Here is a 46,899-nt window from a genome sequence, read left to right as displayed (position 1 = left end):
GGTGGCGGCCACCAGCTTCGTCCGCGGACCGAGCAGTTCCTCGAATTCGCTCAGCAACAGGTTGCCCGCGTCGTCGATCGGCGCGACCTTCAGGATCGCGCCGGTCTTCTGCGAAATGAGCTGCCAGGGAACGATGTTCGCGTGGTGTTCGAGGTGGGTGATGACGATCTCGTCGCCCGGTTGCAAATGCTTTGCGCCCCAGGCGTGCGCCACCAGGTTGATCGCCTCGGTGGTGCCGCGCACGAACACGATGTTCTCGGAGCTCGGGGCGCCGATGAAATCGGCCACGGTGTCGCGGGCCTCTTCATAGGCATCGGTGGCCCGCGCCGCCAGCTCGTGTGCGGCGCGGTGGATGTTCGAATTCTCGTGAGAGTAGAACCGCACCAGCCGGTCGATCACCACCTGGGGCTTCTGGGTGGTCGCCGCATTGTCGAACCAGATCAACGGCTTACCGTTGACGACCTCCTTCAGGATCGGGAAGTCCGCCCGGATCGCGTTGACGTCGAACACCTCATGGTCGTCCCGCAATCGCGGCACCGACTCGGTCGCCGTCAGGAAGCGGTAGTTCTGTTCGTCGCCCACCGGCGCGGCCGCCGGCGCGTCAGACCAGCCAAGGTTGACGGCCGCCGGAGCCTCGGGCAGCCACCACGGCGCCGAATTGCGCTGGGCCGCCGGAACAGCCGGCGGCGTCCCGGCCAGCACTCCGGGGACCGTCGGCACGATGCCACGGGGCACCACGAATCCGCCCGGGTGGGTGGCGCTGGGCGGTAGATGGGGACCTGCCGGTGCCGCCGTCGTATCGGGCACACCGCCGCGGGGGGCGACCGGCACCGCCTGCGGCGGGGCTTCGGGTTCGGGTGACGTCGGCGCGGGGAGGTAGATGTCGGTGAAACCCAGCGCCGGAACCGGCGCCGGATACACATCGGCGGTACCCGCGGCGGCCTGCCCGGCCGACGTCGCGGCCGTCGTGTCCGGCACGCCGCCCCGCGGCGCGACGGGCACCGCCTGCGGCGGGACCTCGGGTCCGGGAGACGCCGGCGCCGGCAGATCGATGTCGGTGAAACCCAGCGCCGGAACCGGCGCCGGATACACATCAGCGGTGCCCGCCGCCGCCTGCCCCTCCGACGTCACGGCCGTGACGTCGGGCACGCCGCCCCGCGGGGCGGCCGGCACCGACTGCGGCGGGCTATCCGGACCCGGGCGGATGCTGGCCGCATACAACTGGCTGGCCAGCGCGGCGAGCTCCGCGGCGCTGATCGGCAGGTCGCTTTCGGCGTCTACCGCGCGGTACTCACTTGTACTCATGGAACTGGTCCACGGCGACGCCGTCCAGCACGCCGAGCGCGTCGTCGGTAAGCACGGCGAGGGACGTGTAGAGGGTCACCAGGTAGGTCGCGATCGCCGACTGGTTGATGCCGGTGAACCGCACCGAGAGGCCCGGCGCCTGTTCGCCAACCAGTCCCGGCTGGAACAGGCCCACCACGCCCTGCCGCTCCTCACCGGTGCGCACCAGGATGAACTTGGTCTTGCCGTCCTCCACCGGAACCTTGTCCGACGGAATCAGCGGGATGCCGCGCCAGGTGATGAACTGCGCGCCGAACAGGCTCACGACCACCGGTGGCACGCCCCGGTAGGTGGCCTCACGGCCGAACGCGGCGATGCCCAGCGGATGGGTCAGGAAGAAGCTGGGCGTCTTCCAGACCTTGGTGATCAGCGCATCCAGGTCGTCGGGCGTCGGGGCGCCGGCCAGCGTCTGGATCGTCTGCTCGGGAGTCGCCTGGGCGAGCAGCCCGTACTCGGGGCTGTTGACCAGCTCGAACTCCTGGCGTTCCTTGATCGTCTCGATGGTCAGCCGCAGCTGCTGCGCGATCTGATCGTGCGGGCTCGAGTACAGGTCGGAGACCCGCGTGTGGATGTCGACCAGGGTCGAGATGCTGCGCAGCGTGTATTCGCGCGGACTCGTCTCGTAGTCGACGTAGGTCTCCGGCAGGGGTTCTTCGGTGCCCGCGCCCGCTTCGGCCTTGATCGCCACCCCTTCGGGGTTGACCACCCGGTTCACCCGGTACAGGCCCGCTTCCACCGGGACCCAACTGAGCAGATGCAGCAACCAGCGGGGGGTGATGGTCGAAAGCTGCGGGACGGTCTTGGTCGCATTGGCAAGCTGCCTGGCTGCGAGATCGCCAAGTGCCTGAGACTCGCTTTGAGCCGACGTCATTGGGTCCTCCATGGTCGGTCGAATACCGCGGCGTGGTGCGGCAGGTCCATGTCACCGGCCGTGACCGGGTCCGCGCGCCGAGCTTAGGCAAGTTTAGGAGCGCCGCACAGCCTTTACTTGCGTACTGAGTAAAAGGGCCGTAAACCGCCCGCGATCTGACAGTGATCGTCGTCTGCCCCTATAGTGGGGCCTATGCAACAGGCCGTTCAGCTGCGCTTCGTTCCTTCGCGCTGCATTGTCGCCGGCCGTTGTTGTCGCTGTTGTTGATTTCCTGACGCTCTTACGACGCCTTAGAAAATTCCGCGCTCTCCCGCCGGTGGATGGGCTATCCGTCTTCCCCGCGGTCGCCGGGCGCGCATTCGTAACCAACGCCTTTCAGGAAGATCAACCACTCATGACAGTGTTGTCCATACCCACCCGCGCCTCGGCGCCGGTGGAGACCCGCCGCCGGGTCCTCGTCCGGCCGGCAACCGAGCTCGCGCGGATGACGCGCTACCGCGGCGGCACGTACTCGCATACCGTGGACACGATCGTGTTCGCCGACGGTAGCTCTGCACGCACCGACCTGATCAGGGTCAATCCCAACCTGCACGCGTATTCGCTGGACTTCTTCGGCATCGCGCCTCATGAGCCATCCCGATACCGCCTGGACAGCTGGTCCGCGCTGCCCCACCTGCGCAGCCGCGACCACGAAGCGGAGGTCGACTGGATCCTGCGCAACTCCTTCCCGATGCGCTCGGCCGCCGCACTGAGCGACGAACTGCGCGCCGCGCGCGACGCGCTGGGACGTGCCCACATCAGCGAACATGAAGCGATAGCCGCAACGCAGGCCGCGATTTGGCATTTCACCAACGGTTTGGATCTCGACACCCGGCCCCTCAACGTTCCCGTCAAGGTGCGCCGAGCGGGCGGACGCGTGATCACCTTCGAATTCGACGGCGAACCGCAGTTGGGCGGCTACTCGGTGTGGGTGGCGTCCGACGCCGCCGTCGGCCTGAAGCTGCAGAAGTCGGCTGATGGTGTTGTCTGGCAAGACATTTCGCGCTCCCATCTAACAGTAGACGCGGGCACGGGCCGCCATCGGCGCACCCTCGGGGTGGGCAGCACGCTGTCGACCAGCAGCCACGGCGGCGGCGGGCGCGGCTATCGCCACTACCGGTTGGTCGCGACGACGGACGCCGCCAACCCGACAATCGACCATGTTCGCTTCTGGCTGACCGGTGCCCGCCACTACCGCAATGCCGACCGCATTGTGCACCTCTACAATTATTTGGTTGACGGGGCGCGCAAAGCCCTGCGCGATACCGTGGAGCCACAGCTAGTCGACACCGAAGCAACCGCCAATTCGGAGCTAATAGGACCGTTTCAAGTGCCAATCCCGTTGAAACTCAACGTCGGTGAAGGACACACACTCGTCGACTCCGACGGTGCGAACATCGTCGGCATTGTGCAGGCGGGCACGGACTTTTACCTGCGGCCCGCACCGGGTACGTCCACAACGACCGTCACGGCAACAACACCGCAGAGCTTCAGCGGGCGGGTGCTGACCGGAGTCGCACAGGAGGGGGCATCACACCGATTCACACCGATCGCGCTCACCGTGCCCACGGACGTGGCCATCGAATTCGACATCAGCTGGCAGACCGACGAGTCATGTACCGACATCGCCTGAGGAAGACAGATGAGCATCGCAGATAACGTCACACAACTGATCGGGAACACGCCGCTGGTCCGGCTGAACCGGGTCACCGAAGGGGCGGTCGCCGACGTCGTCGCCAAGCTGGAGTTCTTCAACCCGGCGAACAGCGTGAAGGACCGCATCGGGGTCGCCATGCTGGACGCGGCGGAGGAGGCGGGGCTGATCAAGCCCGACACCATCGTCCTGGAGCCGACGAGCGGAAACACCGGCATCGCGCTCGCGATGGTGTGCGCCGCACGCGGCTATCGGTGCGTGCTGACCATGCCGGATACGATGAGCACGGAACGCCGAATGTTGTTGCGCGCGTTCGGCGCCGAGATCGTGCTGACGCCGGGCACCGAAGGCATGGCGGGGGCCATCGCCAAGGCCGAAGAGCTGGCCAAGAACGACCAACGGTATTTCATCCCCCAACAGTTCGAGAACCCCGCGAACCCCGCGATCCACCGCAAAACCACCGCTGAGGAGGTCTGGCGGGACACCGACGGCAAGATCGACTTCTTCGTGGCCGGGGTGGGCACCGGGGGAACGCTCACCGGCGTCGCTCAGGTCATCAAGGAGCGCAAGCCGTCGGCGCGCTTCGTGGCCGTGGAGCCCTCCGCCTCAGCGGTCCTGTCCGGCGGGCAGAAGGGGCCGCATCCCATTCAGGGCATCGGGGCCGGATTCATCCCGCCGGTGCTCGACGTCGACCTGGTAGACGAGATCATCGCCGTCGGCAACGAAGAATCGCTGGACATGGCGCGGCGGTTGGCCCGGGAGGAGGGGCTGCTGGTCGGCATCTCCTCGGGCGCCGCAGTGGTCGCGGCGCTGCAGGTGGCGCGCCGTCCCGAAAACGCCGGCAAGCTGGTGGTGGTGGTGCTGCCCAGCTTCGGTGAGCGGTATTTGAGCACCCCACTCTTTGCCGACCTGGCGGATTAGCCATGCTCGCGGACATACGACGTGACATCCAGGCCGCCAGGGAGCGCGACCCAGCCCGACCGACCACGCTCCAGGTGATCCTCGCCTATCCCGGCGTGCACGCGATCTGGGGACATCGAATCAGCCACCGGTTATGGAACCGCGGTGCGCGGCTGGCCGCCCGGATACTCAACGAAGTCACTCGCATCCTGACCGGGGTCGACATCCACCCGGGCGCCGTCCTCGGCCCCGGCCTGTTCATCGACCACGCGACGGGCGTGGTCATCGGCGAGACTGCCGAGGTCGGCGAGGACGTGACGATCTACCACGGCGTCACCCTCGGCGGCAGCGGACGGGACACCGGCAAACGCCACCCCACCATCGGGGACCGGGTGACCATCGGCGCCGGCGCGAAGGTGCTCGGCGCGATCAAAATCGGCGACGACAGCCGGATCGGCGCCAACGCCGTGGTGGTCAAGGAGGTGCCGTCGAGCTCGGTGGTGGTGGGAGTTCCCGGGCAGGTCATCAGCCGCAGCCGGCCCGCGCCCGGTGGCTCCGACGACGCGATGATGCCCGACCTCGTCGGTGTCAGCCTGCAGTCGCTGCTCACCAGGGTTTCCAAGCTGGAGAACCGGGTGGACGGTTCGGAGACCGGCCGCGTGATCCGGCCACCCGAGGCCGGGGTGTGGCACGGCGAAGACTTCTCCATCTGAGGACCCCGTGAGCACTCTTGTCATCGCCGGAACGGCCCTGGTCGCAGCGCTGAGCGCTGCGACCGCGATCGGTGCGGTGCTCAATCGACGCTCGGGCGTGCTGCGCGAGACCGGCACCGATTCCGAACACGACAACTCGGACCTCGGCTTGGCATCGACGGGGCCGACGGTCGTGCACTTCAGCGCCGCGTGGTGTGGGCCATGCGGAGCGGTTCGCCGCGTAGTCGACCAAGTGTGTGCCGACCTCGGCGACGTGTCGCACGTGGAGATCGATATAGACGCCAATCCCGCGGCCGCCAAACGGCTCTCGGTGTTGTCCCTGCCGACGACGTTGATCTTCGACGCCGAGGGCCGCCAGCGCTACCGCAGTGCCGGCGTGCCGAAGGCCGGCGACCTGCGAGCATTGTTACAGCCCCTGTTGGCGTAGCTCGAATCACCAAGAAATCGAACGATTTTGCGCCACGCGTGGCGGCGTGAACTCGGCGAAATATTACTCGCCGCGAACTTAATTCGGTTGCGGAATGCATCGTCGCGCACGGCGTTGCACAGTGGGTTGGCACCGCAATCGGAAGGCCTGCCATGACGAAGCTACACTTGGCCGTGGGGCTGGACGGCTACGGCTGGCATTCGCACGCGTGGCGATACGCCTTCGCGCACAACGCAACCGGCGGCGGACACCTCGGCGGCCGGTACTGGGCGGACCTGGCTCGGGTTGCAGAGCGCGGCCTGCTCGATTTCCTGACCATCGACGACAGCCTCGATGTGCAACCGGGCCGGCGGCCCGAGGTGTCTCCGCGGCGGTTGGCGGGCCGAGCCGACGCCGTGCTGGTGGCCGCGCGCATCGCGCCGGTCACCACCCACATCGGCCTGGCGCCGGTGGCGACGGTGACGCACACCGAACCCTTCCACGTATCCAAAGCCATTGCGACGCTGGACCATATCTCGCACGGGCGGGCGGGCTGGCAGGTGCGGGTGAGCGCCACGGCGCACGAGGCCGCGCTGTTCGGGCGGCGGACCGCCGTCGAGGCCGAGCCGCTGTTCGACGAGGCCGCCGACGCCGTGGATGTGGTGCGGCGGCTCTGGGACAGCTGGGAGGACGACGCCGTCATCCGGGACGTGACCACCGGGCGCTACATCGACCGCGACAAGCTGCACTACATCGACTTCGTCGGCAAGTTCTTCGAGGTCAAGGGCCCGTCCATCACCCCGCGGCCACCGCAGGGCCAACCGGTGGTCATCGCGCTGGCACATCAGCCGCGCGTCTATGGGTTCGCCGCGACCGGCGCCGACCTCGTCCTGGTCACCCCGCACGACGAGGAGTCCCTGCGCGTGATCCTGGGGGACGTCGCCGCGGCGGAGCGCGCCGCCGGTCGCGCGCTCAAGGTCTACGCCGACCTCGTCGTCTCGCTCGTCGAGGACCCATTGACGCCCAGGGCGGCCATTTCCTCGGACGCACACGTATTTTCCGGCAGCGCAGACGATTTGGCCGACATGCTGCTCGCCTGGCACGACGCCGGGGTCGACGGGGTCCGGTTGCGGCCCGCGGTCAACGCGATCGACCTGCCCGCGATCGTCGACAAGCTGGTGCCGCTGCTGCAGCGCGCCGGGGTGTTCCGCACCGGCTACCGCGACGGCGAAACCCTGCGCGAACGCCTCGGATTGGCCCCCGCACCCAACCGCTACGCGACGGTGCCGACGTGACCGTCACCCCACTGTCGATCCTCGACCTGTCCCCGATCAGCGCCGGGTGCGACGCCGCGACCGCGCTGCGCAACACCCTCGACCTCGCCCAGCACGCCGAGCAATGGGGCTACAAGCGCTACTGGCTCGCCGAGCACCACTTCGTCGCGGTCGCCAGCTCGTCGCCGGCAGTCCTGATCGGCCAGATCGCCGCGGCCACCGACCACATCCGCGTCGGCTCGGCCGCGGTGCAGATCGGCCACACCACGCCGATCGCGGTCGTGGAGAGCTTCGGCATCATCGACGCGCTTTACCCCGGCCGCATTGACATGGGGCTCGGCCGATCCGGGCAGCGACGCACGGAGGCCGCCACGTCCCCGGCGCCGACGACTTCGCGCGCCCCTCGGCCGTGGGGCGACATCGACGGCATCGTCATCCCCCCGCCGTTCGATCCGACCTCTCTGATGAAGAGCGGGCGGATACGGGCGCAGGCGTCCGCGCTCGCCCAGCCCTGCGCGCAACCCGCCGACTTCGCCGAGCAGATCGCCGCCATCGAAGCGTTGCTCGACGGCTCGTACTGCGTCGACGGCCACGAATTGCACGCCGTACCGGGCGAACACGGCCAGCTGACACCGTGGATCTTCGGCAGCACCCGGGGGCAGAGCGCGGAAGTCGCCGGCGCTCGTGGGCTGCCGTTCGTGGCGAGCTATCACATCACCCCTGGCACCGCGCTCGACGCGATCGCGGCTTACCGCGCAGCATTCCGGCCGTCGACTTGGCTGACCGAGCCGTATGTGGTGGTCTCCGCCGACGTCGTGGTCGCCGACGACAGCGCCACCGCACGGCACCTCGCGTCCAGTTACGGGCGCTGGGTGTATTCCATCCGCAGCGGCCGGGGCGCGATCCCCTACCCCGACCCCGACCTATGCGGGCCACTCACCGAGGACCAGGGCGACCTGGTAGCCGACCGCACCGCGACGCAATTCGTCGGCAACCCCGACGAAGTCGCCGATCGACTGGAGCGGCTGCGCCGAGTGACCGGCGCCGACGAACTCGTCATCACGTCCGTGACGCATCGGCACACCGACCGGCTGCGCTCGCACGAATTGATCGCCAAACGATGGGGGCTGACCGGATGAGCGTTCGAATCCCAGAACGCCGCAAGCAGATCATCCTCGGCGCCCACTTTCCCGGGGTGAACAACACCACCGTGTGGTCGGATCCGAGCGCGGGCAGTCAGATCGCGTTCGAATCCTTTGTGCACCTGGCCCAAACCGCAGAGCGGGGGCTGTTCGACTTCTTCTTTTTAGCCGAGGGCCTGCGGTTGCGTGAGCACCGTGGCAAGATTCACGACCTCGACGTCGTGGGCAGGCCCGACACGTTCACCGTGCTGGCCGCGCTCGCCGCGGTCACCGAACGGCTCGGCCTGGCCGGCACCATCAACACCACGTTCAATGAACCCTACGAGGTGGCAAGGCAATTCGCGACCCTGGACCATCTGTCGGACGGGCGCGCGGCGTGGAACATGGTCACCTCGTCCGACGCGTTCACCGGAGAGAACTTCCGTCGCGGCGGATTCCTCGACCACGCCGATCGATACAAGCGGGCCGAGGAATTCGTCACCGTCGCCCGGAGGTTCTGGGACGGCTGGCAACCCGATGCCGTGGTCGCCGACGTCGATGCGGGGATCTACGCGGATCCCGCCCGCATCCACACCGTCGAGCACCACGGCCCGCAATTCGACGTCCGCGGCGTGGCGTCGCTGCCCGCCGGACCGCAAGGCCATCCCGTGCTGTTGCAGGCCGGCGACTCCAGCGACGGCCGCGACTTCGGCGCCAAGCACGCCGACGCCCTGTTCACGCTGCACGGATCGCTGGAAGCCGGTCAGCGGTACTACGCCGACGTGAAGGCACGCGCCTCCGCCCTCGGGCGGGCACCCGATCAACTCAAGGTCCTGCCTGGCGCGACGTTTGCGCTCGGCGACACCCCCGAGGAGGCGCAGGACAACGCGCGCCACATCCGCGAGCAACAGGTCAGCGGCCCGACGGCGATCGCATTCCTCGAGCAGGTGTGGGGAGTCGACCTGTCGGCTTACGACCCAGACGGGCCGCTGCCCGATATCGATCCGGTCGAGAATCCCGACATCACCCGTGGCCGCGTCCGCCATGGCGACCCGAAAACCGTCGCGGCGGCGTGGCGGGCCCGCGCAGAGGCGGAGAACCTGTCCATTCGCGAGTTGATCATCGAGGTGACGAGCCGCCAGCAGTTCGTGGGGACCCCGGCGCAGGTCGCCGATGAAATCGACAACCACGTGCAGTCGGACGCCTGCGACGGTTTCATCCTGGTGCCCCACCTGACACCGCACGGCCTCGACGAGTTCGTCGACAAGGTGGTGCCCCTGCTGCAGGAGCGCGGCAGCTTCCGCACCGAATACCGCGGCACGACGCTGCGTGAACACTTGGGCTTGTTGCCCGTCTCGGGGTGGTCGGGGGCCCGGACGGATGTGGCGGTCGGCGACTGAGGAAGCTCGCCGCCGGCGCTTCAAACCCTCTTCAAGATGCGTTCACCGCGATCGACGCTACGGTTGCCCCAGGGGGCCACGTAGGGGACGGAGATTGCGATGAGCGACGCCCACGCGCCGCGGATCCCGCCGGCACTCGCTGCGCCGAGCCTGAACCGCGGGGTCGGTTTCACGCACGAGCAGCGCCACCGGCTGGGGCTGACCGGACGACTGCCCTCGGCGGTGCTCACGCTCGACGAACAGGCCGACCGGGTGTGGCATCAATTGCAGAGCCTGGCAACCGATCTGGGCCGCAACCTGCTGCTGGAACAGCTGCACTACCGCCACGAACTGCTCTACTACAAGGTGCTCGAAGACCACCTGCCCGAGCTGATGCCGGTGGTCTACACCCCCACCGTCGGCGAGGCCATTCAACGGTTCTCCGACGAATACCGCGGGCAGCGCGGGCTGTTCCTGAGCATCGACGAGCCCGACGACATCGAGGCGGCCTTCGCGACCTTCGGGCTGGAGCCCGGCGACGTCGACCTGATCGTGTGCACCGACGCCGAAGCGATCCTGGGCATCGGTGACTGGGGCGTGGGCGGCATCCAGATCGCGGTGGGCAAGCTGGCGCTGTACACCGCCGGCGCCGGTATCGACCCGCGCCGCTGCATCGCGGTCTCGCTGGATGTCGGCACCGACAACGAACAACTTTTGCAGGATCCGTTCTACCTGGGCAATCGTCACGCCCGGCGGCGCGGCGCCGAATACGACGACTTCGTCAATCGCTACATCGAAACCGCGCACCGGCTGTTCCCGAGCGCCATCCTGCATTTCGAGGACTTCGGGCCCCTGAACGCCCGGCGGATCCTGCACACGTACGGCGACAAGTACTGCGTGTTCAACGACGACATCCAGGGCACCGGCGCCGTGGTCGTCGCGGCCGTGTACGGCGGATGCCACATCACCGGCGTGCCGATGCGCGACCAAACGGTGGTGGTCTTCGGGGCCGGCACCGCCGGGATCGGGGTGGCCGATCAGATTCGCGATGCGATGGTTTCCGACGGCGCCACCGTCGAGCAGGCCACGGCGCAGATCTGGCCGATCGACAGGCAGGGCCTGCTGTTCGACGACATGGACGACCTGCGCGATTTCCAGGTGCCCTACGCCAAGAACCGCGCCCGGCTGGGCGTGACCGAAGGCGAGCGGGTGGGCTTGGTGGACACCATCAAGCTCGCCTCCCCCACCATCCTGCTGGGCGCATCGGCCGTGTTCGGCGCGTTCACCGAGAAGGTCGTGCGGGCCATGGTCGCCTCCTGCGAGCGCCCGATGATCTTCCCGCTGTCCAACCCCACCTCGCGCATGGAAGCCGTGCCGGGCGACCTGCTGCAGTGGTCCGACGGCAAGGCGCTGATCACCACGGGAACCCCCGTCGCGCCGGTCGAGTACGACGGCACCACCTACACCATCGGCCAGGCCAACAACGTGCTGGTGTTCCCCGGGATCGGGCTGGGCATCATCGTCGCCGGGGCCCGGCTGCTGACCAAGGGGATGCTGCAGGCGGCGGCGGAAGCCGTTGTGCGACAAGCCAGCCCGTCAGCCCTCGGGGATTCCTTGCTGCCCGACGTCCGGGACTTGCGCGCCATCTCGACGGCGGTTGCCGAAGCCGTGTATCTCGCCGCCGTCGCCGAAGGGGTAGCGACGCGGACGCACGCCGACCCCCGGCAAGCCGTCCTGGACACCGTGTGGACCCCGAAATACGACTAGTTCTCGGCCTTGCTCCCCCGCCTGGACTCGAACCAGGAACCTATCGGTTAACAGCCGAACGCTCTGCCAATTGAGCTACAGGGGATCAACACGATCGCGGGACGACTCTAGCGTACTGGCACAACCGCGCCCAACTAGACGCCGGGACGGATCGGGCGCGCACGCACCCGCCCGGGTGAGGCAGGATGGAACCGTCGCTAGTCGGGAGGAACGTTTTGATCCGGTATGTCGTGGTGCTTGGACTGGGTTACGTGCTGGGCTCGAAGGCCGGGCGGCGCCGATACGAGCAGATCGTGGGCACCTATCGGGCGCTGACCAGCAGTCCCGTGGCCAAGTCGGTGATCGAAGGGGGGCGCCGCAAGATCGCGAACCGGATCTCCCCGGACGCCGGATTCGTGACCGTCGCCGACATCGACGACCAGACGGCCATCATGGAGCGTGACCCCGGGCGAACGGCCGACGAGGCCCTCACATCGGCAGATCGTCGCCGCTAGCCTGCTCCAGCAGGCTGCGCCGGTAGGCCTCCATCGCGACCAGGTCACCGAACAACGCGTGGTACTCGTCACCCTGTTCGATCGGCGACATGCGCTGCAGCTTTGACTTCACCTCGGCGATCTGGTGGCCCATCCACACTTCCTGCAGCCGGGCCAGCACGCCGGCGATGTAGCGGGGCAGCTTCTCGTCGTCGACCTCGATGGCCTCCACGCCCAGCTCGTTGATCAACCCCGCGGTCAGGTCGGATCCGGCGCGCTGGCGCACCGCGTCGATCCACTGCGCCCCCGTGACGCCGCTGGACGTGCCGCCCGCGGCCTCGATGGCGCCGCGCACGGCGGCGTACCCGGGATGGGTGAAGCTTTCGACCGTCAGCGTGTCGAACACCGGCCCGGCCAGCGCCGGCGACTGCAGCGCCGACTTGAGCGCCTCGCGCTGGAGCCGCAGGGTCGGGTCGCGCGGGTCGGGGCGGGTGGCGGCCGGTTGCGCCGGCGCCGCCGCACGGGCCTGCTGGGGGGCCCGGCGGGAGGCGTTCGCACCGCCACCGCCCCGGGCGGGGGCCGGCGACTTCTTGGCCTGACTGCGCACCCGGTCGATGACCTGGGCGACGTCGTCCCAGCCGACCCAGCCGGCGAGCTGGCGGGCGTACTCGTCGCGCAGCGTCGGGTCTTTGATCTGGGACACCATCGGCACGCATCGGCGCAGCGCCCCGACCCTGCCCTCGGCGCTGTCCAGGTCCATCTCGGCGATCGCCGTGCGGATCGCGAACTCGAACAACGGGGTGCGCCGCGCCACCAGGTCGCGCAGGGCGCCGTCGCCGGACTTCAGGCGCAGGTCGCAGGGATCCATGCCGTCCGGGGCCACCGCGACGAACGACTGCCCCGCCAGGTTCTGCTCCCCGCCGAAGGCCTTGAGCGCCGCAGCCCGCCCGGCCTCGTCACCGTCGAAGACGTAGATCAACTCGCCGCGGAAGAAGCTGTCGTCCATCATGAGCCGCCGCAGCATCGCCAGGTGCTCGTCACCGAACGCGGTGCCGCACGACGCCACCGCGGTGGTGACGCCGGCCAGATGCATCGCCATCACGTCGGTGTAGCCCTCGACGACGACCGCCTGGTGTCCCTTGGCGATGTCGCGCTTGGCCAGATCGATGCCGAACATCACCGACGACTTCTTGTACAGCAGCGTCTCGGGGGTGTTGATGTACTTGGCTTCCATCGGGTCGTCGTCGAACAGGCGGCGGGCGCCGAACCCGATCACCTCGCCGGCCGCGGTGCGGATGGGCCACAGCAGCCGGCGGTGGAAGCGGTCGATGGGGCCGCGCCGGCCCTGCCGCGAGAGGCCGGCCGCCTCCAGCTCCTTGAACTCGAAACCCTTGCGCACCAGATGTTTCGTCAGCGAGTCCCAGCCGGACGGCGCGAAGCCGCAGCCGAAGCGACGGGCCGCCTCGGCGTCGAAATTCCGCTCGGTCAGGTACTGGCGGGCCGGCGCGGCCTCGGCGGACTCCAGCGCCGCGGCGTAGAACTCCGCCGCGGCCGCGTTGGCCGCGACCAGCCGGCTGCGACTCCCGCGGTCCCGCTGCACGCTGGTCGCCGGGCCGGTGTAGCTGATGGTGTGGCCGATCCGGTCGGCGAGGAGTTCAACGGCCTCGACGAAGGTGACGTGTTCGATCTTCTGGATGAACGCGTAGACGTCGCCGCCTTCCCCGCAGCCGAAGCAGTGGAAGTGGCCGTGGTTGGGGCGAACGTGGAACGACGGCGACTTCTCGTCGTGGAACGGGCACAGGCCCTTGAGGGAATCGGCTCCGGCGCGCCGCAATTGGACGTAGTCGCCGACGACTTCGTCGATGCGGACGCGCTCGCGGATGGCGGCGATGTCGCGGTCGGGGATCCGGCCGCGGCCCCTGGGCCGGGCGTCGTCCTCCCCCGCGCGCGGTTGGCGCCCCCACGAACCTGCCGGGCTGGACATCGGCTCAGTCTAGAGCGCCGAGCCGGCCGGCTATCCGGTTCCGATGACGCCGCACGCCACCCGGTCCATCGCGTTGTCGCTGTATTCGGCGCCGTGCAACATCAACGCCTTGCCGTCGCCGCCCACCAGGACGTCCCGGGTGAAGGCGTCGGTGGTGGTCACCAGGTAGGCCGACCCGTCCTGACGCACCTCGAGCGACGTCAGGTCGCCGCTTTCGGGCTTCCCGGTGTGGCCGGGCGCGTTGTAATGACCGCCTGCCGACAGGAAGTTTCCGGGCGGACCGCCGGTCGGGGCGACGGAGTTGGGCTCGCACTTGCCGATCTGGTGGACGTGCAAGCCATGAAAGCCCGGCGTCAAGATGCCCGGGGCGACCGTCTTGACGGTGACGGTCACGTAGCCGCCGGTGAAGTCGAACGTCGCCGTGGCGACGGACCGGCCGTCCGGCGTCTTCAGTTGCGCGCTGAGCGATTCGCCGTTGGGCGCCGGCGTGGTCGTCTCGCCCGACGATGCCGGCGGGGCGCTCTTGACCGGAGGGGTGGTGCCGGGCTGGGTGCTCGCGTGTTGCGGCGAGCTGCAGGCGGTCATGACGGCGACGGGAAGCCCCACCGCGAGGGTGGCGATGCCGCTGAATTTGGTCATGCGGGGCAGCCTAGTCCGCGACGGCGACGGCGCTGCCGTGGGATGACCTGCGCCGGGGCCGCGGCCTAACCGGTGGTCTGACGCGCGTCGATGCGTTCCAGCCGGCCCTCGGTATAGGAGGCGATCTGGTCGACGATGACCCGTAACCGGGCGCGGTCGTCGGCCGCGACGGTGAACGCCGCGGCGAAGACCGGGTCGAGCGTGTGCGGCGCCCCGGCGTGCAGCCATTGCGCCACCCGGTGGATCCGTTGGCGTTGCATGCCCTGGGTGTCCAGATGGCGCGGGTCGGACATGATGAACTGCAGCGCAAGGATTTTCAGCAGGGCGACCTCGGCACGCACCAGGTCAGGGACCAGCAGGTCGGCCCGGTAGCGCACCAGCGGCCCGGGACCGGCCGCGGCGCGGGTGGTGGCGATGGCGGCCGACGCGAACCTGCCGACCAGTTCACTGGTCAGTCGCTTGAGCGCGACGGACGCCGACAAGGTGGCGTCGTACTTTCCGACGGCTGCCACCACCGGCAACGCCGAGAGCCGCCCCGCGGCCGCCAGGAAGTCGTCGGCGCTGACCCGGAAGAACTCGCTCTCACCCAGTTTGGCCAGCGCGGCCGCCTCGTGCTCATCGGCGAGCACCCGCAGGTCGATGCGTTGGGAGACGACGCCGTCCTCGACGTCATGGACGGAGTAGGCGATATCGTCGGCCCAGTCCATCACTTGCGCTTCCAGGCACATCCGGCCTTCCGGCGCGCCGGCCCGCACCCAGTCCGCCGGCTCGCGGTCCTCCTCGTAGAAACCGAACTTTTTCTTCTCTTTGCCGGGACCCTTGCCGCGGTACCACGGATACTTGGTGACCGCGTCCAATGACGCGCGGGTCAGGTTCAGCCCCGCGCTATTGCCTTGTTCGTCAAGGACTTTGGGCTCCAGGCTGGTCAAGATGCGGAAGTTCTGCGCATTGCCCTCGAAACCGCCGTGGCCGGCAGCGACCTCGTCCAGGGCGCGCTCGCCGTTGTGCCCGTAGGGCGGGTGGCCGATGTCGTGCGCCAGCCCGGCCAGCTCGACCAGGTCGAGGTCGCAGCCCAGGCCAACCGCCATCCCCCGCCCGATCTGGGCGACCTCCAGCGAGTGCGTCAGCCGGGTGCGCGGCGTGTCGCCCTCGCGAGGCCCGACCACCTGGGTCTTGTCTGCCAGCCGGCGCAGCGCGGCGCTGTGCAACACGCGGGCCCGGTCCCGCGCGAAGTCGGTACGGTGCTGACCTTCCGTACCCGGCAGACCCGCAGTCTTCGGCGCTTCGCATACCCGCCGTTGACGGTCGAAGTCGTCGTAAGGGTCTTGCCGATTCGTGTTCACCTTCTCAATCACCGCAGCACAGTCTGCCAGGGAATGCCCGACGAGGTACCGGGCCGGCGCGCGCGTATTTGCCCGCATCCCGGCGGCGCTAAATTGACCTCATGCGCATGCGCACTGCCCGCCTGCTCGGTCTAATCGGGGCGATTCTCGCGCTCGGTCTCGGCGGCGGGCTGCTGGTTGCACCCGCGGCCGGCGCGCAACCCCCGTTCCGGCTCGCGGACTACGTCACCGACAACGCGGGCGTCCTGACGGACTCCGGCCGCGCGGCGGTCACGTCGGCGGTGGGCAAGCTGTACACGGATCGCCACATCCGGCTGTGGGTGGTCTACGTCGACGACTTCTCCGGCCAGGGCGCGGTGAGCTGGGCACAGCGCACGGTGAGCGCCAGCGATCTGGGCGGCTATGACGCCCTGCTGGCGGTCGCGACCAACAGCCGTGCGTACGCCTTCCTGGTGCCATCCACCGTCAAGAGCGTCAACGCCCGCCAGGTCGATGACTTGCGGCACAACAAGATCGAGCCCGCCCTGCACAACGGCGACTGGAGCGGCGCCGCGGTCGTGGCGGCCAATGGGCTCAACACGTCGCCGGGCTCGTCGGGCCGGGTCGCCCTGCTGGTCACGCTGGCGATCATTCTCGCCGCGGTGACGGCCCTGCTGTTGGTCATGCGCTACCGCGGCCGGCGGCGCCGCGCGGCCCAATTCGCCGCAGCCCGGCGCGTCGATCCCACCGACGTCGACGCGCTGGCCGCCGTGCCGTTGCAGGCCCTCGACGACCTGTCCCGCGCACTGGTGGTGGATGTCGACAACGCCGTGCGAACCAGCGCCAACGAACTCGCCCTGGCGGTCGCCGAGTTCGGCGAAGAGCGGACCCGACCGTTCACCCAGGCCGTGGACAACGCCAAAGCCGCTCTGTCGCAAGCGTTCACGGTCCGCCAACAGCTCGACGACGGCACACCGGAGACCCCCGACCAGCGCCGCGACCTACTCACCCGGGTCGTGGTGTCCGCGGCCCGCGCCGACCGTGAGCTGGAGTCACAGACCGAAGCCTTCGAGAACCTGCGCGATCTGGTGATCAACGCCCCGTCGCGGCTCGACGCGCTGACCCGGCAGTACGTCGAGCTCACCACCCGGATAGCCCCCGCAGAACAGCGACTGGCTGAGCTGCACCACCAATTCGACGCTGCCGCACTGACTTCGGTGTCCGGCAACGTCTCGGCCGCCAAGGAGCGGCTGGCGTTCGCCGACCGCAACATCAGCACCGCCCGTGAGCTGGCCGGCGAGGCGGTCAGCGGCCGGCAGGCCGGCCTGGTGGACGCCGTCCGTGCCGCCGAGTCGGCGCTCGGGCAGGCTCGGGCGCTGCTCGACGCGGTGGACAACGCGGCCACCGACATCCAGCACGCCATCGACCGGCTGCCGTCGGCCATGGCCGACATTCAGGCGGACATCGAGCGCGCGAACGATCTCCTGCAGAAGGCGCAAACCACCAAATCCGCCCATACCGGCGATCTGATCTCCGCGCGCGATGCGGCCGCGCGGGCCGTCGACGGTGCGCGCGCCGGCGCCTCCACCGACCCGCTGGGCGCCTTCGCGCAGTTGGCCAAGGCGGATGCCGATCTCAACCGGCTGCTGGTCACGCTCGCGCAGGAGCAGGCCGCCGCCGACCAGCTCAACCGGTCACTGGAGCAGGCGCTGTTCACCGCGGAATCCCGGGTGCGGGCGGTCTCGGACTACATCGACACGCGACGCGGCAGTGTCGGGCCGGAGGCCCGCACCCGGCTTGCCGAAGCCGAACGGCACCTGCAAGCCGCACGGGACAAGAGGGCGGCGCACGCGGCCGACGCGATTTCCCACGCCAACGCGGCATCGACGCTGGCCGCCCAGGCGCAGTCGTTGGCCAACGCCGACGTGCAGTCGGCTCAGCGGGCCTTCACCCGTGGCGGGGGCGGCGACATGGGCGCGATGCTGGGCGGAATCATCATCGGCAACGTGCTCAGCGGCGGCATGCGGGGCGGATTCGGCGGCGGCTGGACTCCCACATCGTTCGGCGGTTCGTCAGGCGGCGGCTTCATGGGCGGCGGCGGCCGATTCTGAGCCGCCCACCGGGGATCCGGCCGTCAGCCGGCGGCCGGCGAATGCGGGATCACGCCCCCGCTGCGCGGCATTTCGAAGTGGGGTTCGGCTTCGCCTTCCCACCGCGTCCACTCGTTCCACTGAGTGGCCTCCGCAACCGCGACCGCGGCGGGGGCGGGGACGTCCGCGCACGGGTCGGCCGCGTCGGCGCTCGGGTCCGGCTTCGGGGCCCAGTGGTCGTAGTCATCCGGCGGCACGGCCACACCCCACTTCAGCGGAACCGACAAGCCGCCGAGCATCCCCGACTCACCCCGAACCGCTGCCACCGAGTCATCTGGTAGCGGCGGACCAAGAGGCAAAAGCATGTTGCCCCCTTCCACAGCCGATCTTCGGACGCTGTGGCCGAACCCAATAACACCAAGCAGCCACATCGTAAGCCAAACTCGAGACAAATACCCGAAAAACGTGGATTTGCTTTCGACAAGCGAATGCCCGAACCGGATGCGGTCGTCGGCCCTCATCCGCCCTTGGTCCGCGGCACCACCTTGGGGCGCGACTGGACCACGTGCGGGTTCTCCCCGCCGCGGCGCCCCCGCCGATCGGTCTTGTTCGCGTCGGCGTCCCGTTCATCCACCGCCATGGCCACGGCCGGCGTAGAACCGGCGGGTGCCGACGACGCCGAGGACGAACCGGCGGTCGCGATCGGGGTGGGCAGTTGGGTGCCCAGCGCCGGTACCGCCAGACTCGTCAGGACCGCCGGCACCGGCATCGACCCCTGCCAGGTCGGCGGTACCGTAATCGCCCCCACAAACCGCGCGGTGCCCATCCCGGCCATGGCCGGGCCCAGCCCGCCGAGCGACTGCAGCCCGTGGACCCCACCCGCGGGGGCGAGTGGAACCTCCGCGGACACGGTGGTGACGCCGGCCGCCGCCGGTGCCGCAGGCCCCACGCTGTGGGCCAGCACCATCATCGGGGACATCAGCGCGCTCGCGGGATACATCCCGATCGGCGCCAGCGCGGTCATCGTCGTCACCGGCATCGACGACAGCAATGACGTCACCGACGACAGGCCGGGGAAAAACGCCCCCAACACCGACTGCAGCTCGGACACGAACGAGGCCCCCAGCGACCCGACCGCCCCGAAAGCCTGGGACGCCCAGTCCAGCGGCGCCGTCACCAAGCCCGCCAAGCCACCCAGGGCTACCGGCGGGGCGCTGAAGGCCGGCAGCGTCGCCGCCACCGTCTGCGCCCCGACGTGATAGCCGACCATTGCGGCCACGTCCTGGGCCCACATCTCCATGTATTCGATTTCGGTCATCGCGATCGCCGGCGTGTTCTGACCGAAGAAGTTCGTCGCGATCAGCATCAGCAACCGGAGGCGGTTGGCGAGCACCTCCGGGGTGGGCACCGTCGCCATGAACGCCGCCTCGTAGGCCGTCGCCGCCGCCGTCGCCTGGGCGGCCGCCATCTCGGCTTGTGCGGCGGCCGAGATCAGCCACTGCAGGTACGGCGTCGACGCCGCCACCATCGCCGCCGAGGAGGGGCCGGTCCAGGGCCCGGCGGCCACTCCCGTCACAACCGCTTCAAATGACGCAGCAGCAGCCGCCAAATCCTCCGCCAGCGCCTGCCAGGCGGAGGCCGCCGTCAACAATGAGCCGGGCCCGGCGCCGCCATACATGAGCGCAGAGTTGATCTCGGGGGGGAAGAACAGAAAAGCTGGAATCATCACATCCCCAACCCACCGACCGAGTCAACGGCACCTACGCTCACACGAATCGACACCCACCCCCGGCGACTAGACAGGTGAGGAACATCGCCTTAAGAGCTTAAGGCAATCGGGTACCCGAAGCCGCTTTTTTACGAAACGTTTAATTACGCGGCGCAGGGGTGTGGGGGCCTGTCCACCAGGCGATTCAGGACGCCGGCGGGGCGCCGCCGGAACCGGTCAGCAGCCCTTGAGCCGCGCGGCCAGATAGTCGGCCACGGCGTTCATCGCGACTCGCTCCTGCGTCATGTCATCGCGCCGGCGCACGGTGACGGCGTTGTCTTCGAGCGAATCGAAGTCCACCGTCACACAGAACGGCGTCCCCACCTCGTCCTGGCGCCGGTAGCGTCGCCCGATCGCGCCGGCGTCGTCGAAATCGATGTTCCAGCAGGTGCGCAACTCTGCGGCCAAGTCGCGCGCCTTGGGACTCAGGTCGGCGTGCCGGGACAGCGGCAGCACCGCGGCCTTGACCGGCGCCAGCCGCGGGTCCAGGCGCAGGACCGTGCGCTTCTCCATGACGCCCTTGGCGTTGGGCGCCTCGTCCTCGGTGTAGGCATCGATCAGAAACGCCATGAACGACCGGGTGAGACCGGCGGCGGGTTCGATGACGTACGGGGTGTACCGCGTATCGGTCACCTGGTCGTAGTACGACAGGTCGGCTCCGGAATGCTTTGCGTGGGTGGACAAGTCGAAATCGGTCCGATTGGCCACGCCTTCCAGCTCGCCCCACGGGTTGCCGGCGAAGCCGAACTTGTACTCGATGTCGACGGTGCGGTCGGAGTAGTGCGAAAGCTTCTCCGCCGGGTGCTCGAATAACCGCAGATTCTCCGGGTTGATGCCCAGCTCGACATACCATTGCAGCCGGGTGTCAATCCAATACTGGTGCCATTCCTTGGCGGTCGACGGCTCGACGAAGAACTCCATTTCCATTTGTTCGAACTCGCGGGTCCGGAAAATGAAATTGCCCGGCGTGATCTCGTTGCGGAAACTCTTGCCGATCTGGCCGATACCGAATGGCGGCTTCTTTCGCGCGGTGGTGGCGACGTTGGCGAAGTTGACGAAGATACCCTGCGCGGTCTCCGGACGCAGGTAGTGCAGCCCCTCCTCGGTCTCGATGGGCCCCAGGTAGGTCTTGAGCATCATGTTGAACTCGCGGGGCTCGGTCCAGCGCCCCTTGGTGCCGCAGTCCGGGCAGACGATCTCGGTCATCGGCACCGAGTCGGGGTCGTCGATCCCCTTCTTCGCCGCGTACGCCTCCTGCATGTGGTCCTGGCGGTGCCGGTGGTGGCAGTTGAGGCACTCGACCAGCGGATCGTGGAAGACCTCGACGTGGCCGGAGGCCACCCACACCTGCCGCGGCAGGATGATCGACGAATCGAGCCCCACCACGTCGTCGCGCCCGGTCACCACCGAGCGCCACCACTGCCGTTTGATGTTCTCCTTGAGCTCCACACCCAACGGCCCGTAGTCCCACGCCGACCGGGTGCCGCCGTAGATCTCACCCGAGGGAAAGACGAAGCCGCGCCGTTTGGCCAGGTTCACTACGGTGTCGATGACGGACGCCACGGGGTGGTGCACTCCCTTTCCGGGTTTGAACGGGCGCGCGCGGCGGCCGGCCGCCGTGCGCAGAGCATCAGTCATGGTAGCGATCGGCGCCGGGGTCTTTGACATGCGTCATCATGCATGTGACAGTGGAAGTCGGCCGTCCGCGAGACCTCACGGCGGGACCTCCCCACTACCTGGCACTTCTCGAAGGTGATGACTCTCTCCCATGGCGATGTCCCCCTCCCCGCCTTCCCCGATGCCGGCCACCGCCGGTAGCGGCATGGGATCGGCCATGACCGCGGTCGCCCAGGAACACGGCGACGCCGGGCCCGGCGGACATCGCGCGCTGGCCGACTATCCCGTCCCGCCGTCGCGGGAGATCCTGGACGCGGCCGGCGAGCTCCTGCGCGCGCTGGCAGCTCCGGTGCGGATCGCCATCGTGCTGCAGCTGCGTGAATCCCACCGCTGCGTGCACGAGCTGGTCGACGCGCTCGGCGTCCCGCAGCCACTGGTCAGCCAGCACCTGAAGATCCTCAAGGCCGCCGGCGTCGTCACCGGCGAGCGCTCCGGCCGCGAGGTGCTCTACCGGCTGGCCGACCATCACCTGGCGCACATCGTCGTGGACGCGGTCGCCCACGCGAGTGAGGACGCCCAATGACAGGCGCGAGCGTCCGGTCGACCCGTCAGCGGGCGGCGATCGCCACCCTGATGGACACCCTCGACGACTTCCGCTCGGCGCAGGAGTTGCACGACGAGCTGCGCCGCCGCGGCGAGAACATCGGGTTGACCACGGTCTACCGGACGCTGCAGTCGATGGCGGCGGCCGGCATGGTCGACACGCTGCGCACCGACACCGGCGAGTCGGTCTACCGTAGGTGCTCCGAACACCACCATCATCACCTGGTCTGCCGCGGCTGCGGTTCCACCATCGAAGTCGGCGACCACGAGGTCGAGGAGTGGGCGGCGCAGGTCGCGGCCAAACACGGCTATTCCGACGTCAGCCACACCATCGAGATCTTCGGCACCTGCAAGGACTGCCAATAACCCGCCGGCCGTGAAGCTGGCTTCACGATCGCGGCCGAACGTGAAACCAGTTTCACGTTCGCGGCCGTGAACCGTCAGGCCGTCAGCGCGCTGCGGATGCCGGCGCCCGTATCGAGCACCAGCAGGATCAGGGTGCGCAGCGCGTCGTCGGTCAGGCCGGCGCCGGGAAAGTTGTACCGCAGCATCACGTCGGCACTCTTGGCCGCGCCCTTGCCCGAGTTGCGTTGCACCGCCTTCGCGTTGACCTTCTCCACGAGCGTGACGCTGCCGAAGTTGCTGTCACGGGCCTGCCTGGCGACCTGGTCGCTGATCTTCTTGGTCAGGGGCAGATCCCACGCCACGACCTGGGTGAGCGAGACGAGGTCGAGGTCGTCGGCGATGTGAACCACCCGCAACGACGCGATGGTCCCGGCGTGGCGCACCGTCAGCGCGCCGTCGGACTCCTCCTCGACCGGAAGGACTTCGCCGAGCACCGACGCCAGCCGCTCCTGCAACGACGGCATCGGATCATCCCCGTGAGGACCCGGTGCGCCCGGCTCCGCCGCGCTTCCGGTCCCCACTGAATCATCCCCGTGAGGACCCGGTGCGCCCGGCTCCGCCGCGCTTCCGGTCCCCACTAGGCGCTCCCGAATCTTCTGTTGCGCGAAGCGTATTCCTCGCACGCCGCCCACAAGTCGCGGCGGTCGTAGTCGGGCCACAGCTTGTCCTGGAAGATGTACTCGGCGTACGCCGCCTGCCACAGCATGAAGTTGCTGGACCGCTGCTCCCCCGACGTCCGCAGGAACAGGTCCACGTCGGGGATGTCGGGCCGTTGCAGATGCTGTGCCACCGTCGCCTCGGTGATGCGCTCCGGGTTCAGCCGGCCGGCGGCGGCCAAGCGCGCGATTTCCTTTGTAGCGTCCGCGATTTCGGCACGCCCCCCGTAGTTGACACAGTAGTTGACGGTGATGACGTCGTTGCCCTTCGTCATCTCTTCCGCGATCGCCAATTCATTGATAACACTGCGCCACAGCCGTGGACGCGAGCCCACCCAGCGGATCTTGACCCCGATCGCGTTGAGGTTCACGCGGCGCATACGCACCACATCGCGGTTGAAGCCCATGAGAAAGCGGACCTCCTCGGGCGACCGCTTCCAGTTCTCCGTGGAGAATGCGTAAAGGCTCAGCCACTTGACCCCGATTTCGATTGCGCCACAGACGATGTCGATGACCACCGCCTCACCTGCCCGGTGGCCGTCGGTGCGGCTCAATCCCTGTTGGGTGGCCCAGCGGCCGTTGCCGTCCATCACGATCGCCACATGGTTGGGCAAGCGGTCGGCCGGGATCCGGGGAGCGGCGGCCTTCGAGATGTGTTGCGGTGGGCGGCACGGGCCACCGTCGGCGGATGAAGGCAGTTCGGGGAAGACGACCGGCCAGGTCGACTTGTCGGGGAAGGTCGGGTAGTCGTCGGGGGCGGGCGGCAGCTGCGGGAAGACGGTGGACGCCAGCTTGCGCTCGGCCTTGCTAACCACAGTCCAGATCCCGCTCGACCAGCGCGGCACGCCGCTGCGCGATGGCGCGGTCGACATGATACGTCCGCTCCACCAGTGGCAGCGTCTTGAGCTGCCGTTCCAGGTGCCATTGCAGGTGCGCGGCCACCAGCCCGCTGACGTAGCTGCGGTGCGATTGCGGGGTCTTGTCGGCGAACTCCCAATCGCCGTCGTGCAGCGCGGACATCAGATCCAGCACGCCCGGCGGCGGTGTCGTCGAACCGGCCGGACGGCAGTGTGCGCAGACGCTGCCCCCGGCGCCGACATGGAACGCGCGATGCGGCCCCGGGGTGGCGCACCGCGCGCACTCGGTGAGCGCCGGCGCCCATCCGGCGATGCCCATGGCGCGCAGCAGATAGGCGTCCAGCAGCAGGTCCCGGGACCGGCGGCCGTCGGCCACCGCCCGCAACGCGCTCACCGTGAGCCGGTGCAGGGCCGGGGCGGGGGCCCGCTCCTCACCGGCGAGGCGTTCGGCGGTTTCCAGCATCGCGCACCCGCAGGTATAGCGGCCGTAGTCGCTGACGATGTCGGTGGCGAACGCGTCGATCGAGACAACCTGGGTGACGATGTCGAGGTTGCGGCCGGGATGCAGTTGCGCGTCGATGTGCGCGAACGGTTCCAGCCGCGCCCCGAATTTGCTGCGGGTGCGACGGACCCCCTTTGCCACCGCCCGAACCAGCCCGTGATCGCGGGTGAGCAGGGTGACGATCCGGTCGGCCTCGCCGAGCTTGTGTTGACGCAACACCACCGCCCGGTCTCGATACAGCCGCATCACAATAGTTTTGCACCCCGCCGCGACAATGCTGGTATCCGCGCCGATTAGTCTCGTACCCCGTGATTGGCGCTTCCGAGTCGAGTGCCGGGTCCGTTTTCGGATCCGGTGGCCAGCGCCTGCCCACACTGACTGACCTGCTCTATCAGCTGGCGAGTCGCTCGGTGACCTCCGTCACACTGGTGCGCCGGTCCCTGCACGCCATCCACGCGAGCCAGCCGACGCTGAACGCCTTCCGCGTGGTGCTCACCGAGTCGGCACTGGCCGACGCGGCCGCGGCCGACCGTCGCCGCGAGGCCGGGGACACGGCGCCGTTGCTGGGCATCCCGATCGCGGTCAAGGACGACGTCGACGTTGCCGGGGTGCCGACCGCGTTCGGCACCGAGGGATATGTCCCGCCCGCCACCCACGACGCCGAGGTCGTTCGCCGCCTGAAGGCGGCGGGCGCGGTGATCGTCGGCAAGACCAACACCTGCGAACTGGGTCAGTGGCCGTTCACCAGCGGACCCGGATTCGGGCACACCCGTAACCCCTGGTCACGCCGGCACACCCCGGGCGGCTCGTCGGGGGGCAGCGCGGCCGCGGTGGCCGCGGGGCTGGTCACCGCCGCGATCGGCTCCGACGGCGCCGGCAGCATTCGCGTCCCCGCCGCGTGGACGCACCTGGTCGGCATCAAACCGCAGCGTGGCCGCATCTCCACCTGGCCGCTGCCGGACGCGTTCAACGGCATCACGGTCAACGGCGTGCTGGCCCGCACGGTGGCCGACGCGGCGTTGGTGCTCGACGCGGCGTCGGGCAACGTCGAGGGCGACCGGCACAAGCCGCCCCCGATCACCGCGTCCGACTATGTCGGTATCGCGCCCGGCCCGCTGAACATCGCGCTGTCAACGCGGTTCCCCTACACCGGGTTTCGGCCCAAGCTGCATCCCGAGATCCTGGCCGCGACGCGAGCCGTGGCCACGCAGCTCGAGCTGCTCGGCCACACGGTGGTGCCCGGAAATCCCGACTACGGCCTGCGGCTGTCGTGGGACTTCCTCGCGCGGTCCACCGCCGGCCTGCGGGATTGGGAGGAGCGACTGGGCGACGGCGTGATCCTCGACCCCCGCACGCTGGCGAACCTGCGCGTGGGCCATGTCCTGGGCCAGGCCATCCTGCGGACCGCGCGCCGGCATGAAGCCGCCCTCCAGCGGCGGGTGGGTTCGATCTTCGACATCGTCGACGTCGTCCTGGCCCCGACCACGGCCCAACCGCCGCCGCTGGCGCGCGCGTTCGACCGGTTGGGCAGCTTCGGCACCGATCGGGCCATGATCGCCGCGTGCCCGGCCACGTTCGCGTGGAACGTGCTGGGGTGGCCGTCGATCAACGTGCCGGCCGGATTCACCTCCGAGGGGCTGCCGATCGGCGTGCAGTTGATGGGGCCCGCCAACAGCGAAGGCATGCTGATCTCGCTGGCCGCAGAGCTGGAGGCCGTCTGCGGATGGTCGACCAGGCAGCCCACGATGTGGTGGAACGCCGAAACGGGCACGCCGCCGGTGGCGGGCGCACCGCCGGCGCGGAGGTGAAACGTCGACCGGTGCGCTGCCTGGTGTCGACTTCGCTTGAGCGGCTTGGGTTGCCGAAGACCACACCGGGTAATTGACCGCGGTGCACCGATCCGACGATCTGGAGCGGTGCAGCGAGCACGGGTTGCTCGAGGCCACGGTCGCATAGCGCCCATCAAGGCGGGTATTCCGAGCCGATGGACCAATCTGATGCACCGCTGTTAGATGCGCTGGTCGATTACCGCGAGAAGAACCGGTACGGGTTCACCCCGCCCGGTCACCGGCAGGGCCGCGGCACCGATGAACGGGTCCTGGCGGTCCTGGGCCGCGAGCCGTTCGCCGACGACGTGCTGGCCAGCGGCGGGCTGGACGACCGCAGGACCAGCCACCAATACCTGAAGCACGCCGAGGACCTGATGGCCCAGGCCGTGGGTGCCGACGTCGCCTGGTTCTCCACCTGCGGGCAGCTCCCTGTCGGTCAAGGCGGCGATGATGGCCGTGGCCGGCGGCGACGGCAGCCTGCTGGTCAGCCGCGACAGCCACAAGTCGATAGTGGCGGGGCTGATCTTCTCCGGCGTGCAACCCCGGTGGATCACCCCCCGCTGGGACGCCGAGCATCATTTCTCGCACCCACCGTCGCCGCAGCAGGTACAGGAGGCCTGGGAGAAGCACCCCGATGCCGCCGGCGCGCTCGTCGTGAGCCCCAGCCCCTACGGCACGTGTGCCGACATCGCCGGGATCGCCGAGGTGTGCCACGCGCGCGGCAAGCCGTTGATCATCGACGAGGCGTGGGGCGCGCACCTGCCGTTCCACGAGGACCTGCCGACGTGGGCGATGGACGCCGGTGCGGACGTCTGCGTGGTCAGCATTCACAAGATGGGAACAGGTTTCGAGCAGGGCTCCGTGTTCCACGTGCAGGGCGACCGGATCGACCAGGACCGGCTCTCGGCGTGCGCGGACCTGCTGATGACCACCAGCCCCAACGTCCTGGTGTACGCAGCCATGGACGGCTGGCGCCGCCAGATGGTGCAGCGTGGGCACGAATTGCTGGGCGGTGCACTGGATCTCGCCCGTCAGCTGCGTCGCGACATCGAAGCCATCCCCGACGTGAAGGTGCTCGACGACGAGTTGCTCGGCGTGCAGGCCTCCCATGACCTGGATCGGCTGCAGGTGTTGATGGACGTGTCCGCGACGGGCACCTCGGGTTATCAGGCCCATGACTGGCTGCGCGAGCACGCGCACCTGGACACCGGGATGAGCGATCACCGCCGCATTCTGGCGACGCTGTCCATGGCCGACGACAAGGACACCGCCGGCCGCCTCGTCGACGCGCTCACGGACTGGCGCAAGGCCGCCGACGGATTCGACCCGCCACCGCCCATCGACCTACCGTCACCCGAGCAACTGCAGCTGGAGACGGTCTGCCTGCCGCGCGACGCGTTCTTCGGGCGCGTCGAGACCGTGCCGACCGACCGGGCCGCCGGTCGCGTCGCCGCCGAGCAATGCACCCCGTATCCGCCGGGGATTCCCGCCGTGGTGCCCGGCGAGCGCCTCAACGACGCCGTGCTGGATTACCTGTGTTCCGGTGTGCGGGCCGGGATGAACGTCCCCGACGCGGCGGATCCGTCGCTGCGGACCATCCGGGTGCTGGCGTGACCCTGACTCTGGTCAGCCGGCGCGCGGCCGCGACATCACGCGGTTGCCAACGGCTTTGACGCTGTCGGGCAGCACGCGGTTGGCCGCCCCTGGCCTTGACGAGGACCGAACCGGACGGTGAAGAACTTGTCCTGGCGGTCTAAAAGCCCAGCCGACCAAGCTGTTTGGGGTCGCTCTGCCAGTTCTTGGCGACCTTGACGCGCAGGTCGAGGTACACCTTGGTGCCGAGCAGCTTTTCGATCTGGCCGCGCGCGGCAGTACCCACCTCCCGCAGCCGGGCGCCGCCCTTGCCGATGATGATGCCCTTTTGGCTGTCGCGCTCGACGTAGAGCAGCGCGTGCACGTCGATCAGATCGTCGCGGCCCTCCCGCGGGCTGACCTCGTCGATGACCACCGCCAACGAGTGCGGCAGCTCGTCGCGGACCCCCTCCAGGGCGGCCTCGCGGATGAGCTCCGCCATCAGCACCTCCTCGGGTTCGTCGGTCAGCTCACCGTCGGGGTAATACGCCGGACCGACGGGCAGCGCCGCCGCCAGCACGTCGATCAGGACGTCTACCTGCGTCCCGGTCGTCGCAGAGACGGGCACGATCTCGGCCGAGTCGCCGACGAGTTCACTGACCGCGACCAACTGGGCGGCCACCCGGTCCCTGGGCACCTTGTCGATCTTGGTGACGATGGCCACCAGCGTCGTTTTCGCTGCGGTCGAACGGATTTGGTCGACGATCCACCTGTCCCCCGGGCCGATCGCCTCGTCGGCCGGGATGCACAACCCGATGACGTCGACTTCGGCGTAGGTGTCGCGCACGAGGTCGTTGAGCCGCTTGCCCAGCAGGGTGCGCGGCCGGTGCAGGCCGGGCGTGTCGACGAGGATGATCTGGAAGTCGTCGCGGTGGACGATTCCGCGGATGGTGTGCCGGGTGGTCTGCGGCCGCGTCGAGGTGATCGCCACCTTGGTGCCGACGAGCGCGTTGGTCAGCGTCGACTTGCCGGTGTTGGGCCTGCCGACCAAACAGACGAAGCCCGAATGGAATTCGGTCATGTCACCCCACCCCGCCGCTCAGCCATGCTCGTCCGCCCCGGGTTCACGGGAGCCGTTGGACTCCGGCTCGGCCGGGCTCAACAGGACGGTCCCGACCCGCACCCGCCCGCGGTGGTCGGTGCCGCCCTCGGCCTGCAGCCGCAAACCGTGCGAGACCACCTCGGCGCCCGGCAGGGGCACCCGGCCCAGCTCCAGGGCGAGCAGACCGCCGACGGTATCGACGTCGAGATCGTCGTCGAAGTCCACGTCGTACAGCTCGCCGAGGTCCTCGATCGGCAGCCGCGCCGAGACGCGGAAACGTTTGTCGCCCAGGTCTTCTATCGGCGCCGTCTCCGCCTGGTCGTACTCGTCGGCGATCTCGCCGACGATCTCCTCCAGCACGTCTTCGATGCTCACCAGGCCGGCTATCGCGCCGTACTCGTCGACCAGGAGGGCCATGTGGTTGCGGTCCCGCTGCATTTCGCGCAGCAGCGTGTCCAGCGGCTTGGAGTCCGGTACGAAGACCGCCGGGCGCATCACCTGCGCCACGGTGATGCCCCGGCCGCCGTCACCCGACAAAAAGCTTTGCTGCACAAGGTCTTTGAGGTATACCACGCCGACGATGTCGTCGACATTCTCCCCGATCACGGGCAGGCGGGAATGCCCGCTGCGCACCGCCAGGTTCAGCGCCTGACTGGCGAGCTTGTCACTTTCGATCCAGATCATCTCGGTGCGCGGCACCATCACCTCGCGGGCCGGGGTATCACCGAGCTCGAACACCGACTCGATCATCCGGCGTTCGTCGGCGGCGACCACGCCGCGCTGCTGGGCCAGGTCGACGACCTCGCGCAGTTCGATCTCGGACGCGAACGGCCCGTTGCGCAAGCCGCGGCCGGGTGTCAGCGCATTACCCAGGACCACCAGCAACCGGCTCAACGGCATCAACAACCACGAAATGAGGCGCAGCGGAACGGCCGTCGTCAACGAGATGGAATACGCGTGCTGGCGGCCGAGGGTGCGCGGCCCGACCCCGATGACGACGAAGCTCATCACCACCATGGTGGCCGCGGCGCCGAACAACGCCCAGTTCAGCCCGAAGTTGTCGTACAGGAACAGCACCAGCAGCACGGTCGCCGTGACCTCGCAGGTGATCCGCAGCAGCACAACCAGGTTGATGTAGCGCGGCCGCTCAGCCATCACCTCCGCCAGCGACACCGCGCCGGGTCGCTCCTCGCGCACCAGCTCCTGGACCCGGGCCAGCGACACCGTGCTGATGGCGGCGTCGATCGCCGCGAACAGCCCGCCGATGGCGATCAGCGCCATCGCGCCGAGCAGCCAAGACAGGCCGGTCAACTGCCGGAGGACCTTGACGTGCTGACGGGCTCCCGTACCTCGTCGTCACTCCGCTTGCGGTTGAGCGCCCAGGCGGTGAGGCCGACGAACACCCCCAGCGCCCCGTAGCCCAGGGCCGAGGGCCACCAGGGCTGGGCGGGTTGCGGCGGCTCCTCGTGCGGGCGGACGGCCAGCACCACCAGGAAGCTGCCGTCGTCGGTCGGCCCGGCGTGCGGCAACGACTGAGTCTTCGTCACCCTGATTTGGGCGTTGCTGCTGCTCGAGTCGTTGATCTCGCCCCAGGCCATCGTGGAGTCGTCGAGCAGGAAGGTCTGCTGACTGCCCCCGGGCTGGCTTTCGTCCCGGCCCACCACCGCCACTTGCGCGACCTCCAACGTCTGGTTGGCGGCGGGGACGGCGACCAGCACGTTCTGATACACCTTGGGCGGCGCCGGCGGCTTGAAGTCCGGCGGCGGGGGGCCGTTGAAGCCGTCCGGCGGTACCGAGCCACCGCCATAGAAGCTGCCCGCCGCCACCCAGCTGTCACCGACCGCGGTGAACGGAACCACGCCGACAGTCGCGGCGTCCAGCACGATGCGGGCTCCGGCCGGCAGGTACGCCTCCCGGTCGGCGCCGTTGTAGGAGTAGCGGAAGACCATGCCCTCTTTGAGAGGGTTGAACAGCGCGGGGCGGCGATAGGCGTCGTCGTAGTCGACGTAGTCCCAGTGGCGGGGCCGGATCAGCCGCTGATTGTCGACCTTGAGGACGTCGACGTTCTCCCGGTGGGTGTTGACCACGTTCTGCACCCGCTGGTTGAAGTCGACCTGCGTCGGCGGTGGCGGCGGGGCGGCCGGATTGACGCGCGTCGGTGCCGCGGTCTTGGCCCCCGCGACGGCCTGTGGCGCGACGTCCAGCCCCCGCGGCGGCGCCACCACCGAGACGTTCCTCGACGCGTCGGGTCCCGGCGGACTGATCGTCGGGACCGCGTTGGGGGGCGGCAGGTTCGGGGGGATGACCGGCGGCGCATGCACCGGCTCCGGGGCCGGCGGCACGTACGGCGGGAGCTCGGGGACCTGCACCGGGGTCGGGGACGGCTGAGCCCGGCGGGGCGGCGCGTCCTGGGAGCACACGTTGGAGGTGTGGTACTGCGCCACGAGATACTGACACCAATTGCAGCTGGCCGGGTTCGACCCGTTGCCGGCGCAGGGGGCCGCCTCCGCCGCACCGATCGTGGTGGCCACCAACGTGATCGGTGCGAAGGTGATGGCGGCCGCGGCCGCGATTCCCAGTATTCGAAGTCGGCTCAATTGTCGAAATACCTCGACTTGTCCAGCAACCGGCGGTCCCGCTCCAGCTGGCGGTCCTGCCGGTAGGACTCGACCTGCTCGGCAACCCATTCCTCGAGCAACCGGTCCTGCAGGGCGAACATTTCCTTTTCCTCGTCCGGCTCGCCGTGGTCGTATCCCAGCAGATGAAGCACGCCGTGGATGGTCAGCAGCGCCAGCTCGTGGCCCAGGCTGTGGCCCGCCGCGTCGGCCTGCCCGGCGGCGAATTCCGGGCACAGCACGATGTCGCCCAGCATCGACGGCCCCGGCTCGGGGGCGTCGGGCCGGCCTCCCGGCTCGAGCTCGTCCATCGGGAAGCTCATCACGTCCGTCGGCCCGGGCAGGTCCATCCAGCGCATGTGCAGGTCGGCCATCGCCGCGGTGTCCAGCAGCACCATCGACAGCTCGGCGGCCGGGTTGACGTCCATCTTGGCGATGACAAACCGTGCCACGCTGATCAACTCGGTTTCGGAGACGTCGATGCCCGACTCGTTGGATACCTCGATGCTCATAGCTGCTTACGGCCCTATCACCGGCGCCCGCGGGAGCCCGACGCGCGCCGGGCCGCCCGGTTCATCGCCAGCCCGGGCTCCTCGAATTTCGCGTAGGCGTCCACGATTTCGGAAACCAGCCGGTGGCGCACCACGTCCGCGCTGGTGAGCTCCGCGATGTGGATGTCCTCGACGCTGTCCAGGATCTCGATCGCCGACCGCAGGCCCGACCTGGCGCCGCCGGGAAGATCCACCTGGGTGATGTCCCCGGTGATGACCATCTTGGAGCCGAACCCCAGCCGGGTGAGGAACATCTTCATCTGCTCGGCCGTGGTGTTCTGCGCCTCGTCGAGGACAATGAAGGCCGAATTCAGCGTGCGGCCACGCATGTACGCCAGCGGCGCCACCTCGATGACCCCGGCGGACATCAGCTTGGGGATCAGCTCTGGATCCATCATGTCGTAGAGCGCGTCGTACAGCGGCCGCAGGTACGGGTCGATCTTTTCGCTCAGCGTGCCCGGCAGGAACCCAAGGCGCTCACCGGCTTCCACCGCCGGCCGGGTCAGGATGATGCGGTTGACCTGTTTGGTCTGCAGCGCGCTGACCGCCTTGGCCATCGCCAGATACGTCTTCCCGGTGCCGGCCGGGCCGACCCCGAAGACGATGGTGTTGGCGTCGATCGCGTCGACGTAGCGCTTCTGGTTGAGCGTCTTGGGCCGGATCGTCTTTCCGCGCCGGGACAGGATGTCCAGGGTGAGCACCTCGGCCGGTGACTCGTTGTCGGTGCCGGCCAGCATCGCCACGCTGTGGTGGACCACCTCCGGGGTCAGCGGCTGCCCGTTGGCGACGATCGCGACCAGCTCGGAGATCGCCCGCTCGGCGAGCGCGACGTCGGCCGGCGCACCCGAGACCGTCACGGCGTTGCCACGCACGTGCAGGTCGGCACTGAGGCTGCGTTCCAACGCGCGGAGGTTTTCGTCTGCCGAGCCCAACAAGCCGACGACGACATCGGGCGGAACATCGATGCTGCTGCGTACTCGGGCGTTGGCCTGGAGGCCTCCGGCTGCGTCAACAGCGCTGGTCTCGCGGGGCGTCACGTGGTTCTCGATGCCTGCTTTCTCGGCTTGTCGGTGGTTTGCTCGGCTGCCTAAGTCTACGCCCGGACCCCGCGTTGGCCAGCCTTCAGCCGCGGAATCAGAGGGTGGAAGCGTCGTCCCAGCGTGGCGTGAGCACGCCGAGCGCCCCCAGCGCCACCGCCGCGGCCGTCGAGGTGCGCAGCACCTGCGGGCCCAGCCGCACCGGTCGCGCCCCCGCGTCGGTCAACGCGGTGATCTCGTCGGGGGCGATGCCGCCTTCGGGACCCACCACGAGAACCAGGGACGTCGCACGGGCGACGTCGAGGTGGGCCAGCGGGTCGGTCGCCGACTCGTGTAACGCCAGCACCACCGCCCCGGCGGCCACGTCGTCGCGGATCCGCCGGGTCAGCGCCGCGGTGGACAGCACGCCGTCGACGGGCGGGATGTGCGCCCGTCGGGATTGCCGGGCCGCGGACCGGGCGACGGCCCGCCACCGGCGCAGGCCCTTGTCCGCGCGGGGGCCCTGCCAGGCGGCCACGCACCGGGCCGCCTGCCAGGCCAGGAACGCGTCGGCGCCGGCTTCGGTGGCGAGCTCGACGGCCAGCTCCGACCGGTCGGACTTGGGCAGCGCCTGGACCACCGTCACCGACGGCCGGCCGGGCGCGACGCTCCAGCGCTTCAGCACCCGGGCCCGCAACCCGTCGCGGCCGGCGTGCTCGACCTCACAATGCGCCAGGCCGCCGGCCCCGTCGCCGAGGACCAGTTGTTCGCCGGGACGGATCCGCCGCACGGTGGCGGCGTGGAACCCCTCGTCACCCTCGACCAGGGCCAGCGACCCGACGTCGGGCAGTGCGTCGACGTAGAACAGGGTCGCGACCATGGGTTTCTCCTACGCCGCCGACCGAACGCGACGCCGAGCGTGGGTGCTAGGTAGCAAAACGGGCCTCATATCGTCCATAGACCGCACACTCGATGCGCCTTGCGAAGCGACTAGCGCCCGGTGAAGGTCTCACGCAGCCGGCTGAACAGCCCACCGCCGCTGTGCGTCGAGCGGACCTCGGGCACGTCGCGGCTGCGCCGGTTCTTCAGCTCCCGCAGCAGTTCGGTGTCGTGGTGATCAAGCCGGCTGGGCACCACCACCTCGACGTGGACGTGCAGGTCGCCCCGGGTGCCCGAGCGCAGGTGCGGCATGCCGTGTCCGCGCAGCGTGATGACCGAATTCGGTTGCGTGCCCGGCGGAATCGTGACCTCGCTGAGGCCGTCCAGGATGGCGTCGACGGTGATCGTGGCGCCCAGGGCCGCGTCGGCCATGGGCACCGACACCGTGCAGTGCAGGTCGTCACCTTCGCGCACGAAGACGTCGTGGGGCTGCTCGTGAACCTCGACGTACAGGTCGCCGGCCGGGCCGCCCCCGGGTCCGACCTCGCCCTGGGCGGCCAGCCGCACCCGCATGCCGTCGCCGACCCCGGCGGGGATCTTGACGCTGATCTCGCGGCGGGCCCGGACCCGGCCGTCGCCCATGCACTGGTGGCAGGGATCCGGGATGACCACGCCGACGCCGCGGCAGGTGGGACACGGGCGCGAGGTCATCACCTGACCCAGCAGCGAGCGCTGCACCGTCTGGACCTCGCCGCGGCCGCCGCACGTGTCGCACGGCACCGGCACGGAATCGCCGTTGGTGCCCTTGCCCTGGCAGCGGTCGCACAGCACCGCGGTGTCGACGGTGACCTGCTTGGTCACACCGGTCGCGCACTCCTCGAGGTCGAGGCGCATCCGCAGCAGGGAGTCCGAGCCGGGCCGCACCCGGCCCATGGGACCGCGGGAGGTGGCGCCGCCGCTGAAGCCGCCGCCGAAGAAGGCCTCGAACACGTCACCCAGGCCGCCGAAACCGCCACCGAAACCGCCGCCCGCGGCGGCGTTCTCCAGCGGATCGCCACCCAGGTCGACGATGCGCCGCTTCTCGGGATCATTGAGCACCTCGTAGGCGACGCTGATCTCCTTGAACTTGGCCTGCGCGGCCTCATCCGGGTTGACGTCGGGATGCAGTTCGCGCGCCAGTTTGCGGTACGCGCGCTTGATCTCCGCGTCGCTGGCGTTTCTGCTCACGCCGAGCAGCCCGTAATAGTCGCGTGCCACGCCTGACTCTCCTAAACCTGGTCTTTATCCCGCGCCTGCGCATACTGCGGGTGCGCGTTCATCGAGCACCCAGGACTTCGCCGATGTATAGGGCAACCGCGGCGACGCTGGCAATAGTTCCCGGATAGTCCATCCGGGTGGGCCCCAGCACACCCATCCCGCCGAAGACGGTGTCGGAGGTGCCGTAGGCGGTGGTCACCATCGAGGTGCCCGCCATCTCCTCGGCGGCCGTCTCATGGCCGATGCGCACCGTCACCTTACCGGCTTCCTGCTGGGCCGCCAGCAACCGCAGCACCACCACCTGCTCCTCGAGCGCTTCCAGGATGGAGCGCAGCGAGCCGCCGAAATCGGCGGCGTTGCGCGTGAGATTGGCGGTACCGCCCATCAGCAAGCGTTCTTCGCTGTGTTCCACCAGCGACTCCAGCAACACCGTCGCCGAGCGGCCGACGGCGTCGCCCAGGCCGTCCGGGGCGCGGAGCTGCCCGGCCAGGTCGGCCACCGCGATCGAGGCCGCCGAGAGCTTCTTGCCGACCAGCGCCTGGCCCAGCATCTCGCGAAGCTGCGACAGCTGGTGGTCGTCGATCACGTCGCCGAGCTCGACGATGCGCTGATCCACGCGGCCCGTGTCGGTGATGACCACCATCAGCAGCCGGGCCGGGGTCAGCGCGATCACTTCGAGGTGGCGCACGGTGGACGACGTCAGCGTCGGGTATTGCACCACCGCCACCTGGCGGGTCAGCTGGGCCAGCAGCCGTACCGCCCGGCGCAGCACGTCGTCCAGGTCGACACCGGACTCGAGGAAGCTCAGGATCGCGCTCCGCTCGGCCGAGGACAGCGGCTTGACGTCGTGGAGGCGATCGACGAATTCGCGGTAGCCCTTCTCCGTCGGCACGCGGCCGGAGCTGGTGTGCGGCTGGGTGATGTAACCCTCGGCCTCCAGCACGGCCATATCGTTGCGGATGGTCGCGGACGAGACGCCCAAGTTATGACGCTCCACCAGGCTCTTGGAACCGATTGGTTCCTTGGTGGCAACGAAATCGGCGACGATGGCACGCAACACCTCGAAGCGACGATCGTCGGCACTTCCCACTCGTGTCACCTCCCTGCACCGCGTTGACCGGTCCATTTTACGGGTCCCGAGTCATGCCAACCGTTACCAGCAGCCGTTCGCCGGCGCCCGGCGACGGCGAACGGGGGGCCCACCGCGATTCGGGCGGCTTCGACGCTGACGCCGCGTCCTCCGACTAGCCTGTCCAGCATGAACCGGTCCGGTGATGGCAGCGCGTCGCGGAAGATCGGCCGATGATCTTCAAGGGCGTGCGCGAGGGCAAGCCGTATCCCGAGCACGGGCTGTCCTACCGCGACTGGGCCCAGATTCCGCCGCAGCAGATCCGGCTCGACGAACTGGTCACCACGACGACGGTGCTCGCGCTGGACCGCCTGCTGTCGGAGGACTCGACCTTCTACGGCGACCTGTTCCCGCACGCGGTGCGGTGGAAGGGCGTCACGTATCTCGAGGATGGGCTGCACCGGGCGGTCCGGGCGGCGTTGCGGAACCGCACCGTGCTGCACGCGCGGGTGTTCGACATGGACATGGCGCCGGGGCCGCCGCGGTAGCCCGGTCACGTTTGTGCGGCGCCCGGTGTCGACTTAGTGAGGACGTTGGTTCACACCCCAACTCGCTAGGAGGATGCCATGTCCAGGTTGCCAGGGGTCTCCGACCGCGACGCCGGCCTGGGCGCCAGGGTCGCCTTCTTCTTCACCAAGCGCAAGCTGGCACAGATGACCGGTCTGCAGACGGCCGGGATGCTGGAACCGCTGCGGATGTACGCGCACATTCCCCGGCTGCTCAACGCGTACGGCAAGCTCGAGCAGGCCGAGTCGAAGCTGGACATCCTCAGCCCCCGCCACCGCGCTCTCGCGGAGCTGAAATCGGCGACGACCGTGCGCTGCGAGTACTGCATCGACCTGGGTTCGCAGATCGCCCGCCAGTGGGGCATCACCGATGAGGAACTGCTCGGGATGGCGGACTATCGAAACGCCGCCTGCTTCTCCGAGGTCGACAAGCTGATCCTCGACTACGCCGCCGCGATCAGCCGGACCCCGGTCGAGGTCAGCGACGAGCTCTTCGACGCGCTGCGCGCCCATTTCGACACCGCCCAACTCGTCGGGCTCACCCACGTCATCACGCTGGGGAACCTGCGCGCCCGGTTCAACCTCGCGCTCGGGATCGGCTCGTCCGGCTTTTCCGGCGACCGGGTCTGCGCCCTGCCCGACACCGGCGGCGGTGGCACGTGACCGCGGATGCTTCGGTGACCGAGCGGTTCGAGGCGGTGCGGCCGCAGCTGGGCGCCATCGCCTACCGCATGCTGGGCTCGATCGACGACGCGCAGGACGCCGTGCAGGAAACGTGGCTGCGGCTCAACGGCCGGGGCGCCGAAGGCGCTGACGAAATCGCCAACCTGGACGCGTGGCTGACCACCGTGGTGGCCCGCATCTGTCTGAACATGCTGCGCGATCGCCGGGCCCGCGGGCGAGAGGAGCCGATCCTGGTCCTGCCGGATCCGATCGTGGAAGCCGAAGGCGAATTCGACCCGGAACGCCGGGCGATGCTGGCCGACGCGGTGGGGCTGGCGTTGTTCGTCGTGCTGGACACCTTGCCGCCGGAGCAGCGCCTGGCGTTCGTGCTGCACGACGTCTTCGCCGTGCCGTTCGACCGGATCGCACCCATCGTCGGCCGGACGCCGGAGGCCACCCGAAAGCTGGCCAGCCGGGCACGCCGACGCATCGAGGAGGCCGAGCCGACTCCGGACGGCGACATGCTCGCCCAGCGGGAGGCTGTGGACGCCTTCTTCGCGGCGGGCCGAAGCGGCGACTTCGACCGCCTGGTGGCGGTGCTGAATCCCGACGTGGTGCTGCGCGGCGACTTCGGGCACGGCACCGCCGGTTTCCGCGCCGAGGGGGCGTCCGCCGTCGCGAAGCTGGCCCGCGGCTATGCGGGTCCGGACCGCGAGGTGCGCGCCGCGACGGTCAACGGCGCCGCGGGCGCGGTGATCTTCGTGGCCGGCCGGGCGACGGCGATCATGGGCTTCGTGGTGCGCGACGGCCTGGTCGCCTCGATCGACGTCCTGGCCGACCCCGCCCGCGTCGCCGGATCAGACCTGCGCGCGCTGCGCGCCGATCACTGACCGGCGGCCTGCAGCAACTCCATCGCCGACGCCCGCGACAGCACCCAGCCGCCCTGGTTGACAAACGTGATGTTCTGGGTGACCGGCGACGTCAGCTTCGGACCGGAGACCGCGACGTCGGCGGTGGCCGTACCGGCGGCGGAGGGCTGGATGTTCGTGATGTCGAACGACAGCGGCAGGTCGCCGTTCTTGGCCGCCTTCTGCAGCTTCTTGTCGGCGACGTGCGCCTCGATCCCGCTGATGCCGCCCTGGACCAGGTTGCTCTTGCTGGCGAAGGGCACGCTCGGGTCGGCCAGGCTGTTCAGCACCCCGGTCAGCTGGTCGGCGGTCGGGACGTCGGCGGCGACCGGAGCCGGATCCTGCGGCTGGGGGTACCACCCGCTTGCGGGGGACGGCGCGCCGACCGCGGCGAGCCGTACCTGGTCCACCGGCGCCACGCTGGACGCCGCGGCGGCGGCCGCGCCCCCGATGACGGCGAAGGCCGCCACGCCGGTGGCGAGCAACTTAACGGTTTTCATGGTTCCCCCTTCGACGGGCACGAATCGTTGGAAACGACCCACACATCTGGCGTGTGTCAACGCGCCTGCTACTCCTGTTGTTTCGCGACTCGGCACGGCTACGTTACGGCCGGGCCATGTGAAGACAACATGCACAACCTATGCGCTGACTGTGTGGCCGCCCAGAGTACCGGCCGCCTAGTTGGTAGCCGTCGCGGCCTGGATCAGGGCGATGGCGGCGTCGTGCTGCAGGACCCAGTTCCCGCCCTGGTTGACGAACACCAGGTGCTTTTGCACCGGCCCGGCGAACTTCGGACCCGAGATGGCCACGTCGGCCTGGGCCATGTTGGGGCCGGCCGGCGCGATGTTGGTCACGGCGAAGGTCTCCGGAAAGTTCCCGTTGCGGTAGGCCTTTCGCAGATCGTGGTCGGCAACGTGGCCCTCGTCGGGGCTGATGCCGTTTTCGACCAGGTTGTTCTTGGTCGTGTAGGAGACGCCCGGGTCGGTGGCCTGGTTGCACAGGGTCGACAACTGTTCGGCGGTCGGCAGCGCTCCCGGGGCCGGCGGTGGCGGTGGCGGGTCCTGCGGCAACGGCGCGCCGAGCGCGGCCAGCTGCACCTGATCCATCGGCGCTGTGACGAATGCGCCACCGGCGGCTCCCCCTACGACGGCGAACGCCGCCACGCCGGTGGCGATGGTCTTCCAGGTCTTCATGGTGTTCACGGTTCCCCCTTCGATGCGCGTGCACCATGACGGGATTTCAGTGACGTTGTCCCCCACACGGTTACGCGTTACCACGGTTTGGTTGGTGTAAGTGTGCCTGGTGTGACCGGCATTTGCGTCTCGGGCCGGTCACGTTACGGTGACGCTACGGCGGCGTGCACCGGGTGTCAGCGTCGCTTGAGCGATTCCTGGAGACTCTTCGGTCGGATGTCGGTCCAATTCTGTTCGATGTACTCCAGGCACTCGGCGCGGCTCGCTTCGCCGTGGACCACCCGCCAGCCGGCCGGTTTGTCGGCGAAGCTGGGCCACAGGCTGTGCTGGTCCTCGTCGTTGACCAGAACGAAGAAGGTGCCGTTTTCGTCATCGAAGGGGTTGATGCTCATCGCGTCTCCTTGTCATGTGCGTGGACGGGCCCACCAAGCCGCCACTGGACCCCAGTATCCGGTCGGACAACAATCCCAAGCAGCTGAGGTTGGGAAATCCCGGCCCCTGCGTCAGTCCGGACAGGTTGGGCAGAAACAGCTTGGGCTTGACGTCGGTGACGGCCAGGTCGTAGCCGATCGCCTCCTGCAGGGTGTCGGCGGTCAGCGGTCCGCCGAGGCCGAGCTCCAGCAGGTCCAGCACGTCCTGCCCGAACAACGACGTGAACCACAGCGCGTCGGCGCCGGAGCCGTCGATGACCAGGTCGAAACCGTGTACCGTCTCGAGGTTTTCGCTGCCGCGGTTGGTGGACAGGGTCAACCGGATCTGCCCGTCCCGGCCCACCGCGTGGGCCACCCTGCCCCGCAGGTGGCGGATGCGGTCGTCGGCCAGCAGGGCCTCCTGCACGTTGGCCGAGAACACCCCGCGGTCGGTTCGGGCCAGCGCGTCACGGCGCTCGGCCAGCGTCAAGGCGCTCCAGTCGGTGGGGTCGGAGAACAGCGAGTTCTCGAAGAAGCTCTCCCCACGGGTGAACAGCGTCACCTGCGGTGAAATGACGGTGATGGTCGAAACCCGGTGCCGGAACAGCTCGTTGAGCATGGACGCGGCCGTCTCGCCCCCGCCGATCACCGCCACCCGCTCGGCGCTGATCCGGTCGTGACCGGCGGCCCGGTCCCAGAACTGGGCGATCGAGAGCATCCGTGGGTTGCCGGGCAGCAACGACTTCTCGGCCTGTCCAGGCCCGGTGATCATCAGCGCGTCCGCGTGCACGGTGGTCTCGTGGGTGTGCAGGGCCCATTGGTCGCCGCTGACGGCCAACCGTTCCACCTCGCCGTGCACGACGTCGAGGCCGATCTGGTCGGCGACCCAGCCCAGGTATTGACTCCACTTGCGATGAGTCGGGGCCGGCCGGCCCCGGTCGATCCACTCGGCGAACGCCGCCGTCGCGATCAGATAGGACTGCCAGCTGTAGCGGGTCATCCGCTCGTCGAGTTCGGCGTTGCGGCGGGGGACCAGCGCCGACCGGTACGGAAACCCGACGTCCTTTTCCGGGCTGGTGCCCAGCCGGTGCGCTCCGTCGGTCCAGCCGCCGCTGGCCTGCCAGTTGGCCGCGACACCGATCCGTTCGACCGCGACCACCTCGGGGGCGTCGATGCCCATGTCCCGCAGCACGGACGCCTTGGCCGCCACGGCGACCGCCTTGGCTCCCGCGCCCAGGATCCCAAGTCTGCTCATGTCACCGTCTCCCGCAGCGATTCGATCCAAAGGCGTTGCAGCTCAGCGATGTCGGCATCGCCGAGAATGCCGGGCAGCGTGCGCCACTGCGCGGCCAGCACGCGCTGACCGTCGAACGTGAGCATGGCGGCCACGATGGTGAGCTCGTGACGCACCGCCAGATCGGGCTCCGGTTGCGGCGACACCCCGGCGAGGAGCTCGCGCTCGAGGGTGAGACCGGTCCCGCCGCCGGAGTGGGCGGCGCCGAGGTAGTTCAGCAGCAATTGTGGGCCGGGCAGCGGGGCGAGGCGCTCGGCGGTGTCGGGGCGCAGGTAGCGCAGCAGGCCGTAGTCCAGCCCGTCGCCGGGGATGGCCGCCAGCTGCTCCCCCACGCTGCGCGGATCGGCCGACGGCACCCGGATCGGGTAGATGGAACTCAGCAGTCCGACGGTGTCGCCGGTGTCGAGGACGTGCGCCCCCGGCCCGTCGACGAGAGCGTCGGCGCGCCCGTGGGTTTCCAGCGCCAGCAGGGGCGGCGGGGTGGCCTGATGGCGGGAGCGCCGCCACCGCGTCACCATCGCCGCAGTGGCGGCGATCAACAGGTGCGGCAACGGCAGGCCCGACTCCAGCAGCCGGCGGGTGGTGTCGGCGTCGGCGGCCATCATGCGGACGGTCAGGTCGCGGGCCCGGTCGCGCCCCGGGTCGACCCGCCGGGCGCCGAGGTCGGGATCCGCACCCTCGGACTGGGCGGCCCAGAACCGCACCGTGTCCAGCCGGTGGGCGCGCTCGACGAGCGCGCCGGCCCAGCGCCGGTAGCCGGTGTGCTCCCGGACCGGGGCGGGCGGGTGACCGGTGGCCAAAGCCGTTAGCGCGGCGTCCAATTCGCCGAGTACCACTCGCCACGACGCCGGGTCCATCGCCAGGACGTGGGCGGTCAGCAGCAGCACGCTCGGCCCGGCCGGGGGATGAAGCCACACCGCGGCCAGGAGCGCTCCCCGCTCCGGGTCCAGGCGGTCGACGGACCGCGCGACGTGACCGGGGACGGCAGCCCGCGGGTCGCCTTCGATCGCGACTTCGAGGAGGTCGATCCCGGCGGTCCGCGCCGGGACCAGGGTCATCGCGGCGCGGTCCAGGCGGGCGCGCAGCACCTCGTGACCGCGCACGATGCCCACCAGCGCGGTGTCCAGATGCTCGCGGGTGACACCGTCGGGCAGCCGGATGGCCTCGGTCTGCGCCAGGCGCCGCGGCTCGCCGTATTCGTAGAGCCAGCGGCCGTTGGGGAGCACGGGCATGGGTTCGGTGCCGTCGTCGACATCGTTTGTCGCGGCGCGGTTTTCGGAGTCAATCGCTTCAGCCACCTCGCGGATGTTGGCGCACTCGAGGATCAGCCTGGCGCGCAGGGCGATCCCCCGAGCGCGGGCCGCCTGCACCACCGACAGGGCCGTAATGCTGTCCAGGCCCAGCTGCAGGAAGTCCGCGGCCACATCCACTCGGGGATGTCCCAGCAGTCCCGAAAGCACTTCGGCCAGTGCGGCTTCGGTAGGGGTTTCGGGCTCGGCCCGGGCGGAGTCCGGTTCGGTGGTGTCGAGGGCGCTCAGCGCGGCCTCGTCCAGCTTGCCGTTGACCGTGAGCGGGATTTCGTCGACCGTGACGATGCGCTGCGGAATCATGTAGCGCGGCAACCGGGAGCCGAGCATGCCGCGCAGTTCGGCCGGCGACGGCGGGCGCGGTGCCGCGTCGGCGACGACGACGTAGGCGGTCAGGCGCGCGACGCCGCGCCGCCGGCGCACCAGCACGCCCGCATGCCGGACGGCGGGATGCGATTCGAGGACGGCCGCGATCTCGCCGGGCTCGACGCGGTAACCGCGGATCTTCACCTGCGCGTCGGCGCGGCCCACGTACTGGAGCGCGCCGCCGGCAGCCCGACGCACCAAATCGCCGGTGCGGTACATGCGTTCGCCGGCCGCGAACGGGTCGGCCACGAATCGGCCGCTGGTTTCCGCGGCCCGGCCGACGTATCCGCGGGCCAGCTGGGCGCCACCAAGGTAGAGCTCACCGGTCGCACCGCACGGCACCGGGCGCAGCGCGGAGTCCAGCACGTAGCCGCGGGTGTGCAGCGTCGGCCGCCCGATCGACGGTTCGCCGTGCTCCGCGATGGCGGCGACCACCGCCTCGACCGTGGTCTCGGTGGGGCCGTAGCAGTTGTAGGCCGTCATGCCCGTACGCGCGCACTCGGCTCGGATCAGGTTCCAGGCCGCGGTACCGAGCGCTTCGCCGCCCAGCGCCAGCACCTCCAGCGGAACCCTGGTCAGCAAACCGCATGACGTGAGTTGGGCAAACATCGATGGGGTGGTGTCGATCATGTCCACGCCGTGTTGGGCGATCGCCGCGACCAGCGCCTCGGCGTCGGTCTGCGTGTGCTCGTCCACGACGTGCACGGCGTGGCCGTCGAGCAGCGCGACCAACGGCTGCCAGGCGGCGTCGAACGCGAACGACCATGCGTGCGCGATGCGCAGCGGTCGGCCCAGCCGGGCGGCCGCGGGCCGCAACACCTTGTCCAGGTGGTCGTCGGCGTAGGCCGTCACCGCCGCGTGAGTTCCGATGACGCCCTTGGGTTCTCCCGTGGTGCCCGAGGTGAAGACGACGTAGGCCGCCTGGCCGGGCGGCACGTCGGCCGCGCGAAAGTCGGCACCGGGTGATACCCCGGCCGAGAGCCACTGGTCGTCGATCACGAGGGACGCGCCGGATTGGCGCAGCATCGATGCCACCCGTTCGGGGGGCGTCCCCGGCTCCATCGGCACGCACACGCCACCGACCTTGAGCACCGCGAGGATCGCGACGATGTACTGCGGGCCGCGGAAAAGCCGTATGGCGACCGGGGTTTCGCACCGCACGCCGCGGTCCGCGAGCCTGGCTGCCAGGCCGTTGGCGAGCGCGTCCAGTTCGCGATAAGTCAGCGCGCCGCCCGCCCAGCCCACTGCGAGGCTGTCCGGGGTACTGGCGGCGACGTCGGCGAAGCGCGTGTGGATGCCGGCCGGCGCCGGGGCGGGAGCGTCCCCGGCTTGCGAGGCGACCTCCTCGTCCTCGAAGAGCACGCTGACCCGGTGCAGCGGACGCTCCCAGTCGTGCAGCAGGCGCTCGGCGGTGGCGAGCACCCGCCGGCCCAGCCCGGCGGCGGGGACGGCGCCCAGCGCGCCGTCGATCGCCTCGACCAGGACCACCAGTTCGCCGCCCGCCATGTGGGCCGCGACGGTGATCGGGAAATGCGACAGGGTTTGCAGCGCCGACGGCCGGAATGTCGCACCGGCGGCGGTCAATTCGGCGCCGGCGGTCAGGCCGTCCAATGGGAAGTTCTCGTAGACCAGCAGGGTGTCGAACATCTCCCCGACCCCGGCGAGTGCCCGCAGCTGCGCGTGTCCGAGGTAGCCGTGCTCGCGCAGCAGCGCGGCGTCGCGCTGCACGGCCCGGCATTGCTCGCCGACGGTGACGGCCGGGTCGAGTCGCACCCGCATGGGCACGGTGTTGACGAACAGACCGATCATGGTCTCCACGCCGGCCAGTTCGGGCGGCCTGCCCGAGACCGTGACCCCGAAAACCACATCCTCGGTGTCGGTCAACCGGGACAACACCAGCGCCCACGCCATCTGCATCAGGGTGCTGACGGTGATGCCCCGGGAACGGGTCTGCTCGACCATGCGCGCGGCGGCCGCGGCCGGCACCCGCAGTTCGGTGGTGCGGGGCAGCCCGGTCCGCCGGTCCTCCGTCGACCCCAGCGCCGCCGACAGCAGGGTGGGGCCCGCAAGGCCGGCCAGGTGTTCCCGCCAGACCCGTTGGCTCGCTTCCGGATCGCGACTCGCCAGCCAGCCGATGTAATCGCGGTACGGCCGCGGGGTGACGGGCAGCGCCGACAGGTCACCACCGGCCCGGTACAGCATCATCATCTCGTTGACGAACACGGGCAACGACCAACCATCGATCACGATGTGGTGGGCGGTGAGCACCAAACGCCATTGCGCGCCGGGCAGTTCGACCAACAGGAAGCGGATTGCCGGCCCGTGTTCGAGGTCGAACGGCCTGCGGCGTTCGGCCGCCTCCAACGCCGGCACATCCTCGAACGCGGCGGCGACGGTGCGCCACGGCAGGTCGACCCGGGACGGCACGATCTGCACCGGGCGCGCGATGCCGCGGCTGAAGAAGCTGGCCCGCAGGTTGGGGTGTCGCTCCAACATCTTTGCCGCGCAATCACGGAGCAGCGCGACATCGAGCGCACCGGAGATGTCTGCGGCCATCCCGATCACGTACGGATCCTCGGCGGTGTCGCCGTCGCCGAATTCGGCGAGCGTGGTCAGCGAATACAGGCCCTCTTGCAGCGGGCTGAGCGCCATCACGTCCTCGATGCCGGGCGCGACGTCCCTGGTGGCCGTCATGGCGTACCGTCGCGCGACGACGACCACAGCTGCGTCACGGCGGCGAGATCCTCGGCCGACAGCCCGGATGCGCTCATCGGCTCGAACCGGGCGTCGGCCGGCTCGGCCTCATTTCCGTTCTCGCCCCATGCGTCGAGAGCGGCCGCCAGCTGCTGCACCGTCGGGTTCTCGAAGATCATCCGCGGACTGACCGCCAGGCCGGCGGCCCGCGCCCGCGAGGCCAGCTGCACCGACAGGATGCTGTCACCGCCCAGCGCGAAGAAGTCGTCGAAGCGACCCACCTCGGGCGTCGACAGCAGCTCGGCGAACACCTTGGCCAGCGCGCGTTCGGTGTCGGTGCGCGACGGTTCCGTCTGTCCGCTGGTGCTGACCGCCGGTCGCGGCAGCCCGGGCCGGTTCAGCTTGCCCGACTCGGTCTTGGGGAGCGCGTCAAGGACGGTCAACGACGACGGCATCATGTAGCCCGGCAGCGCCGCGCCGATCGCGGCGCGGACCTCCGATGCGAACGAGGCCTTCTCGGCGTCCTCGACGATAAGCCGTTGTGGCACAACGTATCCTGCGAGCGACGTGCCCCCATGCAGTTCCCAGGTGCGGGCGGCCGCGGCGGCGACGCCGTCGACCCCCGCCAGCGCCGCCTCGACCTCGCCCAATTCGACCCGGAAACCGCGCACCTGTACCTGATGGTCGGAGCGCCCGACGAACTCCAGCAGGCCGTGCTGGGTCCAGCGGGCAAGGTCGCCGCTGCGGTAGAGGCGCGAACCCGGTTCGGTCGCATAGGGATTGGCCACGAACCGGGTGGCGGTGAGCCCGGGCCGCTTCCAGTAGCCCCGGACCAGTTGGTCGCCGGCGTAATACAGCTCACCGACCACCCCGACCGGCACCGGCCGCAGCGCGTCGTCGAGCAGGTAGGCGGCGGCCCCCGGGACCGGCTTGCCCACCAGCGGACGCGGCGGCTCCAGCCTCCCGCGGCACACCGCACCGGACGTCTCGGTGGAGCCGATGTTGTTCAACAGCTCGGTGCCCGCGCCGGAGCACACCGAAACGAGTCGCTGCAGGAGCGCGGTGCCCACCGGTTCTCCGCCACACACCAGGCGGGACAGTGCCCGCACCGCGCCGGGCCGGCTGTCGATCAGGGCGGAGACCAGGCTGGGCACCGCGCTCCTGCAGCGACTCGTTTCGGTGTGCTCCGGCGCGGGCACCGAGCTGTTGAACAACATCGGCTCC

41 protein-coding genes, 1 tRNA gene and 1 pseudogene are annotated in these 46,899 nt (G+C 69.4%); 17 read left to right on the top strand and 26 right to left on the bottom strand.

Translation table 11 applies throughout. From position 1 onward, the window contains the following. On the bottom strand, positions 1–1,305 hold a 1,305-nt coding region (locus tag A5713_RS07425; RefSeq protein ID WP_156751787.1), incomplete at its 3' end, for an aminotransferase class V-fold PLP-dependent enzyme. Beyond that, complete coding sequence (locus tag A5713_RS07420; RefSeq protein ID WP_067917186.1) at positions 1,292–2,215, bottom strand: family 2A encapsulin nanocompartment shell protein; 924 nt, start codon at positions 2,213–2,215, stop codon at positions 1,292–1,294. The genes A5713_RS07420 and A5713_RS07425, both read right to left, overlap by 14 nt. A gap of 394 nt (positions 2,216–2,609) precedes the next feature. On the opposite strand from A5713_RS07420, the gene A5713_RS07415 reads away from it, so the two are divergent. The 8 genes from A5713_RS07415 to A5713_RS07380 all read left to right on the top strand — a co-directional run bounded on the left by A5713_RS07415 (position 2,610) and on the right by A5713_RS07380 (position 11,468). Beyond that, positions 2,610–3,887 carry a thioester domain-containing protein gene (locus A5713_RS07415; RefSeq protein ID WP_067917184.1) on the top strand — a complete coding sequence of 426 codons (1,278 nt, stop codon included), beginning with the start codon at positions 2,610–2,612 and terminating at the stop codon, positions 3,885–3,887. A 9-nt stretch (positions 3,888–3,896) separates the two neighbouring features. Further along, entirely contained in the window at positions 3,897–4,829 is a 933-nt protein-coding gene (cysK, locus tag A5713_RS07410; protein WP_067917182.1) for a cysteine synthase A, read from the top strand. Between the two features lie 2 nt (positions 4,830–4,831). Further along, on the top strand, positions 4,832–5,521 hold the full coding sequence (gene cysE / locus A5713_RS07405) for a serine O-acetyltransferase (protein WP_067917181.1): 690 nt from the start codon (positions 4,832–4,834) through the stop codon (positions 5,519–5,521). A 7-nt stretch (positions 5,522–5,528) separates the two neighbouring features. Further along, a complete protein-coding gene (locus A5713_RS07400) occupies positions 5,529–5,948 on the top strand; it encodes a thioredoxin family protein (RefSeq protein WP_067917178.1) in 420 nt (139 codons plus the stop codon). 152 nt (positions 5,949–6,100) lie between these two features. Beyond that, the gene (locus A5713_RS07395) at positions 6,101–7,222 is read left to right on the top strand and encodes an LLM class flavin-dependent oxidoreductase (protein WP_068094123.1); all 1,122 of its coding nucleotides are present in this window, start codon (positions 6,101–6,103) and stop codon (positions 7,220–7,222) included. Further along, positions 7,219–8,340: an LLM class flavin-dependent oxidoreductase gene (locus tag A5713_RS07390; protein ID WP_068094122.1), complete on the top strand. Its 1,122-nt coding sequence runs from the start codon at positions 7,219–7,221 to the stop codon at positions 8,338–8,340. The genes A5713_RS07395 and A5713_RS07390 overlap by 4 nt, the downstream gene beginning before the upstream one ends. Beyond that, entirely contained in the window at positions 8,322–9,722 is a 1,401-nt protein-coding gene (locus A5713_RS07385; protein ID WP_369804379.1) for an NtaA/DmoA family FMN-dependent monooxygenase, read from the top strand. Before A5713_RS07390 ends, A5713_RS07385 begins: the two co-directional genes overlap by 19 nt. A gap of 99 nt (positions 9,723–9,821) precedes the next feature. Next, on the top strand, positions 9,822–11,468 hold the full coding sequence (locus A5713_RS07380) for an NAD-dependent malic enzyme (RefSeq protein WP_068094119.1): 1,647 nt from the start codon (positions 9,822–9,824) through the stop codon (positions 11,466–11,468). Between the two features lie 12 nt (positions 11,469–11,480). Here A5713_RS07380 and A5713_RS07375 read toward each other — a convergent pair. Then, positions 11,481–11,553 (bottom strand) — tRNA-Asn (locus A5713_RS07375). 130 nt (positions 11,554–11,683) lie between these two features. Here A5713_RS07375 and A5713_RS07370 point away from each other — a divergent pair. Next, the gene (locus A5713_RS07370; RefSeq protein ID WP_067917168.1) at positions 11,684–11,962 is read left to right on the top strand and encodes a hypothetical protein; all 279 of its coding nucleotides are present in this window, start codon (positions 11,684–11,686) and stop codon (positions 11,960–11,962) included. Here the strand turns inward: A5713_RS07370 and dnaG are convergent. The 3 genes from dnaG to A5713_RS07355 all read right to left on the bottom strand — a co-directional run bounded on the left by dnaG (position 11,937) and on the right by A5713_RS07355 (position 15,919). After that, the gene (gene dnaG / locus A5713_RS07365) at positions 11,937–13,925 is read right to left on the bottom strand and encodes a DNA primase (protein WP_067917166.1); all 1,989 of its coding nucleotides are present in this window, start codon (positions 13,923–13,925) and stop codon (positions 11,937–11,939) included. The two genes, A5713_RS07370 and dnaG, sit on opposite strands and share 26 nt — an antisense overlap. A gap of 30 nt (positions 13,926–13,955) precedes the next feature. Further along, positions 13,956–14,564 (bottom strand): superoxide dismutase family protein, encoded by a 609-nt coding sequence (locus tag A5713_RS07360; protein WP_067917164.1) that lies wholly within the window; start codon positions 14,562–14,564, stop codon positions 13,956–13,958. Positions 14,565–14,629: 65 nt separating this feature from the next. Further along, positions 14,630–15,919 carry a deoxyguanosinetriphosphate triphosphohydrolase gene (locus A5713_RS07355; RefSeq protein ID WP_369804378.1) on the bottom strand — a complete coding sequence of 430 codons (1,290 nt, stop codon included), beginning with the start codon at positions 15,917–15,919 and terminating at the stop codon, positions 14,630–14,632. 95 nt (positions 15,920–16,014) lie between these two features. Here A5713_RS07355 and A5713_RS07350 point away from each other — a divergent pair, with 95 nt between their 5' ends. Beyond that, positions 16,015–17,997 (top strand): TPM domain-containing protein, encoded by a 1,983-nt coding sequence (locus tag A5713_RS07350; RefSeq protein ID WP_068094132.1) that lies wholly within the window; start codon positions 16,015–16,017, stop codon positions 17,995–17,997. A 23-nt stretch (positions 17,998–18,020) separates the two neighbouring features. Here the strand turns inward: A5713_RS07350 and A5713_RS07345 are convergent, their stop codons facing one another. The 3 genes from A5713_RS07345 to A5713_RS07335 all read right to left on the bottom strand — a co-directional run bounded on the left by A5713_RS07345 (position 18,021) and on the right by A5713_RS07335 (position 21,319). Beyond that, on the bottom strand, positions 18,021–18,341 hold the full coding sequence (locus A5713_RS07345) for a hypothetical protein (protein ID WP_369804377.1): 321 nt from the start codon (positions 18,339–18,341) through the stop codon (positions 18,021–18,023). Positions 18,342–18,493: 152 nt separating this feature from the next. Further along, the gene (locus A5713_RS07340; RefSeq protein WP_068094109.1) at positions 18,494–19,702 is read right to left on the bottom strand and encodes a PPE family protein; all 1,209 of its coding nucleotides are present in this window, start codon (positions 19,700–19,702) and stop codon (positions 18,494–18,496) included. A 219-nt stretch (positions 19,703–19,921) separates the two neighbouring features. Next, on the bottom strand, positions 19,922–21,319 hold the full coding sequence (locus A5713_RS07335) for a glycine--tRNA ligase (RefSeq protein WP_067917188.1): 1,398 nt from the start codon (positions 21,317–21,319) through the stop codon (positions 19,922–19,924). A gap of 247 nt (positions 21,320–21,566) precedes the next feature. On the opposite strand from A5713_RS07335, the gene A5713_RS07330 reads away from it, so the two are divergent. Then, a complete protein-coding gene (locus A5713_RS07330) occupies positions 21,567–21,944 on the top strand; it encodes an ArsR/SmtB family transcription factor (RefSeq protein ID WP_369804380.1) in 378 nt (125 codons plus the stop codon). Beyond that, the gene (locus A5713_RS07325) at positions 21,941–22,330 is read left to right on the top strand and encodes a Fur family transcriptional regulator (RefSeq protein ID WP_067917156.1); all 390 of its coding nucleotides are present in this window, start codon (positions 21,941–21,943) and stop codon (positions 22,328–22,330) included. Before A5713_RS07330 ends, A5713_RS07325 begins: the two co-directional genes overlap by 4 nt. A 74-nt stretch (positions 22,331–22,404) precedes the next feature. On the opposite strand, the gene A5713_RS07320 is transcribed toward A5713_RS07325, so the two are convergent. From A5713_RS07320 to recO, 3 genes are all read right to left on the bottom strand, one after another. Further along, a complete protein-coding gene (locus A5713_RS07320) occupies positions 22,405–22,833 on the bottom strand; it encodes a hypothetical protein (protein WP_068094103.1) in 429 nt (142 codons plus the stop codon). Between the two features lie 113 nt (positions 22,834–22,946). Beyond that, positions 22,947–23,840: a decaprenyl diphosphate synthase gene (locus tag A5713_RS07315; protein ID WP_369804376.1), complete on the bottom strand. Its 894-nt coding sequence runs from the start codon at positions 23,838–23,840 to the stop codon at positions 22,947–22,949. Further along, entirely contained in the window at positions 23,833–24,630 is a 798-nt protein-coding gene (recO, locus tag A5713_RS07310) for a DNA repair protein RecO (RefSeq protein WP_068094097.1), read from the bottom strand. The genes A5713_RS07315 and recO overlap by 8 nt, the downstream gene beginning before the upstream one ends. A 62-nt stretch (positions 24,631–24,692) precedes the next feature. Here recO and A5713_RS07305 point away from each other — a divergent pair, with 62 nt between their 5' ends. Then, positions 24,693–26,192 carry an amidase gene (locus A5713_RS07305; RefSeq protein WP_068094089.1) on the top strand — a complete coding sequence of 500 codons (1,500 nt, stop codon included), beginning with the start codon at positions 24,693–24,695 and terminating at the stop codon, positions 26,190–26,192. Between the two features lie 176 nt (positions 26,193–26,368). After that, positions 26,369–27,827, top strand: a pseudogene (locus tag A5713_RS07300) (aminotransferase class I/II-fold pyridoxal phosphate-dependent enzyme). Positions 27,828–27,966: 139 nt separating this feature from the next. Here A5713_RS07300 and era read toward each other — a convergent pair. The 8 genes from era to hrcA form a co-directional block, all read right to left on the bottom strand. Continuing rightward, positions 27,967–28,866 (bottom strand): GTPase Era, encoded by a 900-nt coding sequence (gene era, locus A5713_RS07295; protein WP_067924367.1) that lies wholly within the window; start codon positions 28,864–28,866, stop codon positions 27,967–27,969. Between the two features lie 18 nt (positions 28,867–28,884). Next, on the bottom strand, positions 28,885–30,198 hold the full coding sequence (locus A5713_RS07290; protein ID WP_067924366.1) for a hemolysin family protein: 1,314 nt from the start codon (positions 30,196–30,198) through the stop codon (positions 28,885–28,887). Continuing rightward, on the bottom strand, positions 30,195–31,484 hold the full coding sequence (locus A5713_RS07285; RefSeq protein WP_068094087.1) for a hypothetical protein: 1,290 nt from the start codon (positions 31,482–31,484) through the stop codon (positions 30,195–30,197). Before A5713_RS07285 ends, A5713_RS07290 begins: the two co-directional genes overlap by 4 nt. Further along, positions 31,481–32,014, bottom strand: a complete 534-nt coding sequence (gene ybeY / locus A5713_RS07280; RefSeq protein ID WP_067924357.1) for an rRNA maturation RNase YbeY — start codon at positions 32,012–32,014, stop codon at positions 31,481–31,483. The genes A5713_RS07285 and ybeY overlap by 4 nt, the downstream gene beginning before the upstream one ends. A gap of 17 nt (positions 32,015–32,031) precedes the next feature. After that, positions 32,032–33,090: a PhoH family protein gene (locus tag A5713_RS07275; protein ID WP_068094085.1), complete on the bottom strand. Its 1,059-nt coding sequence runs from the start codon at positions 33,088–33,090 to the stop codon at positions 32,032–32,034. A gap of 97 nt (positions 33,091–33,187) precedes the next feature. After that, entirely contained in the window at positions 33,188–33,949 is a 762-nt protein-coding gene (locus A5713_RS07270; protein WP_067924351.1) for a 16S rRNA (uracil(1498)-N(3))-methyltransferase, read from the bottom strand. A 110-nt stretch (positions 33,950–34,059) separates the two neighbouring features. Further along, positions 34,060–35,205, bottom strand: a complete 1,146-nt coding sequence (dnaJ, locus tag A5713_RS07265) for a molecular chaperone DnaJ (protein WP_068094083.1) — start codon at positions 35,203–35,205, stop codon at positions 34,060–34,062. A 58-nt stretch (positions 35,206–35,263) separates the two neighbouring features. Further along, complete coding sequence (gene hrcA / locus A5713_RS07260; RefSeq protein WP_068053640.1) at positions 35,264–36,295, bottom strand: heat-inducible transcriptional repressor HrcA; 1,032 nt, start codon at positions 36,293–36,295, stop codon at positions 35,264–35,266. 212 nt (positions 36,296–36,507) lie between these two features. On the opposite strand from hrcA, the gene A5713_RS07255 reads away from it, so the two are divergent. From A5713_RS07255 to A5713_RS07245, 3 genes are all read left to right on the top strand, one after another. Continuing rightward, positions 36,508–36,822, top strand: coding sequence for a type II toxin-antitoxin system VapB family antitoxin (locus A5713_RS07255; protein ID WP_067918923.1), 315 nt, complete (start codon positions 36,508–36,510; stop codon positions 36,820–36,822). A 78-nt stretch (positions 36,823–36,900) separates the two neighbouring features. After that, positions 36,901–37,503 carry a carboxymuconolactone decarboxylase family protein gene (locus tag A5713_RS07250; protein ID WP_068094080.1) on the top strand — a complete coding sequence of 201 codons (603 nt, stop codon included), beginning with the start codon at positions 36,901–36,903 and terminating at the stop codon, positions 37,501–37,503. Next, entirely contained in the window at positions 37,500–38,393 is an 894-nt protein-coding gene (locus A5713_RS07245) for a sigma-70 family RNA polymerase sigma factor (protein WP_068094078.1), read from the top strand. The genes A5713_RS07250 and A5713_RS07245 overlap by 4 nt, the downstream gene beginning before the upstream one ends. Here A5713_RS07245 and A5713_RS07240 read toward each other — a convergent pair. The 6 genes from A5713_RS07240 to A5713_RS07215 form a co-directional block, all read right to left on the bottom strand. Beyond that, positions 38,387–38,911, bottom strand: a complete 525-nt coding sequence (locus tag A5713_RS07240; protein WP_067918920.1) for a hypothetical protein — start codon at positions 38,909–38,911, stop codon at positions 38,387–38,389. The two genes, A5713_RS07245 and A5713_RS07240, sit on opposite strands and share 7 nt — an antisense overlap. A gap of 177 nt (positions 38,912–39,088) precedes the next feature. Continuing rightward, positions 39,089–39,604: a hypothetical protein gene (locus A5713_RS07235; protein ID WP_068094130.1), complete on the bottom strand. Its 516-nt coding sequence runs from the start codon at positions 39,602–39,604 to the stop codon at positions 39,089–39,091. Positions 39,605–39,780: 176 nt separating this feature from the next. Beyond that, the gene (locus A5713_RS07230; protein WP_067918919.1) at positions 39,781–39,996 is read right to left on the bottom strand and encodes an MbtH family protein; all 216 of its coding nucleotides are present in this window, start codon (positions 39,994–39,996) and stop codon (positions 39,781–39,783) included. Beyond that, complete coding sequence (gene mbtG, locus A5713_RS07225; protein WP_068094077.1) at positions 39,974–41,269, bottom strand: NADPH-dependent L-lysine N(6)-monooxygenase MbtG; 1,296 nt, start codon at positions 41,267–41,269, stop codon at positions 39,974–39,976. Before mbtG ends, A5713_RS07230 begins: the two co-directional genes overlap by 23 nt. Beyond that, complete coding sequence (locus A5713_RS07220) at positions 41,266–45,675, bottom strand: non-ribosomal peptide synthetase (protein WP_068094127.1); 4,410 nt, start codon at positions 45,673–45,675, stop codon at positions 41,266–41,268. The genes mbtG and A5713_RS07220 overlap by 4 nt, the downstream gene beginning before the upstream one ends. Next, positions 45,672–46,899 (bottom strand): AMP-binding protein (locus A5713_RS07215; RefSeq protein ID WP_156751785.1); only part of this gene is annotated, 1,228 nt, incomplete at its 5' end. The genes A5713_RS07215 and A5713_RS07220, both read right to left, overlap by 4 nt.

Origin of the sequence: Mycobacterium sp. E2497 (assembly GCF_001668695.1) — a bacterium.
GTDB lineage: Bacteria > Actinomycetota > Actinomycetes > Mycobacteriales > Mycobacteriaceae > Mycobacterium.
The sequence above is the reverse complement of the archived record's forward strand: the minus strand, read 5'-3'. Positions and strand labels throughout refer to the sequence as shown.

Bases quoted from the DNA above. Each gene is read 5' to 3' on its own strand.
- era (WP_067924367.1), bottom strand. From the start codon at position 28,866: ATGACCGAATTCCATTCGGGCTTCGTCTGTTTGGTCGGCAGGCCCAAC.
- recO (WP_068094097.1), bottom strand. From the start codon at position 24,630: ATGCGGCTGTATCGAGACCGGGCGGTGGTGTTGCGTCAACACAAGCTC.
- A5713_RS07395 (WP_068094123.1), top strand. From the start codon at position 6,101: ATGACGAAGCTACACTTGGCCGTGGGGCTGGACGGCTACGGCTGGCAT.
- A5713_RS07385 (WP_369804379.1), top strand. From the start codon at position 8,322: ATGGGGGCTGACCGGATGAGCGTTCGAATCCCAGAACGCCGCAAGCAG.
- ybeY (WP_067924357.1), bottom strand. From the start codon at position 32,014: ATGAGCATCGAGGTATCCAACGAGTCGGGCATCGACGTCTCCGAAACC.
- A5713_RS07415 (WP_067917184.1), top strand. From the start codon at position 2,610: ATGACAGTGTTGTCCATACCCACCCGCGCCTCGGCGCCGGTGGAGACC.
- dnaG (WP_067917166.1), bottom strand. From the start codon at position 13,925: ATGTCCAGCCCGGCAGGTTCGTGGGGGCGCCAACCGCGCGCGGGGGAG.
- A5713_RS07380 (WP_068094119.1), top strand. From the start codon at position 9,822: ATGAGCGACGCCCACGCGCCGCGGATCCCGCCGGCACTCGCTGCGCCG.
- A5713_RS07330 (WP_369804380.1), top strand. From the start codon at position 21,567: ATGGGATCGGCCATGACCGCGGTCGCCCAGGAACACGGCGACGCCGGG.
- A5713_RS07360 (WP_067917164.1), bottom strand. From the start codon at position 14,564: ATGACCAAATTCAGCGGCATCGCCACCCTCGCGGTGGGGCTTCCCGTC.
- A5713_RS07230 (WP_067918919.1), bottom strand. From the start codon at position 39,996: ATGAGCATCAACCCCTTCGATGACGAAAACGGCACCTTCTTCGTTCTG.
- A5713_RS07255 (WP_067918923.1), top strand. From the start codon at position 36,508: ATGATCTTCAAGGGCGTGCGCGAGGGCAAGCCGTATCCCGAGCACGGG.
- A5713_RS07420 (WP_067917186.1), bottom strand. From the start codon at position 2,215: ATGACGTCGGCTCAAAGCGAGTCTCAGGCACTTGGCGATCTCGCAGCC.
- A5713_RS07250 (WP_068094080.1), top strand. From the start codon at position 36,901: ATGTCCAGGTTGCCAGGGGTCTCCGACCGCGACGCCGGCCTGGGCGCC.
- A5713_RS07235 (WP_068094130.1), bottom strand. From the start codon at position 39,604: ATGAAGACCTGGAAGACCATCGCCACCGGCGTGGCGGCGTTCGCCGTC.
- A5713_RS07270 (WP_067924351.1), bottom strand. From the start codon at position 33,949: ATGGTCGCGACCCTGTTCTACGTCGACGCACTGCCCGACGTCGGGTCG.
- A5713_RS07325 (WP_067917156.1), top strand. From the start codon at position 21,941: ATGACAGGCGCGAGCGTCCGGTCGACCCGTCAGCGGGCGGCGATCGCC.
- cysE (WP_067917181.1), top strand. From the start codon at position 4,832: ATGCTCGCGGACATACGACGTGACATCCAGGCCGCCAGGGAGCGCGAC.
- A5713_RS07240 (WP_067918920.1), bottom strand. From the start codon at position 38,911: ATGAAAACCGTTAAGTTGCTCGCCACCGGCGTGGCGGCCTTCGCCGTC.
- mbtG (WP_068094077.1), bottom strand. From the start codon at position 41,269: ATGAGCAGACTTGGGATCCTGGGCGCGGGAGCCAAGGCGGTCGCCGTG.
- A5713_RS07340 (WP_068094109.1), bottom strand. From the start codon at position 19,702: ATGATTCCAGCTTTTCTGTTCTTCCCCCCCGAGATCAACTCTGCGCTC.
- A5713_RS07320 (WP_068094103.1), bottom strand. From the start codon at position 22,833: ATGCCGTCGTTGCAGGAGCGGCTGGCGTCGGTGCTCGGCGAAGTCCTT.
- A5713_RS07345 (WP_369804377.1), bottom strand. From the start codon at position 18,341: ATGCTTTTGCCTCTTGGTCCGCCGCTACCAGATGACTCGGTGGCAGCG.
- cysK (WP_067917182.1), top strand. From the start codon at position 3,897: ATGAGCATCGCAGATAACGTCACACAACTGATCGGGAACACGCCGCTG.
- A5713_RS07220 (WP_068094127.1), bottom strand. From the start codon at position 45,675: ATGACGGCCACCAGGGACGTCGCGCCCGGCATCGAGGACGTGATGGCG.
- A5713_RS07350 (WP_068094132.1), top strand. From the start codon at position 16,015: ATGCGCACTGCCCGCCTGCTCGGTCTAATCGGGGCGATTCTCGCGCTC.